Origin of the sequence: Rhodococcus sp. BP-160, assembly GCF_019836205.1 — a bacterium.
Classification (GTDB): Bacteria; Actinomycetota; Actinomycetes; order Mycobacteriales; family Mycobacteriaceae; genus Rhodococcoides.
This window is the reverse complement of sequence record NZ_JABUEK010000001.1, coordinates 173,015-230,685: the sequence shown is the minus strand read 5'-3', so window position 1 is coordinate 230,685 and position 57,671 is coordinate 173,015. Positions and strand designations below refer to the sequence as shown.

Here is a 57,671-nt window from a genome sequence, read left to right as displayed (position 1 = left end):
ATGAAGGCGGGGTCGGAGACGACGGCGCGGTGGAACGGGATGACGGTGGCGAGGCCCTCGACGCGGAACTCGGCGAGGGCGCGGCGGGAGCGGGCGAGAGCTTCCTCGCGGGTGGCGCCGGTGACGATGAGCTTGGCGAGCATGGAGTCGAACTGGCCGCCGATGACGGAGCCGGACTCGACACCGGAGTCGACGCGCACGCCGGGGCCCTCGGGGGCGATGAAGGTGGTGACCGGTCCGGGGGCGGGGAGGAAGCCGCGGCCGGCGTCCTCACCGTTGATGCGGAACTCGAAGGAGTGTCCGCGCGGTGCCGGGTCCTCGGTGATGGAGAGTTCGTCGCCGTTGGCGATGCGGAACTGCTGCAGCACCAGGTCGATGCCGGAGGTCTCCTCGGTGACGGGGTGTTCGACCTGCAGGCGGGTGTTGACCTCGAGGAAGGAGACGAGTCCGTCCTGGCCGACGAGGTATTCGACGGTGCCGGCGCCGTAGTAGCCGGCTTCCTTGCAGATGGCCTTGGCGGAGGCGTGGATCTCGGCGCGCTGGTCGTCGGTGAGGAACGGTGCGGGGGCTTCCTCGACGAGCTTCTGGAAGCGGCGCTGCAGGGAGCAGTCGCGGGTGCCGGCGACGACGACGTTGCCGTGCTGGTCGGCGATGACCTGTGCTTCGACGTGGCGGGGCTTGTCGAGGTAGCGCTCGACGAAGCACTCACCGCGGCCGAAGGCGGAGACCGCTTCGCGGGTGGCGGAGTCGAAGAGCTCCGGAATCTCCTCGCGGGTGCGGGCGACCTTCATGCCGCGTCCGCCGCCGCCGAAGGCGGCCTTGATGGCGATGGGGAGGCCGTGCTCGTCGGCGAAGGCGAGGATCTCGTCGGCGTCCTTGACGGGCTCGGACGTACCGGGCACGGAGGGGGCCTTGGCGCGGGTGGCGATGTGGCGGGCGGTGACCTTGTCGCCGAGGTCGCGGATGGACTGCGGGGACGGTCCGATCCAGATCAGGCCGGCGTCGAGGACGGCCTGGGCGAAGTCGGCGTTCTCGGAGAGGAAGCCGTAGCCGGGGTGGATCGCGTCGGCGCCGGACTTGGCGGCGGCGTCGATGATCTTGTCGATCGCGAGGTAGGACTCGGCGGAGGTCTGACCGCCGAGGGCGAAGGCTTCGTCGGCGAGGCGGACGAAGGGCGCGTCGGCGTCGGGTTCGGCGTAGACCGCGACGGAGGTGTAGCCGGCGTCGGCCGCTGCGCGGATCACACGTACCGCTATCTCACCGCGGTTCGCGACGAGAACCTTGCTGATGCGGGCAGTGGCGTGGCTGGGCACGAAGCCTCCTGTGAGGTCGGGTGGGCCGTCGCGTGGTGTCGCTCCGGCGGATGAGCACGGGCCTTCGCCCGCGCCATCGGTTGGTCATCCTAGTTTCGGAGTGTAGGGGTGAGCTCACTCCGGGCCCGCACGAGGTGTGTCCCGGTGGTCACGACGTCGCTGAGCACGGTCCGCAGTTCTGCCACGAACCGGTGGACGGCAGCGGTGGCGACCTCGCTGCTGGGGAACCGGGCCGAGATGTTGACGCCCTGCGGAGTGCGATGCACCCACAGGTAGACGTCGTGGTCGTACTTCCTGCTCCGCAGTGCGCGCGCGTTGACGTCGGGCCACGTCCGCGCGTCGGGTGCGAAGCGCACGTCCATGAAGGAGACGACGAAACGCGGGGTGTCGTGCAGGTCGATCGCCTCGGCGACGAGATCGAGGGGGACGCGCGAGATCGGACGAGTGCGTGCGATCTCGGCTCCGGCGCGCACGACGACGTCTCCGAACGACTCGCCGTCCGCGACGTCGAACGCGAGGGGAGCCACGCCGACGAACCAGCCGAGGGACGCGGCCCACGACGGGTCGTGACGGGTGTGCATCGGGGTGACAGTGCGGAAGCGCCCGGCACCGGACACGGCAGCCGCCGCAGCGCCCATCGAGGCCATGAGGCCGGCGGAGAAGCCCGGACCGGCGCGGCGGCACGCCACGGTGAACGCGTCCGCCTCCTCGGGCGAGAGGACCCACGCGGACAGTCCGGCCTGCGGGATCGGCACCTCCGGAACGGGTCCGATGTCGAGCGGGAAGGACGGGAATCGTCCCCCGTCCTCGGCGAGGAAGTTCGCCCACTCCACGGCGGCGTCGTGCGTCCGGTCGACCCCGCTGCAGAGGGTGCGCTCGAGTTCGCCGAAATCGAGGTAACTGCCGGTGGGGAAGAGACCTGCCGGGGCGCCGGTGGTCTCCTGCTCGTAGAGGCGGGTGAGTTCGTGCGCGATGAGCACGATGGACAGCCCGTCGATGATCGAGTGATCGGCGGCGAAGAACACGGTGAAGTGGTCCGGTGCCGCGTCGCCGCCGGAGTGCCCGGTGGGTTCGAGAGTGACGAACGCGTACGACGGCCACACCAGCGGCGACGTGTACTCGTCGAACAGGTGCTGAAGATGCTCGTACACCTCGCCGGCCTGCGTGCACGCGTCCTGCTGGATGACCCAGATGTCGGTGGCACCGACCGGGGCCGTCACGCGTGAGAGCAGGCCCGTGTCGGGGTCGACGGTGGCGTTGGACCGCATGCCCTCGTGCCGGTCGATCCACGCCAGCACCGCGCACCGGAACGCGGCGGTGTCGAGCGGGCCCGCGATGTCGAACGCGGTGCCGAGCCACGACTCGCGACCGGCGGACGGCCTGGCCAGGGTGCGACGCAGGTGCGCCTCGTGCACGTAGGAGGTGGGCCGATCGTCGGGCAGCCACCCCGCGTCCTCCGGCGTCGATGCGTGCGGACCGACACTCGGGATCCATTCGGTGAGGGTGCCTGCCGGAATCGGGTAGTCGACCAGTTCGGTGAACTCCACGATTCGGCTGTCCTTCCACACCGGCGCGACGCCCCGTCCGGACGCCGCTCTCGGTACCTCAGTCTACCGCCGAGAGCGACATTGTCCGAACAAAGCGGCGAGTCAGGACCGCAGGTGCTGTTTGACGCGGCTGAGCATCGCCGACATCCCGCGCAGCCGTAGCGGACTCACGGCCGCCGCGAGTCCCAGCTCGGTGTAGAAGTCGTCCGGGACGTCGAGGATGTCGTCGGCGGGAAGACCGTCGAGCCCCTGCGCCAGGATCGACGCGAAGCCGCGCGTGGTCGGTGCCTCCGGCGGGGCGCTGAAGTACAGGCGCACCGCAGACCGGTCGGACGAGTCCACCGACAGGAACAGCGGTGACTGGCACTCCGGGACGGGCTCCATCGCGGCCTGCTCGAGACCTGCGGGCAAGGCCGGCAGCTCCTTGCTGAACTCGAGCAGCATCGTGATCTTGTCCTGGCCCTCGACGGCCGCGAAGTCGTCGACGATCTCGGCCAGCGGCGCGGGCAGTGTTCCGCTCATTGCAGGGCTCCGGGCTCCTCGCCGCGCGCGATCGGTGTGCGCACGGCGTTGCCCCACTCGGTCCAGGAACCGTCGTAGTTCCGGACGTTCTCGTAGCCGAGCAGATGCGTCAGCACGAACCACGTGTGCGACGACCGCTCGCCGATGCGGCAGTACGCGATGACGTCGGCGTCGGAGGACACGTCCCCGTAGACCTCGTCGAGCTCGGTGCGGGACTTGAACCGGCCGTCGGGTGCCGCGGCCTTCGCCCACGGGATGCTCAGCGCTGTCGGGATGTGTCCACCGCGCAGCGCGCCCTCGTCGGGGTAGTCGGGCATGTGGGTGCGCTCGCCGGTGTACTCGGCGGGGGACCGCACATCGACCAGCGGGCCGGATCCGAGGTGTGCGAGGACGTCGTCCTTGAACGCACGGATGGCGGCGTCGTCGCGCTCGACGACGGGGTAGTCCGCCCCGGAGATGTCGGGGACGTCGAGTGTGGTGTCGCGGTTCTCGGCGAGCCAGGCGTCGCGTCCACCGTCCAGCAGGCGCACGTCCTCGTGGCCGAACAGGGTGAAGACCCACAGCGCGTACGCGGCCCACCAGTTGCTCTTGTCGCCGTAGATGACGACGGTGTCGTCGCGCGAGATGCCCTTGCGGTTCATCAGGTCGGCGAACTTCTCGCCGTCGACGTAGTCGCGCGTGACGGGGTCGTTCAGGTCGAGATGCCAGTCGATTTTGACCGCGCCGGGGATGTGGCCGACGTCGTAGAGGAGCACGTCCTCGTCGGACTCGACGACCTTGAGTCCGGGTGTGCCGATGTTGGCGGAGAGCCACTGCGTCGTGACGAGTCGTTCGGGGTGCGCGAACGACGCGAAGGCGGGGTGGGGATCTGGCGCGACGGACACGTGCGTCTCCTGAGGTTGTCAGACGGGGGGTCGAACTGATTGTGCGTGACCACACGATCCTAGGGCGCGCGTCGGGACGGCGTCAGACGCTGGTGTCGTCGATCCCGTCACGATGCGCCGCGGCGCTCTCCCAGAGATCGGCGATGCCGACACCCACCTCGGCGAGCAACCGGCGTACCAGCGGCAGCCCGATACCGATGACGGACGACGGGTCACCCTCGATGCCGTCGACGAACCAGCCACCGAGACCGTCGAGGGTGAACGCGCCCGCGACGGCGAGTGGCTCGCCCGAGCGAAGGTAAGCCTCGAGGTCCCGCTCGGTAGGCGAGGAGAAGTGCACCGTGGTCCCGCAGTGGGCCGCGCCGCGTGCGGTCACCCGGCCGTCGTCGAGCCGTAGGACGCAGTGACCGGTGAGCAGGTCACCGCTCGCACCGGCCATCGCCGCCCAGCGTTCGCGAGCGACGGCGACGTCTCGTGGTTTGCCCACGAGGTCGCCGCCGATCGACAGCATGGAGTCGCAGCCCACGACGACGACGGTGCCGGTCGACAGCTCCGGATCGTGGGCGAGAGCCTCTGCGATCACGGCCGCCTTGGCCGCGGCCAGCTCGGTGACCACCACCTCGTGCGGGGAGTCGGAGGGCAGTGCTGCGGCGACCGCGTCCTCGTCGACGTCCGAGACCCGGACGATCGGATCCACCCCGGCTGCCCGCAACACGGCCAGGCGGGCGGGCGAGCGGGACGCGAGTACGAACCGGACCGTCACCGCGGTCCGGTGACCCCGGTGGTGAACGAGTAGGGCGAGAAGGCCGTGCCCGCGCGGTGCATGGTGGACGGGCGACCCCAGTGATCGAGCACGGGGATCTCGGTCGGCCCGGCGTCGGCCGTGGCGGCGGACAGGACGGCCACGAGGGCGGCGATCTCCTCGTCGGTCGGGTTGCCCGACTCGACGCGCAGGAAGGGCGCCGAGGGAGCGGTCTCGTCCGTACCGGACTCGGTCCGGTCGTCGGCTGATGTCACGAAGCGTCTCCTCCAGATGCAGGTGTTCCCCGAACTCTAGGGGACGGTGACCGGCGCGTCGGCCGCGGTCCGGGTGTCCACCGCGAACCGTAGGGCGGCCTCGCACGGCTGGGCGACGAGTGCGAGGTGGTCCGTGACGGCGGCCACGAAGGCCTCGATCGTGGTGCGGGCGGTCGGGTTGTCGGGGAACCGGCTCCGCAGGGCGAGACCGTCCGCGGTGCGGGAGATCCAGAACTGCGCGTCGTCGGAGACGGTGACGTTGGAGATGTGGTGGGCGTCGATGCTGCGCAGCAGGTCGTGTCCGGGGGCCGACCGGTAGTCGACGTAGGACACCATGAAGACGTCCTTGCGCGGGCGCCGGAGTCCGCCCGCGGCCTCGACCACGCGGGCGATGGGCACCTCGCCCAGCGCGACCGCGCGTCGCACCGCCGGACCGGTCGAGCGGATCGTGGCCCTCAGGTCGCTCTCGGTGACGACCTCGAGCGGCGCGTTGGTGACGAACCAGCCGACGGACGACCGCCACGCCGCGGATCGACGGGTGTGCAGCGGGAACAGCAGGGGAACCGTGGCGCCACCACCGAGGTCGCGTACCGCGTGCGCCATGGCCGCGAGCACACCGGCGTAGAGGCTGGCCCCGTCGGCCCGGCACCCGGTCTCGGCCGCGTCGGCCTCCCGTGCGGTGAGCAGGGTGTCGACGCGGACCGCACAGCGGTCCGTGCGCCCGTGCGGGACTCCGAGATCGAGAGGGAACTGCGGCGGAGCGCCGGCGCCCGCGTGCAGGAAGTCGACCCACGTGCGGAGCCGGTCGTCCTCGAGGTCGATCGGCGTGCCCGCGGACTCGGCTGCGCAGTAGTCGACGAAGTCACCCGGATCCGGCGCGGTCTCCGGCTCGCCGAGATAGCCCCGACGGACGTCGTCGATGACGACCGCCAGCGAATACGCGTCGACGTGCGCGTGATCGAACCCGCACACCACCGTGGAGACGTCCGGACGATCGATGGCGAGGAAGGTGTAGGCCGGTGCGGAGAAGGGAGCGCACGCGGCGTCGAGCGCGCCGCGCACGACGCGGTGTGCCTCCGGGACGGACGGGACCGCGATGTCCGGTCGTCGTCGGAGGGTGAGCGCACCCTGCGGATGGTTCACGCGTGACGGACCGGAGTCGGACCGCACGAACCCGGTCCGGAGCGAACCGTGGCGTGCGACCAACCGCTCGAGAGAACGCTCCAGGGCATCGGTGTCCAGCGGCCCCGGGACGTCGAACGATGCTGCGAGCCACGTGCTGCCGTCGTCGATGTCGGCGAGGTGCGCACTCTGGTTGAACGACGGCGGGACCGTCGACGGGACGGGTTCGGCGTCGGAACGCACGAGCCACTGCAGGACGACGCCGGGGCGCGGGGCCCAGGCGTCCACTCCGATCACGTGCACGCGCCACCACCGACGACGCGGTTCCCGTCCCGCGCGACCGTCTGCAGGACCTCCCGCAGGTGCTGGTGGTATCGCGCCACCTGCCGCTGCGCCTCGGGCGTCGCGGGAGTCTGCGACCCGAGATAGAAGTGGCGATCGTCCCGGTTGAACCACATGGACGCGTTCGCGGTGCGGCCCTCGCCGGTGAACAGGATCGCGTCGTCGTCGGCCTCGGAGCCGTGGCCGGGGAACCAGCGGAAATCGATGTAGGACAACAGGTGCGGGCTCGATCCCAGTCCGGCGCCGCCGACACCGGACTCGAAGAGCAGCTGCAGCACCTTCCCGATCGGCGCTGCCGCGGTGGCCTTCGTGCGGGCGTAGGCCTCGCTCGCCCGACCGACGAGGGTGCGGAAGTCGCCGGCGCCCGCCACGGGGAACGTCACGGGCGCGAAATTGCAGAACCAGCCCTGGGACAGGGCGAAGTCCCCGAGGTGGCGGGTACCGAGCACGGTGATGCCGGCGTAGTCGTCGCGGCCCGCGAGCTCGTGATCGGTGATCGCGACCGCGGCGAACAGGCCCGTGACGAACTTCCCACCCGCCTCCCGGCACGCGGCGTCGAAGGCCGCGGTGTCGTCCGCGCCCAGCAGGTCCATCTCGATCGGTTCGACGGGAGCGGTCTCACCCGGTGCGAGTCCGAGGTCGAGCGGGAAGGACGGCATCGCGCCGCCGTGGGCTCGCACGACGTCGATCCACTCGGCCAGCTCGGGGGAGTCGGCGTCGACGGCCTCGGCCTTCTCGTTCTCGATCGCGACGTGCTCGAGGAAGCTCCCGGTCCACGCCGAGATGTCGGTGGGTGCACGGTTCGACTGCGCCGCGCGATAGAGATCGATCAGCTCCGCCAGGACCAGGACTTGCGAGGCGCCGTCGGAGAACGCGTGGTCCGCTCCGTAGTAGAGCGTGAATCCCCCCGGTCGCGCCACCGCCCCGAACGCCACGGCGGGCCAACTCAGGGGTGTGGCGTCCCGCGAGAGCCGATCGCGCACGTAGTCGAGGAACTGGTCGGGCGCCGAGCACTCGCCCGCGGAGACGGCCCGCAGGCGCGCGGCCGCCGGGGGAACGCGGCGCCGCACGACCGCGGCGCCGTCCGTCTCGAACCACGTCTGCAGTCCCTCGTGGCGCAGGAGGAACTGCTCGAAGGCGAGGGTCAACGCGGCGACGTCGAGATCTCCGGCGACCTCGGTCGCGGAGCCGAGGTACGCGGTGTGCGTGCCTCCCCGGTCCGCCACCGCGCGCACACCGCGAACATGGTTCTCCTGCAGGAACGACGGCGGGGTGGGATCGACCGGTGCGGACTCGACGAGCGGCCGTGCGTCGTCGACCGGATGCCACTCGAGCAGTTCGCCGGGTGCGGGTTTCCAGTTGCGCATCGCCGTGATGATCATGCGTGCACCGTCCTGTCCGCCCCGCTCTCGACGACGGCGCCGACGGACTCGCGCAACACCTCCTGGAATCGGGCGAGGTAGGCGTGCACGTTGCGGACCGCCTCCTCGTGGCCGGGGAACCGGGCCGCGATGCTGAGGCCGAGCGGCGTGCGGAGAATCCAGAAGTAGACCTCGTCGCGGGAGGCGGTGGCACTGCGGAGTGTGCGCGTGTTCCACAGCGGCCACGACTCGGCATCGGGGGTGTGACGCAGATCGAGGTAGGACACCACGAACTGCGGCACCGAGTCCACGTTCAGCAGCCGCGCGACACGGGAGTACGGCTGGCGTGCATAGCCCTTGACGGCGTCCAGGCCGGCGGCGGCGCGGCGCACGGCGTCGTCCACGTCCGAGGCGGGGTCGACGTGGACGTCGACCGGCACCACTCCCACGTACCAGCCGACCGATTCGGCGTACTGGGGCTCGAAGCGCGTGTGCATGGGCATGGTCACTCGCAGTCGGCGTTCACCCGCGAGGTCGCGGGAGGTCAGTGCCAGCGCACCGACCACGGCCGCGGTCATGGACGCACCCCGCGCGCGGGTGTGTGCGGCGAGCGCGTCGGTGTCCGCCGCACTCAACAGGTACCGGGAGAGACTGCTCTGCCGCTCGGGACCGTGCTCGTCGTCGGCGCCGACCGGGAGGGGGAACGGGGGGAAGCTGCCGTCGGAGAGGAAGGACGACCAGGTGCGGACCACCTCGTGGTCCGGGGTCAGGCAGTCACCGGTCTCCCGGTCGACGACGCTGAAGTCGAGATGACTGCCGATCGCCGCCAGCCGTGGATCGCGCGCGTGGATCTCGAACTCGTACAGCCGGCGGAGTTCGCTGACGGCCAACAGCATCGAGTACGCGTCCATGACGGAGTGGTCGGCTCCGAAGACGAGCAGGAACCGGTCCGTCTCATCGTCCTCCTCGGTCGACGAACCCGGGGCGATGTCCTCGACCGTGGCGACCACGCAGTGCGGCCACCGGAACGGCGACAGGGTGCGGGCGAAGAAGTCCGAGACGTCGGCGTGCACGTCGGATCCCGTGCGCCGACGCCCGAGTACACGCGGAACCACGTCCACCGCATCCTCCGGGACGGTGGAGCGGGCGAGACGGGCGCCGCCGTCGGCGTCGACGCCGTCCGTCGTGACCGTCGAGCGGAAGGTCTCGTGGCGAGAGGTCCAGGCGCGCAGAGCACGACGCAGCGCCTCGGCGTCGTACCGGTCGTGGATCTCGAACACCGCCCCGATCCAGGCTGCGCCGATCTCGTCCGAGGATCCCGTGGCAGCCTTGGCGAGGCTGTGACGGCAATGTTCCTCGTGCGTGTAGGCCAGTGGTCGGTCGTCCCGATACCAGCGGTCGGTCGCGGTGACGGTGGGGATCCACTCGGTCACCACGCCCCGGGGGAGCGGGTGATCGGCGAGCTCGGTGAATTCCATCTTCGGTCTCACGTCCGTTCGGGTCGAGATCGCAGGGTCGGGAAGTGGAGCGGTGCGCTCAGGGCATTCCGCGATCGGTGCGGGGGCGCAGGAGATGTCGCGCGGAGAAGGATCCGCTGTCGCTGTCGTAGGCGCGGATCATCACGAGTCGGCAGGCGTGGAGCACGGACACCCCCGGCACGTACAGCACGAGCGCTGCCGCCGCGAGCGCGTGGCGTCGATGCAGTCGTAGTGTTCGGGGGAGGCACGCCATGTAGCGGACGAATGACCGCATTCCCGATTCCATTCGGCGCGGCGACACTCCCACGGTGAGGGAGGGCAGAAAGGCGTTGCGCCCGCCCGACTCCTGGACGCAGAGCCCCATGTCGACGTCCTCGAAGACGTCGCGGCGCAGCGAGACGTCCTCGCGGATCAGCTTCCACGTCTCGCGGCGCAGAATCATGTTCGAGCCGTACAGGACCGGAACGTCGCGGACCTCCGGGGTGGACGGCGACCGCCGGGCGAGCGGTGACCACCGCGCCTTGATGCGGGCGGCCGCGTCGCCGTAGGGCAGCTCGTACGCCTCACCGCGTCCGCACGCGGCGGCCCAGTGCTGATCGACGTCGGCGGCGAAGAAGTCGAGAATCGTTGCCGCCCAGTCATCGGGCACGCGGGTGTCGGCATCGATCCGGGCGACGAGATCCCCGGACGCCGCATCCATACCGGCGTTCCGGGCGAAGACGAGACCCTGCTGCTTCTCGGTCACCACGCGGATCTCGGGGTGGTCCGTGGCATGTCGTCGCACGATGTCACGGGTGCCGTCCGCGGAGTTGTTGTCCACGACGATGATCTCGGTGATGCAGTCGAGCTGGGTGCACAGCAGGTCCAGGCACGCGCCGATGCACTCCTCCTCGTCGAATGCCGGGACGACGACGGACAGGGACAGTCGGTTCATCGGGAGGTCTCCGTTCGCGAGGCGGTCGGGTGCAGCGGGGCCGTGCGGCGCTGCGCTGCCGCCTCGACGAGGTCGGCGCACCGCCGGACCGCATCGGTGGGCGAGACGAGGGAATCCGCGAGACGCTCTGCAGCAGAACGTGTCCGTGGGTGGAGCACCCGGGCCAGAGCGGCATCGAGCGAGGCGGAGGACGCCGATCGTGCGGCGACGCTCGCGCCGACTCGCGAGGCGACGACGCGTCGTCCCCACAGGGGTTGATCGGCACCGACGTGACACACGAGGGTGGGTCGACCGGCGCGCAGACCGGCGGCGGTGGACCCGGCGCCGCCGTGGTGGACGACGGCCTCGCACTGCGGGAGCACCGCGGTGTGGTCGACGGCCGACACCGAGAGGACATCGTGCCCGAACTCGCTGGAACCGGGGGCGTTCTCGCGCAGCAGCCGGTCGTCCCAGCCGCCGACGAGCAGAACGCGTCTCCCGGCACGCCGAACGGCAGCGACGAGTTCGTCGAGAAGAGCCGCGCCGCCGGGGACCGTCATGCTGCCGAACCCGATGTACACCGGTGGTGTGCCCGCGCGGAGCCAGGAATCGAGACCGTCGGTGACCGGGGCAGCTCGCTGCACCGCGGCGCGAGTGCGGGCGTCGGGATGCAGGAAACCGGTGAGAGGTCGCGCCGGGCCCCATTCCTCCGTGAGCCCGGGGAACAGCGCCGCGTCGTACGCCTGGATTTCGGTGACGCCGGAACGCGCCAGCGCCCCAGCGACACTGGATGTCATGGGCGGAAGTCCGAGTTCTGCTCGGAGGGTGGTGTGCGCACCGCGGGAGGCGCGCCACAGTGTGGTGTCGAGCGCCCACCACGCCGCGCGGTGCACGAACCCCGGGAGGGCCGACGGTACCGGGACGACGGAGGCGACGCCGTTGCTGCGAACCGGGCAGAAGTGCAGGGGTACGTAGGGGATCGAGTGCACCTCGGCCACGTCGTACGCGCTCTCCTGACCGACGGACGACCCCACGAGGACATCGCTGCCGGCGGCCAGGTCGGTCAGCGCGGCTCGCGCGGCGCGACCTCCCGCGACGGTGACGGCCGTGACGGCTGCCAGCCGGCGGCGCGGGTTGCGCGAGGCCATGTCTCGGGTCACGAGGGGCGAGGTGAGCAGCTCCGCGGTGTCCACACCGCACGGGCGAGCATCGAGGCCGGCGGACGCGGCGAAGGCGACGAGGTTCGGCGGAACGGCGAGCACCACACGGTGTCCACGTCGTTCCAGCTCGGTGGCCAGGACGACGCCGGGCTGCACGTCGCCTCTACTTCCCTGAAATGCCAACGTGACCTGCATGTCTCACCCCCTCGAGCGTTGCTCCGCGACCCCCGCGCGCCGAGCGTCCGCAACTGATGACCTCCGCGAACTGTTCGTGGAACGACCATTGCAGACATGGTGGGACTCCGCCAATCGTGACGTCCTACGCCACACCGACACGCCAGGGTGACGAGTGTCTCGCTGTCCGAGTTGCGATCGGGCCCGTCGTGACATCCCACGCCGCTGCGCCGACCCGACCTCCTTGTTCGGCGTATTCGGCTGTCAGCCTTGACAAGTCGACTGCGGCGCTGCTTGTGACCAGCGTGCGTTCCCGACCTCGAGGTCTGTCCGTGGTCCAGTTCTCGGATCGGCACCACGACATGCCGTCCCGTGCGTCGAATGGTACGAACACGTGACACAAGCGGACGAGACGCCATTTCCGGCGCACTCCACATCAGGTATGTCCGAGGGGGAATCGAGTCGTGCGCATCGTCATGGCCGTCAGCGGAACGCGAGGCGACGTACAACCTGCCGTCGTCCTGGGTTCGGATCTGGCGGGCCGGGGCCACCACGTGGTCATGGCAGTTCCGCCCAACCTCGTGCACCTGACCCGCGGGGTCGGACTCGAGACGGTGCCGTTCGGGTACGACACCCGCGAGCACATGAACTCGGACCTGGTCCGTCACGGCCTGTCCCGCGGGTCGGTCGCCGACCGTGCGCGGGCGCTCGCCGCACTGTGGAACTTCGGGTGGGACCAGATGGTGACGGAACTGCGCGACGTCGTCGACACCACGGCGCCGGACGTGCTGCTCACCGGCATCACCACCGAACAGATCGCGCTGCCCCTCGCCGAGGCGCGCGGGATCGGTCTCGTCGCGCTGCATCACGCGCCGGTGCGCTCCAACCCGCGGTATTCACCGGTGCCCGGCATCGACGGTGCGCCGGCTGCGGTCGTCGGACTTGCCTGGACCGTGCTGGACCATGTCCTGTGGACGGCGACCCGGCGGCGCGAGAACACGCTGCGCCGCTCCCTGGGCATCCCCACGGTGTCGTCACCGCTTCCCGGTCGCATGGCCCGTCGCCGGACCGTCGAGATCCAGGCCTACGACCGGGTGTTCTGCCCCGAACTCGCCGTCGACTGGGACGGCACGCGTCCCCTCACAGGTTTCCTCGAGGTGTCCCCGGAGCTGCGGGCACGGATGGATCCGCAGCCGTCCGACCCGTCCCTGGACGAGTGGATCGACGACGGCCCCCCGCCCGTCTACGTCGGCTTCGGATCCATGCCGGTGACGAACCCGGCGGCCGTCCTGGCCGCCGTCGCGGATGCCGCGGCGCGCGTGGGCGAACGGGTTCTGCTGTGCGCCGGCTGGAACGACGTCGACTCCGCAGACGCGCTCGGTGATCACGTCCGTGTGACCGGCGCCGTCGACCACGCCGCGGTCTTCCCCCGGTGCCGCGCCGTCGTGCACCACGGCGGCGCGGGGACCACCGCGGCGGGACTGCGGGCCGGACGGCCGACGGTGGTGTGCTCGGTGTCGTCCGATCAGCCCTTCTGGGGTCGGCGGGTCGTCGCCCTGTCGTGCGGCGCCGCGATGTCCGCCTCCGACATCACGGCGCAGTCGTTGGAGAAGGCGTTGCGCCTCGCTCTGACGCCCGAGGCGGCCGCGGGCGCAGCCGCCGTGGCCGCCGCCATGACGAGTCCCGCGGAGGCGGTCCGCCGCGCGTCCGACCTCGTGGAGTCGGCCCGCCCCGCACCGACGGACGCGGTGGTCGCATGACGGCGCGGCTTCAGGATCAGGACTTCACCTACTGGTTCCTCTCCGAGGCGTTCGGGTGGGACGTGGTCCTGCAACTCGTGTGGCGCTTCGACGACGCGGTGCCGGACGCCGACGTGACGGCGATGGCGGTGGGACTCGCGCGCGGAGCACTGCATCGACGCATCGTGCGACCGTCGATTCCCGTCGCCCGCCCGGGCTGGGTCCGGTCCGACCGGGATCCCGCCGTTCGGCTCGACGACGAGTCTGTGACACCGGACGAGGTCCTCGACTGGGCGACGCGCGATCTCGAGACCGTCGACCTCGACGCCGAGGAGGGTCGCTGCTGGGCGCTGCGGTCCACCCGGACGACCACCGGTGGATCGGCGCTGTCTCTCACCTGCCTGCACCTCGTCGCGGACGGCCGAGCGATGACGGCGGCCGCTGTGGCCGCCGTCGCCGACACGGCCGGGGTGCGCGACGACATCGGCGCCGCGCCGACCGGGCCGTCCGCACTCGTCGGGGACGTCGGCGACGCAGCACGTCAGGTGGTCGGAGCCGTGGCCGGCGTGGCACGGACCGCCGTCGCGGTGGTGTCCGATCTCCGCTCGACCGACTCCGGCGTCGCACGTCCGGCCTCCGTCACCCCGCGCACCCCCGCACACACCCGTGCGCCGCTGGCTCGTCCGTCCTGGGCGACGGTCACGGTGCCGGTGGCGGAGTGGGACGCCGTCGCGCAGCGTCACGGCGGGACACGGAACTCGTTGTTCGTCGCGGTACTCGCCGGTGCGCTCGTCGCCACCGGCTACGCAGACGACGGGCTGCCCGTGAAGGTCGGCATCCCGATGAGTCTGCGCCGGGGTGACGACGATCAGCGCAGCAACGCCACCGGGGGTGTGTCGATCTCACTCGCCGAGCGCGTGGTTCCGGGCTCCGATCTGGGCGGTGTCCGCGCGCTGTGCCGGGACGCGTTCGCGGCGCTGTCCGCCGGACGCCGGCCGGCGATGATTCATCTGCAGCCGCTGCTCCAGGTACTCCCGCTGTCCGTCGTGACGTCCGTGGTGACGGGCGGCGGGTCCGGTATGCCCGACGTGGTCGCGTCGAATCTCGGGTCCTTCGACGGTCTCCGCCGGGTCGGCGGCCGTACCGCCACGGACGTCGCCTTCCGGGGAACAGCGCACCACGTCGACCCCGCCGGCACGCAACGCTTCGGCGAGGGCGTGCAGTCCTGGTATCTGGAGACGGACGGTGCGGCGACCTTCGCCGTGGCCGGGTTCGACGAGACACGCGTGGGTTCCGCGCAGGCGCTGACGGCAGCCCTGTCCGCGGAGCTCACCGGATGGGATGTGCCGCATGAGTTCTGGTGACGTGACCACTGCTCAGGTCCGCCCGGCAGACCGCGTGGCGGGTGCCGACGAGTCGTACGCGTTGGCGGAGCGACTCTTCGGATGGACGGCGCCGATCCAGTACCTGTGGATCTTCCCGGCCGACCCGGGTGCGGACGCCGTCGCGACGCTCGCCGACCGGCTCGCGTCGGGATCGTTCGACCGCCGGGTGGTCCCCACCTCCGTGCCGTTCGGCCACGACCGATGGGTGCGGGCCGAGCGCCCCGCCACGGTGTACACCGAACCCGGAACCATCGCGGACGACGCCGTGGGGGACTGGGTCGACGCCCGGCTCCGTGCGGCGGACCTCGATCCCTCCGATGGACGCGGTTTCGCGCTCGAGTGTGCGCACACCGATGCCGGACGAGTCGTCGTGGCACTGCTGGTCTCGCACATGATCGCCGACGGCCAGGCCGTGTACGCGGCGCTCGATGCGGCTCGCCGGGGGCCGACGCGCTCGGCACTGCCCACCGGGCGTGACGTCGCCGGGTGGGCCGGCGTGCGGGGCGATCTCCGTGACGCGGGGGCGCAGATTCCGGCGGTGGCGCGGGCACTCGCGGTGATCGGGAAGGCGGCGGCGACGGCCGGCGCGACGGCGCTGCGGACGGCGATCACGCGATCCGACGAGACTGCACCGACCGCCGCGCCGGTCGCGGCTCGCGCGGACCAACCCACTCCGACCGAGTCCGACACCACCCTCGCCGTGGTGGATCTCGATCGCCGTGAGTGGATCGCCCGCGCGGCCGAGCACGGTGGTACGCCGAACAGCCTCTTCACGGCCGTCATGGGCGGGGTTCTGCGTGCGTCCGGCCATCCGACGGGTCCCGAGGGCACGCGCATCTGCATCGCGGTGAGCAACCGCGCCGACGGCGACGACAGAGCGAATGCGTCCGGGGGCGTGTGGATCCGGGTGCCCGGGCCGATCGGACCCGAGGTGGGGCTCGGCGAGATCCGCGCGCTGAGCAAGGCGGCGTTCGCGAAGTACGCGACCACGGACGACGCGGTCACCGACCACCTGCAGGCGGTGGCCAGGTTGCTTCCGGACCGGGTGCTCGGGCGGATGATGACGTCCATCGCCGGGCCGGACACCACGGTGTCGAACCTGGGCGCCGCGCCGCAGAGCGCCCTCGAACTCGGTGATCAGGTCGCGGAGTCGTTCGGGATCCGCGCGATCATGCAGGGCCGCGACGCGGCCGCCCGGCGTCGACAGGGACCGGCGATCGCCGCGTGGGCGGTGGAGTACGGCGACAAGGTGACGGTCACCGTGTTCGGCATCCACCCCGAGTACGCGGGAGACACCGGCCGGCTCCGCGAGACGGTGTCCGCCGAGCTCGACCGGTGGTCACTCGAGCACTCGTTCTGGTGAGGTCTAGAGCGGGATGTTGCCGTGCTTCTTCGGAGGCAGGGTGACCATCTTGCGTTCGAGCAGGCGCAGTGCGGTGACGATCTGTCCGCGGGTGTGGCTCGGGGGGATCACCGCGTCGACGTAGCCGCGTTCGGCGGCGACGTACGGGTTGACGAGGGTGTCCTCGTACTCGTTCTGCAGCTCGAGGCGCAGTGCGTCGACGTCGTCACCGTTCTTCGCGGCCTCGAGGAGGCGCTTGCGGTAGACGAAGCCGACGGCGCCGGAGGCGCCCATGACGGCGATCTGCGCGGTGGGCCACGCGAGGTTGAGATCGGCGCCCATGTGCTTGGACCCCATCACGTCGTACGCGCCGCCGTACGCCTTGCGGGTGATGACGGTGATCTTGCCGACGGTGGCCTCACCGTAGGCGTAGAGCAGTTTCGCGCCGCGGCGGATGATGCCGTTGAACTCCTGATCGGTGCCGGGCAGGAAGCCGGGGACGTCGACGAGGGTGATGATCGGGATGTTGAAGCAGTCGCAGGTGCGCACGAACCGGGCGGCCTTCTCGGAGGCGTCGATGTCGAGGGTGCCGGCGAACGCGGTGGGCTGGTTGGCGACGATGCCGACGCTGCGCCCGTCGACGCGGCCGAACCCGACGATGATGTTGCGGGCGCGCCCTTCCTGCACCTCGAGGAACTCGTCGTCGTCGAGGATGCGGCGGATGACCTCGTGCATGTCGTACGGGGTGTTCGGCGAGTCCGGGATCAGGGTGTCGAGCTCCAGATCCTCGGCGGTGAGGGAGTCGGCGATGGCCCCGTCGATGGGGTCCGAGGGGGCAAGACGGGGCGCGGTGGCCTGGTTGTTCGAGGGGAGGTAGCCCAGGAGTTCGCGGACGTAGTCGAGGGCGTCCTGCTCGCCGGAGGCGACGTAGTGGGCGACGCCGGACTTCTCCATGTGGGTGTGGGCGCCGCCGAGGTCCTCCATGGTGACGTTCTCGCCGGTGACGGTCTTGATGACGTCGGGTCCGGTGACGAACATCTGGGAGGTCTTGTCGACCATGACGACGAAGTCGGTCAGGGCGGGGGAGTAGACGTGCCCGCCCGCGGCCGGTCCCATGATCAGCGAGATCTGGGGGACGACGCCGGACATGCGGACGTTGCGGTGGAAGATCTCGCCGTAGAGGCCGAGGGAGACGACGCCTTCCTGGATACGGGCGCCGGCGCCCTCGTTGATGCCGACGAGGGGGCGTCCGGTCTTGAGGGCGAGGTCCATGACCTTGACGATCTTCTCGCCGTAGATCTCGCCGAGGCTGCCGCCGAAGACGGTGGCGTCCTGGGAGAACACGCACACGTCGCGGCCGTCGACGGTGCCGTAGCCGGTGACGACGCCGTCGCCGAAGGGGCGGTTGTCGGCGAGGCCGAAGTTGACGGAGCGGTGGCGGGCGAGGGCGTCGAGTTCGACGAACGAGCCCTCGTCGAGGAGCGCGGTGATGCGTTCGCGGGCGGTGAGCTTGCCCTTGGCGTGCACCTTCTCCACGGCCGCCTCGCCCATGGGCTTCTCGGCCTGGGCCTGGCGGGCGGCGAGCTCGGCCAGCTTTCCGGCAGTGGTGTGGATGTCGGGTGCGGCAGCCCCCGTCTCTTCTCGAGCCACTGATTCCTGCGCGGACGCATCCTGAACACTCGTCATAGACCAGCACTGTATCGACGCCGCGCCGCCGGACGTGGCAGGGGTGGTGCGTCGGCCGCGTCTCTATGCTCGGCCCCATGTGGGAGAACCTGGACAGACCGCCGCTCGACGGGCGTGCGCTCACCCGCGCACTCGTCGAGGGACCCCGCGGATCGTGGTCGCGTGTCGACGTCGTGGCGCGGACCGGATCGACCAACGCGGACCTGTTGGCCGTCGCCGACACCGCCGGTGACCGCACTGCGCTGATCGCCGACGTCCAGGACGCGGGCCGCGGACGGCACTCGCGGTCGTTCACCGCTCCCGCGCGGTCGCAGGTCATCGTGTCGGCGCTGGTCAAGCTGCCCGGCGTGCCGCCCGGATCGGTGGGGTGGCTCCCGCTGCTCACCGGTGTCGCGGTGGTCGACGTGCTGCGCACCGTCACCGAGGTCGACGCGGTGCTCAAGTGGCCCAACGACGTCCTCATCCGCGGCGACGAGTCGTCCGGCTACGCCGGAGGCAAGGTGGCGGGCATCCTGGTGGAGGTGGCCTCGACCCATCCCGTCGTGACGGCGGTGTCCGGAGTCGGCATCAACGTCAGCCTCACCGAGGCGGAGCTGCCCGTCCCGACGGCGACGTCCCTGCAACTGGCCGGCGCGGCGGTGATCGATCGCGGCACCGTGGTGCGCGCCTTCCTGCGGGCCATGGGTTCGGCACTGGACGAGTGGCGGGAGTCGGGGTGGGACACCGCGCCGATCGCGGAGCTGTACCGCTCCCGGTGCGATACTCTCGGCCGCCGCGTGCGGGTCACGATGCCGGGCGACACCGAGCTGGTGGGCGTCGCGACCGACATCGACGAGCACGGTCGGGTGGTGATCGTGCCCGAGTCGGGGGACACCACGCCGGTCGCCGTCTCGGCGGGCGACGTCACTCACCTCCGCGCGCTCGACGCCTGACCGCCCCTTCCCCACAGGAGAATCGCATGTCGTTTCCGCAGGACGCACTGGGGCACGAGGAGGACCTGATCCTGCATCGGCACCCGCACTGGAAGATGCTCGTGCTGCCGGTGCTGACGTTCCTCGTCGCGACGCTTCTCGCGGGCTTCCTCGTGGGTCTGATCGGACGGTCGCTGGAGTCCACGGCGCGGTCCGCCGCGCTGATCGCCGTCGCGGTGGTGTGGGTCGGGCTGATCGCCTGGCGCACCGCTGTCCCCGTACTGCGTTGGCGGTCCACACATTTCGTCGTGACCGACCGACGCGTCCTCGTCCGCCAGGGTGTGCTGTCGCACTCGGGCATCGACATCCCGGTACGCCGGGTGTCCAACGTGCAGTTCCGTCACGGTCTTCTCGACCGGCTCCTGAAGACCGGCACCCTGGTGATCGTGGCGAGCTCCGACGACCCCCTCGAGTTCGACGACATCCCCGACGTCGAGCGGGTCCACTCCCTGCTGTACCACCAGGTCTTCGACTCCCAGAATCACGGCTGGGACGACGGAGACGATCTCGGTCCCGCGCGCACTACGTAGGGTGGTCCGGTGACCGAAGTCCTGCTCGCCGAAGACGATGAAGCCATCGCGACCCCGCTGTCCCGCGCACTCGGACGAGAGGGGTACACGGTGACGGTCGAGCAGACCGGTCCGGCAGCGCTCTCGCGCGCCCTGGAAGGCTCGTTCGATCTCCTGATCCTCGATCTCGGGCTCCCCGGGATGGACGGCCTCGAGGTGTGCCGGCAGATCCGCGCCACCAGGTCCGACCTCGCCGTCCTGATGCTCACCGCACGCACCGACGAGGTCGACTTCGTCGTCGGTCTCGACGCGGGAGCCGACGACTACGTGAGCAAGCCCTTCCGCGTCGCCGAGCTCATGGCGCGGGTCCGGGCCCTGCTCCGGCGCCGCGGCGCGGCCTCCGAGGACGGCACCATCGAGGTGGGCGGCCTGCGCCTCGAACCCGCCGCACGGCGCGTCCTGCTCGACGGCCACGAGATCCCCCTGGCCAACAAGGAGTACGAACTTCTCAAGATCCTGCTCGACCATGCCGGTCAGGTGGTCTCGCGCGAGACCATTCTGCGCGAGGTGTGGGGCGACGCCGAGCTGCGCGGCTCGAAGACGCTGGACATGCACATGTCCTGGCTGCGCCGCAAGATCGGCGACGAGGGCTCGGTGGCCGAACGACGCATCGCGACCGTGCGCGGCGTCGGCTTCCGGATCAACACGGACTGACCGGGCCACCGCATGAGGCGTAGGATCCTGCAGTCGATCCTCGCGGTCGTCATCCTCACCGGCATGCTGCTCGGCATCCCGTTGACCTACACCGCCTGGCTGTGGGTCGAGGACTTCACTCGCGGCGACCTGCGCACCCGACTCGAGCGCATGGCGTCCGAGATCATCGATCAGGAGGGCGGGGACGGCCGCGTGGACGGCGGCCTCGACACCGCCTCGCTGCGTCTCGTCGTGCCCATGGGCGGGCGCCTCGTCGTCGTCTACCCCACCCCCGAGAACCCGGCGTCCCGCATGGACATCGGCGCACCGTCCGTCGAGGATCCGATCGAGGAGTCCCTCTCGATGGGCACCTCCGGGTCGCTGCTCCTCGAAGTGCCGTCCGACGAGATGCGCACCGCCCAGAAGCAGGCCGTCGGCGCGGTGGCGCTCGTCGTCCTGGCCTCGATCGCGGCCGGCACCGTCGTCGCCGTCCTCACGTCCCGTCGACTCTCCACGCCCCTGCAGCACGTCGCGGGGCGGGCCGCCCGGCTGGCCGAGGGCGATTTCCGCAAGGACCCCACCCGCCACGGCATTCCCGAACTCGACCGGGTGTCCGACGTGCTGGACTCCGCATCGGTCGAGATCGTGGGGCGCCTGCAACGCGAACACTCCCTCGTCGCGGACGTCTCCCACCAGTTGCGCAGCCGTCTCACCGCGGTGCGCCTGCGTCTCGACGAGCTGTCCGGACACCCCGATCCCGAGGTGGTCACCGAGGCCAACGAGGCGATGGCCCAGGTGGACCGGCTCACCACCGCGATCGACGACCTCGTGCGGTCGTCCCGCAGTGACGGCGCGGCCGACGCCTCGACCGTGCGCGTGCGCGGCGAACTCGAACCCGTCATCGACGACTGGCGCGGGCCGTTCGCCGATGCCGGGCGCGAGCTCGAGCTGCGCGGCGACTCGTCGGTCACCGCCCTGGTCACGGGTTCCCGGCTCCGCGAGGCGGTGTCGGTGCTGCTGCACAACGCGCTGGACCACGGCGGCGGGCGCTGCGTCGTCACGGTGCGCCTCGTGGGGGAGTCGCGTGCACCCGCGCAGGACGGACCACGGCCGCCCGTGGTCGTGGAGGTCGCCGACGAGGGAACCGGCGTCAGCGACGAACTCGCGCCGCACATCTTCGACCGCGGTTTCTCCGGCGCCGGATCCACCGGGGTGGGCCTCGCCCTCGCCCGCGCGCTGGTCGAGGCGGACGGGGGACGACTCGAACTGCAGCGCCGACGTCCCGCGCTCTTCGCGGTGTTCCTGCCCGCGGCACGCGTGGACCAGGTGATCCCGGCCGGGATGTCCGAACCGCGCTGACCGGCTCGGCTCACCTAGGCTCGCGACGTGACTGCGCCCGACTTCTATTCCGAACTGCGGACTCTGCGACTCGAGCGGGTGCTCGACGCCGGGGTGGAGATCATCGCCGACCGCGGGTGGGACGGCCTGAGCATGACCGAGGTCGCGAAGCGTTCCGGGGTGCCCCGGCAGAGCCTCTACAAGGAGGTGGGCACCAAGGACGACCTCGGTCGCGCCGTCGTGGACCGCGAGGTCGAGCGATTCCTGGAGCAGGTGCGCACCGGGCTGGCAGCACATCCCGACAGCTTCGAGGACGGCATCTCCGCTGCCGTTCGGGGCGTGCTCGAACACGGTCGGGCCAATGTCGCTCTCGCAGCCGTTCTGCGGCCGGGGCACGATTCGGGTCTGCTCGCCCTGGTCACGGTCCACCCCGACGCCGTGTTGGGCCACGCGAACAGTGCCGTCGGTGCGTTGGTGGGCGAGAGGGCGCCGGACGCGTTGGTGGACTGCGTGGTTCGACTGACGCTGAGCCATCTGGTGCAACCGTCCGTGGACGTGGACGAGGCGGTGGATCGCATCGACCGGGTGGTCCGCGGGTTCGCCTGAGCGGACTCGGCTCGGTCCCACCGGCCCGGCGCACTACAGGTCGAGCACCAGCTTCGACGACAGCGATCGCGAGACACACATCATGACCGTGTCCCCGCGTTCGCGTTCGCGACGCGACAGCACGGAGTCGCGGTGGTCGGGAGTGCCGCTCAGGACGTCGGCCTCGCACGTCCCGCAGATGCCTTCCATGCACGACCCGATGACGTCGGCGCCGGCCTTCTCGACGGCGTCGAAGATCGACGTGCCGTCGGGGACGGTGACGGTCACCCCCGAGCGCGCGCACTCGACCTCGAACGAGTCGAGCGCGTCGTCCGGTGCCTCGACGGTCTCGGCCGCGAAACGCTCCAGGTGCAGGCTCCCGTCCGGCCACGCCGCGCACGCGTTCTCCACGGCATCGAGGAGTGGGCCGGGCCCGCAGCAGTAGACCAGGGTCTCGGGCCGGGGCTCACCCAGCACGGTGTCGAGATCGACACGCTCGCCGCGTTCGTCCTTGGCCCAGACCGTCACGCGGTCGTCGCCGTCGAACTCGTCGAGGAACGCCATCGACGAACGAGATCGACCGGCGTACACCAGGTTCCACTCGGCGCCGTCGGCTCGGGCAGCGGCGATCATGGCGCGGATCGGTGTGATGCCGATCCCGCCGGCGATGAAGAGATAGCTCGGTGCGGGATCGAGTGCGAAGTGGTTGAGCGGCCCTCGTGCTCGCAGAGTGGCTCCCTCCGGCAGGTGGTCGTGCACGTGCGCCGAGCCGCCGCGGCCGTCCGGCTCACGCAGGACAGCGATCGTCCACGAGGACTCGTCGGCGGTGTCTCCACAGAGTGAGTAGTGTCTGACCAGGTCGGGGCGCAGCATCAGTTCGACATGCGCGCCGGGCGTCCAGGACGGCAGTGATCCGCCGGCGGCATCGGTGAGGACGAGTTCGACGACGCCCTCCGCCGCGGTACGCCGGTGTGCGACCCGCACATCGAGCTGCGTCCGCTCTGCTCCGTCGCCGTCGCGGCGCTGCCGAGGGGGCGTGACGGTGGACGTGTCCACCACGGGAGCGGCGCCGGCGGCCTTCCGGTCGGTGCGGTAGGTGCCGTGCCGTCGACGCTCCCCGCCCTTCGGTGTCGTCGTCACCATCATGGAGCTGTAGCCACGAACGAAGTTGGACTGCACGCGCGTCGGCTCCGCGAGGACCTCGATGTCGTCGAAGCGCGTCAGCAGCTCCTCCCAGAGGATCCGCAGCTGCATCTCCGCGAGCCGACTTCCCATGCAGCGGTGGGTGCCGATGCCGAACGCGAGGTGATGCCGTGCGTTGCGCCGGTCGATCACGAAGCTGTCCGGGTCGTCGAACGTGCGCTCGTCGCGGTTGGCCGAGGCGTACCACATGACGACCTTGTCGCCCTCGCGGACGAACTGACCGTTCAGGACGGTGTCTCGAGTCGCGATGCGGCGCATGTAGGCGAGGGGCGTCTGCCACCGCAGGATCTCGTGGACCATCTTCGGTACCAGGTCCGGATCGGCGCGCAGGCGATCGAACTGCTCCGGGAACTGGTTCAGGGCCAGCAGTCCGCCCGTCATCGAATTGCGGGTGGTGTCGTTGCCGCCGACGACGAGCAGGACGATGTTGCCCAGGAACTCCATCGGGCGGTCGATCAGGTCCTTCGTGTCCTCGGAGAGCTGCATGAGGGTGATGAGGTCGTACCCGGGCTTCTCGCCGGCTGCGAGGCGCGCCGCCTTGTCGTGCCACAGCGCACTGAAACTGCGCGCTGCTTCCGCCGCGGCCCGATACGCCGCGTCCGTGTCGGTGGACCCGCCGGTGGCCGACGCGCTCGCGGCCACCAGATCGGTCCACTCGACCAACTTCCGTCGTTCCTCGTACGGGAAGTCGAGCAGCGTCGCGAGCATCCGCGAGGTCAACTCGATGCTGACCCGGTCGACCCAGTCGAAGGGCTCGCCCACCGGGAGCTCGTCGAGGACCTCCGCGACCCGCGAGCGGATGAGACCCTCCATCTCCTCCAGATTCCGAGGTGCGACGACGCCTTGCACCGCGGCGCGCTGCTGATCGTGGCGCGGCGGGTCCATCGCGATGAACATCTCGATGTCGAGACCCTCCGGCGGTGTGCCCAGGATGATCTGCGGTTCCGCCGAGAACGTCTCGAAATCCCGGTCGACTGCGACGATGTCGTCGTAGCGCGTGACGGACCAGAACGGCCCGAACGCGCTGTCGGCCCGGAAGTGCACGGGCGACTCGTCTCGCAGTCTCCGGAAATAGGCCTCCCACGATCCCTGCCGCCACAGGAACGGGTTGCTGACATCGATCTCGGTCAGATCCAGCTCCGCCACGTCGGGGATCGCGGACTCACGGAAGTGTGGCTGCCCGTCGCTCACCACGAGCCTCTTCGCGCGCTGCCACAGATGCAGTCCCTGGATCTGACGCTCCATCGGGACCAGTGCCTGTGTTCTCGTGATGATCGTGTCGCGAACGCTCATGACGACTACCGCCTCGGTGCTGGGATGGTTCTGACGAGTGGGATGACAGAACTAAACCATGTGTATCCGAAGATGACAATAGTCGACGTATTGTCGCCGCTGAGAGGCAGCGCACCAGCGGGCCCGTCGCCGGGTGAGTGAGGAGAGGGGGCCTGACGCGTCGCGTCAGCTGTGACCCATGAACTGCGTCTGCTCGTCGTCCGGGTCGACGTCGGGATCGAGATCGGGGTCCGGCTCGTCCTCGATCAGCGGATTCGCGATGATCCCGCGGCCGTTCTCGTCCGGGAACGCGAAGCGACGCAGTGCCCAGAATCGGAAGACCATCTGCAGCAGATTGCCGATGACGTAGTTGAGGACGAAGTCGATGATGATCAACGCGGTGAGGGTGGTCTGTCCCTCGCGGATGTCGAAGACGTTGTTCGCGATCCAGAGCGGAGCGGCGGCGAGGATGACGCCGATGCCACTGATGGTGAAGAACAACAGTGCCTCGTGATGACGCTCGCGGCCACCACGGTTCTTGAACGACCACTCGCGGTTGAGGATGTAGCTGAGAATCGTCGCCATCACGCCGGAGAAGATCTTGGCGACGACGGGCTTCGACTCGAGCACGGTGAGGCTCAGTGAGTAGAAGATCGCGAGGTCGAACACCATCGTGGTCGCGCCGACGATCGCGAACTTGATCAGTTCGGAGTGGCGGAGGGCGATGCTTCGGAACGGCTGCGGGATACCGGCAACCACACGGTCGATCAGAGGCACGGTGACCCACTTTACGAAGAGCAGTGACCAAACACTAATCGGACTCGTGACACGATGAGCGACGTGACAGCAGGAGACACCGTGAATTCGGACATCCCCCAGCAGACCCCGCGCACCGACCCGCCGCGGCAGCGCACCTCGTCCCTGCCCGTCGTCGCGATGGTCGGCGGAGGACAGCTCGCACGGATGACGCACCAGGCCGCGATCGAGCTGGGTCAGACCCTGCGCGTGCTCGCGGCCGGGGAGAACGATCCGGCGGCTCGGGTGAGCGCCGACGTGGTGCTCGGCGAGCACACCGATCTCGCGGCACTGCGTGCGGTCGCCGCCGGTGCCGACGCGCTGACGTTCGATCACGAACACGTCCCCACCGAGCATCTCGACGTCCTCGTCGCCGAGGGCGTCAACGTCCAGCCGCCTCCCGAGGCGCTGATCTTCGCGCAGGACAAGCTGCGGATGCGCGTTCGCCTGCGGGAACTGGGACTACCGGTACCGGATTTCACGGAGGTGGCCTCCGTCGAGGACGTCGTCACCTTCGGTGACGCCCACGACTGGCGCATCGTGATCAAGGCCGTGCGCGGCGGCTACGACGGTCGCGGCGTCTGGATGCCCGACGACGCCGACGAGGCGCGCACCGTGGTGTCCGACCAGCTCGCCGCCGGAGTGCCGCTGATGGCGGAACAGCGTGTCGACATGGCGCGCGAACTCTCGGCGATGGTCGCGCGGTCCCCGTTCGGGCAGGGAGCGACCTGGCCCGTCGTCGAGACCGTGCAGCGGTCCGGACAGTGCGCCGTCGTCATCGCACCCGCTCCCGGCCTGTCCGAGGACCTGGCTGCGGACGCCGAGCACATCGCGCTCCGCATCGCGTCCGAGCTGGGTGTGGTGGGAGTCATGGCCGTGGAGCTGTTCGAGAAGGTCGACGGCACCCTGTCGATCAACGAACTCGCCATGCGCCCGCACAACTCGGGCCACTGGACGCAGGACGGTGCCCGGACCTCGCAGTTCGAGCAGCACCTGCGCGCGGTACTCGACTATCCCCTCGGTGACTGCGCGCCTGTCGCGCCGGTGTCCGTCATGGCCAACGTCCTCGGCGCCGAGGAGCAGCCGTCCTCGACCATGGACGAGCGGGTGCATCACCTGTTCGCGCGGATGCCCGACGCCAAGGTGCACCTCTACGACAAGGGTGAGCGCAAGGACCGCAAGATCGGCCACGTCAACATCGTGGGCCCGCGGAACGGCTCCGCGTCTGATGCCGAGCACGTCGCCGAGGTCCGGGAGCGTGCCGAGCGTGCCGCGCACTGGCTCTCGCACGGCGTCTGGACCGACGGATGGGATCCGCATCATGGATGAGAACAGCAACAGCACGGCCGTCCGGGTCGGCATCATCATGGGCAGCGACTCGGACTGGCCGGTGATGGAGGCCGCCGCCCTGGCGGTCGCCGAGTTCGGCGTCCGCTTCGAGGTGGGCGTGGTCTCCGCGCACCGGACGCCGCAGCGCATGCTCGACTACGCGCGGGACGCGGCGGACCGCGGAATCGAGGTGATCATCGCCGGCGCCGGCGGTGCCGCTCACCTGCCGGGCATGGTGGCCTCCGCGACGCCGCTCCCCGTCATCGGTGTCCCGGTTCCCCTGAAGTACCTCGACGGGATGGACTCGCTCCTGTCGATCGTCCAGATGCCGGCGGGGGTTCCCGTCGCGACGGTCTCCATCGGCGGCGCACGCAACGCCGGTCTGCTCGCCGTGCGCATTCTCGGTGCCGCCGATCCGCAGCTGCGTGGACGGATGGCCGAGTTCCAGCGCGGACTCGAGCAGATGGTGCTGGACAAGGACGAGGCGCTGCGTCGCAGTCTGCTGGAATGACCGCGTCCGCGGACTCGGTCCGTCCTCTGCACCGCACGCCCGCTGCCCTGGCCGCGGTCGTCGTCGGCGGTGCCGTGGGGACGGGTGCCCGCTACGCGGGCGAGTCCTGGGTGCCGCACTCCGGAACGGGATGGCCGTGGGCCACGTTCCTGATCAACCTGAGCGGTGCGTTCGTCCTCGGTCTGCTGCTGGAAGCGTTGGCGCGCTCGGGACCGGACGTCGGGCGGCGTCGGTGGGTGCGCCTGGTGGCGGGCACCGGTTTCTGTGGCGCGTTCACGACCTACAGTACGTTCGCCCTCGAGACGGTCGAGCTCGTCCGGGACGGCGCACCGACGACTGCACTGACCTACGCCGCCGTCGGAGTCGTGGCGGGACTGATCTGTGCCTGGGCGGGCATCGTGACCGGTGGCACGCTCCATCGGAGGCCACGCACATGACGGTCGCCGCGGTGCTGCTCGCGGGGGCGCTCGGGGCGGTGGTCCGCTTCGTCGTCGACGGCGAGGTGACGGCTCGTTTCGGTCGGCCGTTCCCCCTGGGGACTCTGATCGTCAACGTCAGTGGGTCGTTCCTTCTCGGCATCCTGGCCGGGCTCGTGCTGTTCGCCGGCCGGCCCGCCGAGTGGCAGGCCGTCGCCGGCACCGGGTTCTGCGGCGGGTACACCACGTTCAGCACCGCGAGCGTGCAGACGGCCCGACTCGTGCAGGAGGGTCGGCACCGGGCGGCCGCGGCGAACGCGGGGACCACCGTGATCGCCTCCGTCCTGGCCTGCGCCGGTGGACTGGCTCTCGTGTGGGCGGCGTCGGGTGGGAGCTCGGTGTGACGTCCTCCGGTCCGCGGGGGTCGAGCCCGCTGCGACGGGTGTCGCGCGGCAGCATCCAGTCGCTCGTCGTCACGGCCGCGGCGCTCACCTGGGCTCGTCTGTGGCGCTCGCGGATCTCGTACGACGCGTCGTCGAACCTGATCGTGTGCGAGGCGATGCGAGGCGGATACGCCCGCGGCGGAACGTGTTTCGGCGGAGCGTTCCTCACCGGACACGCGCTCGTCGATCCCCGTCGACGGCGGGCGATGCTGCGCCACGAGTCCGTGCACGCCGACCAGTGGGCCCGCCACGGCTTCTCGTTCGCGATCCGGTACCTGGTGGAGGAGATGCGCCGGCCGGGCGCCGCCAACCGCTTCGAGGTGGAGGCCGGACTCGGCGACGGGGGTTATCTCACTCGAGGACCGTCGTGACCTTCTCCGTGGCGACGCGGCGATCGAGCGCCGCCGGGTCCAGCGCGGTCACCTGAACCAGTGACGCGCCGGCCGCGAGCACCGCGACGAGACCGTCGAGCAGTCCGTCGGCGTCGTCCCACGACCCGGTCGCGAGAACCCGGTCCGTCGCCGACAGTCCGCGCGCTGCGGCGCGGCCCTGTGCATCGGTCAGGACGTCCTGGACGGAGCGACCCTCCAGGGCCGGACCGGCGCCGACGGGAACGAACTGATCGCCGTGCACGCGAACCGACGTCGCGTAGTCGGTGACTCCGAGGGGGAGGTCGTCGACGGGCCGACCGAACGGGTCGAGCGACAGTGCGGCCACCTCACCGGCGTCGGCGGTCTCCACACCCGAGGCGGTCACCAGGGCGACCGCCGCGTCCGGATCGGGCCGGAGAATCACCTCGGCGCCGGCCCACCACGCGCCGAGCAGCACCGAGGCGGTCTGCCAGTGCGCGGGGAGCACGACGCTGACGACGTCGCCGGGCGACACACCGAGCTCGTCACGGAGGAAGTTGGCCGTCTTCGCGGCCCAGTTGGCCAGAGTCAGCGCGGACAACTCGATGCGCTCACCGGTCGAGTCGTCGTAGTAGGTGATGCGCGGTCCCGCCGCGTCCGCCGCGAGGATGGGTCCGAGAAGCGCGTCCGTGAGCGTCGTGCCACCTGAGGTCATCGACGACATTCTTCCGAACGGGCCCGATCAGTTGACGCACTGGGGGCCCGTGGACCCGGCGTCGATCGGGTCCGCGGCCGCGGGAGCCGGGGTGGCGGTGTCGCCTGCGGGCGAGACACCGGCCGGAAGTGAGCCCGCCGCCGCGGGAGCGGAGTAGTCGGAGGCCAGCACGACGCGCACGGTCCCGGACGGCAGCGAGTCGTCGGTCTCGGTCCGATCGGTGCCGACCCGCGCGGCGACGGCCGCCGCGGCGTCACCGTCCGACGACGCGGCGTACACGGTGGTCCGGTCGACGCTCGCACCCTCGTTGTTGCCGACCTCGCCTGGAACGAAGCCCTCGCCCGACAGAGTGTCGGAGACCGAGGACGCCAGACCGTCGACGCCGCTGTCGTTCGCGACGTCCACGGTGACACTCGAGGCGTCGATGTCGGGAACGGTGGGCGTCGGCGTCACGCTCTCGGACGGCGCCGCGTCGCCGATGAGGCCTCGCACCCACGTCTGGACCTCGACGGGGTCGACCGCGACGATCGACTCGCCGTAGTCGGTGACGCCGTTGATGTCCGCGACGGGAATGGTGTCGAAGGTGACCGCGCCGCCGGCGACGTCCTGCAACTTCGTGGCGAAGTCGAGGACGTCCCAGTCGTCGTCGATGGTGACGGAGCGCTGCACGGCCGACCCGAGCTGCCCCAACGTGCCGGGGTTGCTGAGCGTGCGGGCGCTGAGCACCTTGCGGACCAGCGACGCCATGAACACCTGCTGACGGACGATGCGGTCGAGATCGCCACGGGGGAGATCGTGGCGCTGGCGCACGAAGCTGAGGGCGTCGGCACCCGAGAGCGTCTGCTGCCCGGCCGCGAAGCGCGCGCCCGAGAGGGGCTCGTCGACCGGCGCGTTCAGACACACGTCGACGCCGCCGACGGCATCGGTGAGCAGGACGAATCCGAGCAGCCCGACCTCGGCGTAGTGATCGACCGTCACGCCGGTGAGGCCCGCGACGGAGTCGATGAGCGCCTTGCGGCCCGCGAGCGTCGACTCGCTGTCGGCTTCGGCGTCGGGCACCCCGCTCTCGACGAGTTCGAGGCGCTTCTCTTCCTTGGTGGCTCCGTACGCGGCGTTGATCTTGCTGTCGCCGATGCCGGGCACGTTCACGTAGGCGTCGCGCGGGATCGAGATCGCCGACGCGGACGATCCGTCGTTGGGAACGCGGATCAGAATGATGGTGTCGGTGTTGTTGGCCACCTCGTCGCCGGCGCGGAGCGAGTCGAGCTCGTTCTGCGAGAGCGCGTTGCCGTGCGCGTCGGTCCTGCTGTCGGTGCCCACGAGCAGGATGTCGACCGCACCGTCGGCCCCGTCGCCGAGATCGAGGTTCGACACCGTCGCGAGGTTGCTGCGCAGCGAGTCGATGCTCTGCCATGCCACACCCGTCACCAGCAACGCGCCGGCGGAGAACAGTGCGACGGCGATCCGGCCGGCGTTGGAGTGCCCCGGTGTCCGCGAGGGGCGGTGGCTGGTCGGAGGTCGACGCCCCCGGTCGGAGCGGGTGGAGGACCGCCGCGCACCCGGTTCCGACTCGCGAGAATCGGGTCGCCGCTGCGCACCGCGCTGTGTCCGAGGTCTGTACGGATCGCGCGGTGTCCCGGGGCCCGTCACAGAATCCGTCACGATCCCCAGGCTAACGGCAGGGTCGCCGTGCTCCGCGCAACCCGCCACGGCGTGCCACACTCTGTCGCTGTGACCACCGACGCAGAGCAGAGTTCGGACAGGACGATCGTGGTGACCGGAGCCGGAGGTCAGCTCGGTCGCCGACTCGTCGACCGCGCGCGGGACGGGTACCGCGGGGCCCGCGTGCTCGGCTTCGGATCGGCCGACCTCGACATCACGGATCCGGAGTCGATCGCCGCCGCCGTGGTGCCGGGCACCGTGGTGATCAACTGCGCAGCGCACACGGCGGTCGACGCGGCGGAGACCGAGGAGGACCGCGCCGCACTGCTGAACGAGGTGGGACCGCGCCTGCTCGCCGAGCGGTGCGCCGAGGTCGGTGCAGGTCTCGTGCACGTCTCGACCGACTACGTGTTCGCCGGAGACGCGCGGACCCCGTACGAACCCGACGATCCCACCGCGCCGGCGACCGCCTACGGGCGCACCAAGCTGGCGGGGGAACGGGCCGTCCTGGAGGCGTTGCCGTCCGCGACGATCGTGCGGACCGCGTGGGTCTACACCGGCACCGGCTCCGACTTCGTCGCCACGATGCTCCGGCTCGAGGCCGAGCGGGAGACCCTCGACGTCGTGAACGACCAGGTGGGTTCGCCGACGTACTCGGGTGATCTCGCGGACGCGCTCCTCGAGGCGGCGACGTCGCCGCGAGCGCTGCCGCAGATCCTGCACGCCACCAACGCCGGGACGGCGTCCTGGTTCGACCTCGCTCGGGCGACCTTCGAGACCGTGGGCGCCGATCCCGACCGTGTTCACCCGTGCGGCAGTGATCTCTACGTGCGGCCGGCGCCGCGTCCCGCCTACTCGGTGCTCTCGCCCGCGGCCTGGAAGGGTGCCGGGCTGACCCCGCTGCGGCCCTGGCGCGACGCGCTGACGGCCGCGCTGGCGGCTCGGGCGGTCGCGGACCCGCCCGGAGCCGCCCAGTAGGGTGACCGGCGTGAGTGCCCCCCTGGCCGTCGTGACGGTGACCTATTCGCCCGGCGAGCACCTCGACGCATTCCTCGAGTCCCTGCGGGATGCGACGACGCGGCCGGTGTCGGTGATTCTCGCGGACAACGGGTCCACCGACGGCGCGCCCGAGGCGGCCGAGGCCGCATACGACCACGTCCGACTGCTGCGCACCGGAGCGAACATCGGCTACGGCGGCGCCGCCAATCGCGCTGTCGCCGAGGTGGATCCGGCCACCGAGTTCGTCATGGTCGTCAATCCCGACGTCCAGTTCGGCCCCGGGTCGATCGACGAGTTGCTGGCGGCCGCCGAACGGCATCCGCGGGCCGGGTCGCTCGGGCCCCTCATCCTCGAGCCGGACGGTTCGCGCTACCCGTCAGCCCGCCGCGTTCCCGATCTCACGTCCGGGTCGCTGCACGCACTGCTCGGTTCGGTGTGGCCGTCGAATCCGTGGACGCAGCGCTACCGGCAGGACAACGACGAGGTCAGCGAGCGGTCGGTCGGGTGGCTGTCCGGCTCGTGTCTGTTGCTGCGCCGTGCCGCGTTCGACTCGGTGGACGGGTTCGATTCCCGGTATTTCATGTACATGGAGGACGTCGATCTCGGAGATCGCCTCGGACGAGCGGGCTGGACCAACATCTACGTGCCCACGGCCGTCGTGACGCACGCCAAAGGTCATGCTGCGGGGCGTCATCCGGAGTCGATGCTGCCGGCGCACCACCGCAGCGCCTATCGCTTCCAAGCTGATAGACACCCGCGGAGATGGCAAGCTCCTCTCCGGTGGACGTTGCGCGCCGGACTGGCGTTGCGGTCCAGGGTGGTCGTGACTGCCGCACTGCGGCAACGCGACGACACGGTCGGGTCAGGTTCGAGCTCGTGAGAAGTTTCTGAGAAAGGCGATACGCGATGACTGCTCCGGCAACCGATGCCGTAGTTCTGGTCGGAGGAAAGGGCACGCGACTGCGTCCGCTCACGCTCTCCGCCCCCAAACCGATGCTGCCCACGGCAGGTCTGCCGTTCCTCACCCATCTCCTGGCGCGCATCAAGGATGCCGGGATCGATCACGTGGTGCTCGGCACGTCCTTCAAGTCGGAGGTGTTCGAGCAGCACTTCGGTGACGGCAGCGCACTCGGCCTCGAGCTCGAGTACGTGTTCGAGGAGGAGCCGATGGGCACCGGCGGTGGCATCCGCAACGTCCTGCCCCGGCTCCGCGCCGACAACGTCATGGTCTTCAACGGTGACGTGCTGGGCGGTACCGATCTGCGCGGCGTGCTCGACACCCACCGCACCACCGAGGCGGACGTCACCCTGCACCTCGTCCGCGTCGGTGACCCGCGTGCGTTCGGCTGCGTGCCCACCGACGAGTCCGGCCGCGTCACCGCGTTTCTCGAGAAGACCCAGGATCCGCCGACGGACCAGATCAACGCCGGCTGCTACGTGTTCAAGCGGGAGATCATCGAGAAGATCCCGTCCGATCGTCCGGTGTCCGTCGAGCGTGAGGTGTTCCCCGCACTGCTGGCCGAGGACAAGCGAGTCTTCGGACACGTCGACGCCGCCTACTGGCGCGACATGGGTACGCCGGAGGACTTCGTGAAGGGCTCCGCCGACCTCGTGCGCGGAATCGCACCGTCGCCTGCGCTGACGGGGACGCGGGGCGAGTCGCTGGTCCATCCCGGCGCGGGCGTCGCTCCCGGTGCGCTGCTGATCGGCGGCACGGTCGTCGGACGCGGCGCCGAGGTGGGAGCGGGCGCCCGTCTCGATGGTGCCGTCCTCTTCGACGGTGCCGTGGTCGAGGCCGGCGCGGTGGTCGAACGATCGATCCTCGGATTCGGTGCGCGCATCGGACCGCGGGCACTCGTGCGCGACGCCGTCATCGGCGACGGAGCCAACATCGGCGCGCGGTGCGAGCTGCTCCGCGGCGCCCGGGTGTGGCCCGGAGTGACGCTGCCCGACGGTGGAGTGCGCTTCTCGACCGACGTCTGAGGATCCAGGGCGTCCGACAATTCAGGGCGCCCGAAGGCTCAGCGAGCCGCCGCGCGGGAGATCATGTCCTGCAACGCGTCTCGTTCGGCGCCCGCCTCCCCGTCGGGGAGGTCGTCGACGGGCCACCACCGCAGGTCGTTCGACTCCGCGCTGCGGACGATGTGTGCACCGTCCGCGGCGCGTACGACGAAGCGCAGGTCGAGGTGGCGCGTCGGCTCGCCGAGCGAACACGTGATCGGGTGCGTGTGAACGGAGAGCAGCTCCGGCTCGAGAACCAGGTCGTCGATGCCGCTCTCCTCACGCGCCTCGCGGAGTGCCGCGTCCCGGACGGTCTCGTCGTCGACCTCGCAGTGTCCGCCCAGCTGGAGCCATCGTCCGACTCGCGGGTGCAGCGTCAGGAGCACGTGGCACCCACTCCGATCGAGCACCAGCGCCGACGCGGTGACGTGACCGGCCACGTTCTCGCGGAGACAGCCACGCGGCGCACTGTCGAGGAACGCCAGCATCGTGTGGCGCATCGAGTCGTCGTGCGGCTCGGTGGTCGACCAGGTGTGGAGCAGTTCTCTCGCGGACTCGTGGAGGCTCTCGGCGCTCACGGACGGTTCCTCACAGTTCTCGGAACGCGGAGCCGGGCGGCGTCGGCGCGCGGGGCGACGGGGGAGTGAGCGGGTGCCCGACGGCGACGGCCCCGACGGGATGCCAGTCGGCGGGTAGATCGAGCGTCTCGCGCACGGTGTCGGCGGCGAAGATGGTCGACCCGACCCAGCAACTGCCGAGGCCGCGCGCCGCGAGGGACACCAGGAACGCCTGCACCGACGCGCCCGCCGCCACCGTGAACATGACGGTTTCCGCGGACTGCCGTTCCGCGTCCGGATAGTCGTGCGCCTCGTCGAGCACCGCGAACGCCAGAATCAGTTCCGGCGCGGTGCGCAGCAGATCACCGCGTGCCAGACGGGCTTCGATCGAGTCCGCGGTCCGTCCGTCTCGCTCGAGATCGGCGCGCCACCGCGTTGCCATCGCATCGAGCAGTGCGGTGCGCACCGCCGGTGTCCGGACGGCGACGTAGCGCATCGGGTGGGAGTGATGGGGAGCCGGCGCGGTGACGGCGTCCGCCACGGCGGCCTCGACGACAGCGGGATCGACCGGGGCCGAGTCGAACTCGCGTACCGAGCGACGGGCGGGTACCGCGCCGAGTGCACCTCGTCGCAGCGCCTCCTGCGTTCCCAACCAGAAGAGGTCGTCCTCGCCCGGCCGCACCAGATCGCGGGCGGAGGAGCCGTCGTCGGCGTAGTGCAGACCCCGGACCACGGCGACGGGAACCGAGCCGAGCTTGCCCTTCACCAGATCCCCAGCGGACGCCAGCTCGTCCGCGAGCGCGACCTCGGTGACCATCAGCTCATTGCCCTGCGCGTCGCGACCACCGGCGTACGCGTGCAGGACGGGCAACCCGGCCGATCCGATCGCGTTGTCCGTCTGGCCGTTCCGCCACGCGCGGCCCATCGTGTCGGTGACGACGACGGCGACGGCCACGCCCAGCGAACGGAATACACCGTCGCGCAGTGCCCGGGCGGACGCGTCGGGATCCTCGGGGAGCAGGGCCAACTCGTCCGTCGACACGTTGGATCCGTCGATGCCGGACGCGGCCTGGACGATGCCGAGGCGGTTCTCGGTGATGAGCGTGCGACCGCGCTGGGCGAGGACGCGCACGGCCTCCTGCTCGACGAGGATGCGGCGCAGTGCGTCCCGCGCCTCCGGGTCGGTCGGCGCGGTCACCAGGCGTCCCTCGACCTTGGAGACGATCTTGCTCGTGACCACCAGGACGTCGCCGTCGGCGAGCCACGGTGCTGCCGTGACGACTGCTGCCACCAGGTCGTCGCCCGGCCGGAACTCGGGGAGTCCCGCGACGGGAATCACCTCGATCGAACCGCCCGGTGCATGATCGCCGGGACCGTCGGATCGGGTCACAGGACGCCCGCTGCCTCGAGCGCGGCGCGCGCCATCCGTGCGGTCACCGCGGGCTCGGTCATGAGCAGAGGTACCGCGCGCACGTCCACGCCGGGAACGTCGGCGGTGTCGGTCTCGTGGATCAGCCAGGCGTCGAGGATGCCCGCCGCCGAGCGGGCGCCGTAGTGGCGGCCGATGGCCTCGGCCGTCGTCTCCACACCGATGACGGACAGGCACTCGTCGGCCATGCCGCGCAACGGCTTGCCGTCGATGACGGGGGAGAGCCCGACGACCTTCGCGGGTGTGGTGCGCAGTGCGGAGCGGATACCGGGCACCGCCAGGACGGCGCCGATGCTGACCACCGGGTTGGACGGTGCGAGCAGTACCGCGTCCGCGGTCTCGATCGCCTCGACGACGCCGTCCGCCGGGGTCGCCTTGTCCGCTCCGACGTACGCGAAACTGTGAGTCGTCACAGCAGCGCGGTAGCGCACCCACCACTCCTGGAAGTGAACGGCCTTGTCGGTGCCGTCGTCGGGATCGGTGATCACCACGTGGGTCTCGCTGCGGTCGTCCGTGACGGGCAGCAGGCGGACACCCGGAGACCACCTGTCGCACAGGGCCTCCACGACTGCGGACAGCGGGTACCCGGTGCGGAGCATGCGCGTCCGGATCAGATGCGTCGCGATGTCGCGGTCCCCGAGCCCGAACCAGTCCGGGTGGGCCCCGTACGCCGCGAGTTCTTCCTTGACGCTCCACGTCTCGTCGCGTCGACCCCAGCCGCGCTCGGTGTCGATGCCGTCGCCGAGCGTGTACATGCAGGTGTCGAGGTCGGGTGTGATGCGCAGGCCGTGCATCCAGACGTCGTCACCGACGTTCACCACGGCCGTGACGTCGCCGTCCGGCCCCAGCAGTTCTCGAACCCCCTGGAGGAACCGCGCGCCACCGACGCCGCCCACCACCACAGTCACCTTCATGACCCTCGACCCTAGGCGGTCGCCGTCGGCGCGATCGGGCCGGTGGGCGCGAACCACGGCGTGTCCGACGCGAAACACCGGGGAAGTCTCGCCTTCCGGGAAAACCGGAGATCGGATGGTATTGCAAATCGAGCGGTCCGCTTGACCGCGACACACCGCGGCGTGTCTAATCACAGTCATGTCATTAACGGTTCGAACAGCGGAATCGCTTGTAGCGAACCACCGTTCGAACACGTGTTCCCATGAGTCGACACGAGTTCGCGCGCTGCGTTCCGCAGCGTCACGTCCCATGGTGACACGAGGCTTCGCTCTTCGATCCGGCTTCGCGGTCGATCATCGACACAAGTGACCGACAACAACTGCGCTCGAACAGGTGAGGAGGCGGACGTGATGCCGGAACAACACCACGACCTCGGTCGACAGGAGTCCCCCGTCGGGGAACTCGACGACGTACTGCACGTGGATGCCGTGACGGAGGACGCCCCGGCGGACCCCGTGGACGGGATCGACCCGGAGGACGTCTCGGTCGACGACGTCGACCCGCCGCTCACGAGCCTCGGAATGCCTGCGCCCGCACTGCATCTGAGTCTGGTGCCGGGCGACATGGATCCGCTCGAGGATCAGTGGCAGGAGCGCGCTCTGTGCGCTCAGACCGATCCCGAGGCGTTCTTCCCGGAGAAGGGCGGCTCGACGCGCGAGGCCAAGCGCATCTGCCTCGGGTGCGAGGTGAAGGACGACTGCCTCGAGTACGCCTTGGCGCACGACGAGCGGTTCGGCATCTGGGGTGGGCTGTCCGAGCGCGAACGTCGCCGCCTCAAGCGCGGCATCATCTGACGCGTCGCGTCACCGCAGCCGCCGAACGACGCGCTGCAGGCGCCGGGGTGTCAGTCGTCCTCGGTGTCGGGGTCGACCACCTCGGGCGTGACCCCCAGGTAGGTCGCCACCTGCTCCACCAACACGTCGTGCACCAGGTCCGTCAGCTCCAGCGAGTCGTGTGCTCTCCGCTCGAGGGGCCGACGGAACAGCACGATACGAGCCCGCGTCGTCGCTCCGCGCGTGTCCACTCCCGCCGGAACGAGTCTCGACAACGGCACCGGGCCCTCGGCCACGACCTCGGGTGGCCAGTTCACCGATTCAGGGTCCACCGCACGGATCTTCGGCACGTCGTCGACGGCGATGTCCAGTTTCGTCAGCCGGTCGTGCCACTTGCGGTCGATCTCGGCGAACGCGTCCAGCACCGCCGCATCGAACTTCTCGGCGCGAGACCTGCGTGCGGGCACCGTGTCGGGGAACAGGGTGCCGCGCATTCCGCGACCCCGCCGCGCCGCGGACCGCGAGCTGGACGCCCGATGTTCCCGTCCGGGACGGCCGCCGGCGCGGCCGCGGGGTTGCGAGGATCCGGTGAACGACACGCGCCCATGCTACGACCGTGTCCTGCGAGGCACGCCGGAGGACACGCGCTAGGGTTCGACCTGTGAGAGCTGTGCGGGGATGCTGCCGACCGGGATGCAAGAGACCGGCCGTCGCGACGTTGACGTACGTGTACTCCGACTCGACCGCCGTCGTCGGACCTCTCGCCACCGTGGACGAGCCCCATTCCTGGGATCTGTGCGAGGTGCACGGTTCGTCGATCACCGCCCCCAAGGGGTGGGAGATGGTGCGCTACGAGGGCGGGTTCTCCACGTCCAGCCCCGACGACGACGATCTGACCGCACTCGCCGAGGCCGTCCGCGAGGCCGGTGCGCGTGAGCGTCCCGCTCCGTCCCTCGGTCGACGTGGTTCGTCGTCCGACACGCGCACCTCCGCCGACGTACCGGCCGCCGCGCCGACACGCACGGGTCGACGCGGACATCTGCGCGTTCTGCCCGACCCCACCAGCTGAACGACTGTTCCTGCGCGCGGCGTCGGGCTGCAGGACTGCTCGCGCGTCGCCCCCGGGCACTAGGCTCCCAGCATGGTCTCGCCGACTCGTCGTCGTGCGTGATCCGTCCGGTTCGTCCCAGATGCAGGAGTGTGCAGTGGCCCGACCAGCTGACCTGGTTCACAGCGTCATCAAGGCGTACGACGTGCGCGGTGTCGTCGGAGAGCAGATCGACGAGGACTTCGTCGCCGACGTGGGGGCCGCCTTCGCGAGACTCGTACGCGGCGAGGGCGTCTCGCAGCGCGTCGTGGTCGGGCACGACATGCGCGACTCGTCTCCCGCACTGTCGGCCGCCTTCGCGCGAGGGGTGACCTCACAGGGTCTCGACGTCGTTCTCATCGGCCTCGCGTCGACCGACCAGCTCTACTTCGCCTCCGGTCGGCTCGACTGCCCCGGTGCGATGTTCACCGCCAGCCACAACCCTGCGAAGTACAACGGGATCAAGCTGTGCCGGGCCGGCGCGAAGCCCGTCGGCCAGGACTCGGGACTCGCCACCATCTCGGCCGAGATCATCGACGGCGTCCCGACGTTCGACGGTGCGCCGGGCACGATCAGCGAGCAGGACGTGCTCGAGGACTACGCCACGTTCGTGCGCGACCTCGTGGACATCAGCGACATCCGTCCGCTGTCGGTCGCGGTGGACGCCGGAAACGGCATGGGCGGGCACACGGTGCCCGCGGTCCTGGACCCGACGTCGGTGACCGTGCACCCCCTGTACTTCGAACTCGACGGCACGTTCCCCAACCACGAGGCGAACCCGCTGGAGCCGGCGAACCTCGTCGATCTGCAGAAGTTCGTCACCGAGACGGGCGCGGACATCGGCCTCGCGTTCGACGGCGACGCGGACCGCTGCTTCGTGGTGGACGAACGCGGCGAGCCCGTCTCACCGTCCGCGATCACCGCACTGGTGGCCGAGCGGGAGCTGGGCAAGCACCCTTCCTCGACCATCATTCACAACCTCATCACCTCACGGTCGGTGCCCGAGTTGGTGGAGCTGCTCGGCGGTACCGCCGTGCGCACCCGGGTCGGCCACTCGTTCATCAAGGCACTGATGGCCGAGACCGGCGCGGTGTTCGGCGGCGAGCACTCGGCGCACTACTACTTCCGCGACTTCTGGGGCGCCGATTCGGGCATGCTCGCAGCGCTGCACGTGCTCGCCGCGCTCGGGACACAGGACGAGCCGTTGTCCGCCCTGATGCGCAAGTACGAGGTGTACGCGGCATCGGGCGAGATCAACTCGACGGTGGCCGACGCTCGTGAGCGCACCGCCGCGGTGGTCGCGGCGTTTGCCGATCGCACCGTCTCCACCGACGAACTGGACGGTGTGACGGTCGATCTCGGTGACAGCGCGTGGTTCAACCTCCGCGCCTCCAACACCGAGCCCCTGCTCCGACTCAATGTCGAGGCACGCACCCCCGAGGACGTGGACCGCCTGACGACGGAGATCCTGAGCATCGTCCGCGCGTGACGGTTGCGGACTGACATAGTGGGGGATACGGAACGAGAGAGGCGGGTGAGGTGCCCATGACTGCTCCTTCGGCGTACGTCGATCTCGACGACGCGAGCGCGATACTGGCTGCGGACTCGTTGGGCGCACTGCACTCCGCCGCGCTGGCCGGCGCACAGATCCGCGCCACCGCGTCCGCCGTCCGCGAGGGCCTGCTGGCGCCGCTGGACGGTCTGCGTCCCCGCAGTGTCGTGCTCGTCGCCGCGTCCGGTCCCGCCCGGAGGGCGTCGGCGCTGGTCGCCGCGGTCCTCGCTCCGACCGCCGGCGTGCCGGTCGTCTCGCTCCCCGCGACCCCGCCGTGGGTCGGACCCCTGGACGTCGTGGTCGTGGCCGGCGACGACGCCGGCGATCCGGCCATCGCGGAGTCCGTCGCCGCCGGGGTACGTCGGCGCGCCGAGGTCGTGGTGGCCGTACCGGACGAGGGTCCTGTCGCGGACGCCGGTGCCGGCCGGGTGGTGTCCTTCCCGCCGCGAGTCCGTGTCCTCGATCGCAACTCCTACGCCCGGCACGTCGCGGTGATGGCCGCGGTACTCGCTGCGGTGGACCCGGCGTCGTCGGTCGGTGACCTCGACGCGGTGGCCGACGCGGTGGACGCGGAGGCCATGCGGCACCACGCGTCCGTCGAGGTGTTCCAGAATCCCGCGAAAGGTCTGGCGTCCCGGATGGCGGGTCGTCGGGTCCTCATGACCGGTGACGGCGTGGTGGCGACCGAGGTGGCCCGGCACGGAGCCGCGTCCCTGCTGCGTGCCGCGGGCGTCGTGGCGGCGGCCACCGAACTCTCCGATGCCGTCGGTGTGATCCACGACCTCGGCGCGATCGGTGGGGACTCCGCCGAGAGCGGCAGTGTCGACTACGACCCGCTGTTCCACGACGACCAACTCGACGGTCCACCCCCGGCCGATCCCGTTCGGGTGTTCACCGTGTCGACCGACCCCGACGACAGTCTGGTCCGCCGGCGGGTGGCCGTCCTGGGTGAGGTCGACGTGGTGCGCGCCGACGACGACGGTGGTCCCCGCACGGATCTGGAGGCGCCCGCGCCCGCCGCGGTGCTCGGTCCCACGACGCCGGTCGGGGCGTCGCTGCGCAGGGCGCTCGTCCTGGCGGTGCGGATCGAGGCCGCGGCGGCCTATCTCCAACTCTCGAATTCTCAGGCCTCGGGAGGCAGGGAGTGACCCCAGCCGTGTCCGGGTTCGCAGCGATGACGACGGCAGGTGGTGGTCGGTGAATCTCCTCGACGGAACAGCACGGTCCTACGCGTGGGGTTCGCGCACGGCTCTCGCCGAACTGCGCGGCGTGCCCGCACCCACCCGGCATCCCGAGGCGGAGATGTGGTTCGGTGCTCATCCGGGCGACCCGGCGCATCTCGTCACGCCGCGCGGTCGGGTCTCGCTGCTCGAGGCCATCGACTCCGACCCGACCGGGCTGCTCGGAACCGGTGTGGTGGAGCGGCACGGTCCGCGCCTGCCGTTCCTCGTGAAGTTCCTGGCGGCCGAGGAGCCGCTGTCGCTGCAGGCTCACCCGTCCTCGGACCAGGCGCGCGAGGGTTTCCGACGGGAGAACGCCGCGGGCGTGCCCCTCGACGCCTCCGTCCGGAACTACAAGGACGCCAGCCACAAGCCCGAGCTCGTGGTCGCCCTGACGGAGTTCGACGCGCTCGCCGGGTTCCGCAGTCCCGCCGAGACGGTGGAGCTGTTCGGTCGGCTCGATGCGGACGAGCTGCGTCCCTACACCGAGATGCTTGCCGCGCAACCGGATTCGAGCGGCCTGCGCACCCTCTTCACCTCGTGGATCACTCTGCCGCAGCGGGCGTTGGACTCCGTGCTGCCGGCCGTTCTGGACGCGTGCGTCCGCGCCCTCGAACGTGCCGAGCAGACCGGGGACCGCACCTTCGTGCCGGAACTGCGCACCGCACTGGAACTGGGGGAGTACTACCCCGGCGATGCGGGCGTGCTCGCGGCGTTGCTGCTCAACCGGGTCACGCTGCAGCCGGGCGAAGCTCTGTACCTGGACGCCGGAAACCTCCACGCGTACCTGCGCGGAACCGCGGTGGAGATCATGGCCAACTCGGACAACGTGTTGCGTGGGGGACTCACGCCCAAGCACGTCGACGTCCCGGAACTGTTGCGGGTGCTCGACTTCGAGCCGCTCGACTCACCGGTCCTCGTCGCCGACACCAGCCGTCCGCACGTGGTGCGCTATCCCACGCCGGCACCGGAGTTCGCACTCGTCGGTGTCGAATTGTCCGCGGCGTCCAGCGACGGTGAGCCGTGGACGCTCGCGCACGACGGTGACGCCGCGCCGCGCATCGTCCTGTGTGTCGACGGTCGGGTACAGGTCTCCTCGGGTGAGTCCACCTTGGTCGTGGAGCGGGGAAGTGCCGTCTGGATCGCCGCGTCCGATCCGGACCCGCAGCTGTGTGCTCTCACCGACTCGGCTCGCGTGTTCGTGGCGGGCGTCGGCGGGATCTGACGGCCCCGACACGCTGGCGGATACGTCCCGCCGAGTTCACTGTTCGTGTGACGATGACCTCGGGCGGTCGACGGCCGCCCGGAGGACGTGAGGAGTTTCGACGGTGACCATCGACGGCAAGGACGCACCCGGTTCGCGCAACACCGGTCTGCGGAGAACGAAGTCCATCGAGCAGTCGATGCGCGACACGGACGAGCCGGACACGAAACTTCGCAAGAGCCTGTCATCGTGGGATCTCACCGTCTTCGGTGTCGCGGTCGCCGTGGGTGCGGGCATCTTCACCCTGACGGCGCGCACCGCCGGGAACGTCGCGGGCCCGTCCGTCTCGCTCGCCTTCGTGTTCGCCGCGATCGCGTGCGGACTCGCCGCGCTCTGCTACGCCGAGTTCGCCTCGACGGTGCCGGTCGCGGGCAGCGCGTACACGTTCTCGTACGCCACTTTCGGCGAGTTCGTCGCGTGGATCATCGGCTGGGACCTGATCCTGGAGTTCGCCCTCGCGTCGGCCGTCGTGGCGAAGGGCTGGTCCCTGTACCTCGGTGAGGTGCTCGGGACGTCGTCGCCCGTGGTGTCCATCGGCGGACTCGACGTCGACTGGGGTGCCCTGGTCATCGTCGCGGTGCTCACCGTCCTGCTCGCGACGGGTGTGAAGATCTCCTCGCGCGTCTCCCTTGTCATCACCGCGATCAAGGTGGGCGTCGTGCTGCTCATCGTCGTGGTCGGAGCGTTCTACATCAAGGCGGCGAACTACTCGCCCTACATCCCGCCCGCCGTCCCCGCCGAGAAGGAGTCGGGCCTCACCCAGTCGCTGTTCTCCTTCGTCACCGGCGCCGAGGGCAGCAACTTCGGCTGGTACGGACTCCTGGCCGCCGCGAGTCTCGTGTTCTTCGCGTTCATCGGCTTCGACGTGGTGGCCACCACGGCCGAGGAGGCGTCCGATCCGCAGAAGGCCCTGCCGCGCGGAATCCTGGGCTCGCTCCTGATCGTCACGATCCTGTACGTCGCGGTCACCCTGGTGCTGACCGGAATGGTGAAGTACACCGAACTCGGTGGCGAGGGCGCGACCCTGGCCACGGCGTTCGAATTGAACGGCATCACCTGGGCGTCGAAGGTGATCTCCTTCGGTGCGCTGGCCGGACTCACGACCGTGGTCATGGTGCTCATGCTGGGACAGTCGCGCGTGCTCTTCGCGATGTCGCGCGACGGTCTGATGCCGCGCCGTCTCGCGAAGACGGGGAGCCGTGGCACCCCGGTGCGCATCACCGTGCTCGTCGGCATCGTGGTCGGCCTTCTCGCGGCGTTCTTCCCCATCGGGACGCTCGAGGAGATGGTCAACATCGGCACCCTGTTCGCCTTCGTCCTGGTCTCCATCGGTGTCGTCGTCCTGCGTCGAACCCGCCCCGACCTGAAGCGCGGCTTCCGCGTCCCCCTGGTTCCGCTGGTGCCGATCCTCGCCGTGCTGGCCTGCGTGTGGCTGATGCTGAACCTGTCGGTGGAGACGTGGCTGCGGTTCGTCGTCTGGATGGCGCTCGGAGTCGTGGTGTACTTCGGCTACAGCCGCCGCCACTCGGTGCTCGGAGCCCGGCAGCATGCGGACGACACCCACTAGTCACCGAATTTCGCGCCGATAACGGACCGATCTCACCATTCGGATCGTCGGACCGTCGCGCTACTTGCTCTACACTCGAATTCGAGACCGGAAGTTTGTTTCTGCGGTGGGCACGAGTCCGCCACGGAGTCCACTCGATGTCGAGGAGTTGACGTATGGCGCGGCGGTGGCACGACCCGAAGAAGCTGCTCTGGCTACTGGGGATGCTGGCGCCCGCCTCGGCACTGCTGCCGTCCCAACTGGTTCTGCACACGGGGGTGTCGGCCTTCTGGTGGAGCGGCGCGATGCTGTTCTTCCTGGTCATCCCCGTGGTCGACGCGCTGGCGGGGGAGGACGGCGACAATCCGTCCGACGCGCAGGTGCAGGACCTGCAGCACGACCGTTTCTACCGCTGGTGCACGTTCCTGTTCCTTCCGGTGCAGTACGCGGGGCTCGGTGTCGCGTGCTATCTCGTCACCTTCGGCACCCTGTCCGCCGTCGACAAGATCGGGTACGCGGTCAGTGTCGGTCTCGTCGCCGGCATCGGGATCAACGCGGCGCACGAGCTCGGTCATCGGGTGGAGAGCACCGAGCGCTGGCTGGCAAAGATCGCTCTGGCGCAGAGCCTGTACGGCCATTTCCACGTCGAACACAACCGCGGACACCACGCGCGTGTCGCGACGCCCGCCGACCCGGCCAGCGCGCGCATGGGCGAGTCCCTCTACCGGTTCCTGTCCCGCAGTGTCAGCGGCGGCCTCGTGTCCTCCTGGGAGCTGGAGAAGCAGCGTCTCGAGCGCAAGGGCAGCGGCGTGTGGACGATCCGCAACAACGTGCTCAACGCGTGGGCGATGTCCGCTGCACTCCTCGGTGTCCTGGTCGCCGTCTTCGGCGTCGGCATCCTGCCGTTCCTCGTGCTCCAGGCGGTGGTCGGCGTGATGACCCTCGAGTCCGTCAACTACATCGAGCACTACGGGCTGCTCCGGGGCCGGACACCCGCGGGCCGGTACGAGCGGTGCGCGCCGCGGCACAGCTGGAACAGCGATCGGATCGTCACCAACATCTTTCTGTACCACCTGCAGCGGCACAGCGACCATCATGCGAACCCGGGCCGCCGGTTCCAGACGCTGCGCACCTTCGACGAGGCGCCGCAACTGCCGGCCGGCTACGCGACGATGGTCGTCCTCGCGGCCGTCCCACCCCTGTGGCGTCGCGTGATGGACCCCAGGGTCGTCGCGCACTACGACGGAGACGTCACCCGCGCGAACCTGCAGCCGAGCGCCCGCGCTCGATTGGAACGGCGCTGGGCGACCGTTCCCGAACGCGCCGCCGCCGCCTGACCCGTCGGCGCGAGACGACGGAACCGGACACGTCGTGGCCCCGACCCACCCGCGGGCAGCCGTGAGCCGATAGCCTGGAAGCCGATCATCAGCCGACAGGAGTGGCATCACACAATGACGACATCGACATCCCCCGACATTTCGAGCACCGAGGCGCTGCAGGCGGACATCCGCGGTGGCATCGAGTTCAAGGTCGCGGATCTCTCGCTGGCTGAGTACGGCCGCAAGGAGATCGGCCTCGCGGAGCACGAGATGCCCGGCCTCATGTCCCTGCGTCGCGAGTACGCCGACGTGCAGCCGCTGAAGGGTGCACGGATCTCCGGGTCGCTGCACATGACGGTCCAGACCGCCGTCCTGATCGAGACGCTGGTCTCGCTCGGAGCCGAGGTGCGGTGGGCTTCGTGCAACATCTTCTCCACCCAGGACCACGCCGCCGCCGCGATCGTCGTCGGACCCCACGGCACGCCCGAGGATCCGCAGGGAATCCCGGTGTTCGCCTGGAAGGGCGAATCGCTGGCCGAGTACTGGTGGGCCGCCGAGAAGATGCTGACCTGGCCGGTCGCCGAGGACGGCACTCCCCGCCACGCCAACATGATCCTCGACGACGGCGGAGACGCCACGATGCTGGTGCTGCGCGGTGCGCAGTTCGAGAAGGCCGGCGTCGTGCCGCCCGTCGACGAGGACCGCGACTCCGACGAGTACAAGGTCTTCCTCGGACTGCTCCGCGAGTCGCTCGCGCAGGACGCCACCAAGTGGACGAGCATCGCCGAGTCGGTCAAGGGTGTCACCGAGGAGACCACCACCGGCGTGCTGCGCCTGTACCAGTTCGCCGCGGCCGGCGAGCTGACCTTCCCGGCGATCAACGTCAACGACTCGGTCACCAAGAGCAAGTTCGACAACACCTACGGCACCCGCCACTCGCTGATCGACGGCATCAACCGCGGCACCGACGTGCTGATCGGTGGCAAGAAGGTCCTGATCTGCGGCTACGGCGACGTGGGCAAGGGCAGTGCCGAGTCGTTGGCCGGCCAGGGCGCGCGCGTCCAGGTCACCGAGGTCGACCCGATCAACGCGCTCCAGGCGCTCATGGACGGGTTCGACGTCGTCACGGTGGACGAGGCGATCGGCAAGGCCGACATCGTCATCACCGCGACGGGCAACAAGGACATCATCACGCTCGACCACATGCGGTCGATGAAGGACAAGGCCATCCTCGGCAACATCGGCCACTTCGACAACGAGATCGACATGGCCGGTCTCGAGCGGTCCGGTTCGACACGCATCAACATCAAGCCGCAGGTCGATCAGTGGATCTTCTCCAGCGGCAAGTCGATCGTCGTCCTCTCGGAGGGTCGTCTGCTGAACCTCGGCAACGCCACCGGTCACCCGTCGTTCGTCATGAGCAACAGCTTCTCCAACCAGGTCATCGCGCAGATCGAGCTGTGGACCAAGCCGGACGAGTACGACAACGAGGTCTACCGCCTGCCGAAGCACCTCGACGAGAAGGTCGCCAAGATCCACGTCGAGGCTCTCGGTGGCACGTTGACCAAGCTCAGCAAGGAGCAGGCCGAGTACATCGGTGTCGACGTCGAGGGCCCGTACAAGCCCGAGCACTACCGGTACTGACACTCGGTCCCGTAGGACTCGACAGGCAGGAGTGGAGTCGATGGGCACTCTCATCGCGATCGAGGGCGTCGACGGAGCAGGCAAGTTCACGCTCTCGTCCCGCCTCGCGCACGCGTGGGAGGCCGCCGGGGTGGACGCCGTCCGCGTCGGTTTCCCCCGCTACGGGGAGTCGATCCACGCCGACCTGGCCGCCGAGGCGCTGGCCGGTGAGCACGGCGATCTCGCCGCCGGGGTGAACTCGATGGCAGTGCTGTTCGCCCTCGATCGTGCCGGTGCGGTGTCCGATCTCCGTCGGATGCTGCACCGGCACGACGTCGTTCTGCTCGATCGCTACGTCGCGTCCAACGCGGCGTACTCCGCCGCGCGGGTCCACCAGGACGCGGACGGTGCGATGGTCGAGTGGGTGCGCGCGCTCGAGTTCGATCGCCTCGTCCTGCCGCGTCCCTCCGCCCAGATCCTCCTCGACGTTCCGGTCGAGGTCGCGGAGCATCGCGCACGTGGTCGGGAGCAGGAGGATCCGTCGCGGGCCCGCGACGCGTACGAGCGCGACGGTGGTCTCCAGGCCCGTACCGCGGCGGTCTACGCGGGACTCGCGGCCTCGTCGTGGATGTCGCCGTGGTTCGTCGTGAACGGCGCGCAGGCGGACGGTGAGCAGGTCGACGTGACGAGACTCGCCGCCGAACTTCTCAATCAGACTGCGGAGTACGACGGGATGACACGATAGTCGTCATGAAGCCACGAATTCTGGTCGTCGACGACGATACGGCTCTTGCCGAGATGCTCACCATCGTGTTGCGCGGTGAGGGATTCGAGCCGTTCGTGGTGGGAGACGGCACCCAGGCGCTGTCCGCCGTCCGGGAGAACCGACCGGATCTGGTGCTGCTCGACCTGATGCTCCCCGGTATGAACGGCATCGACGTCTGCCGCGTGCTGCGGGCGGACTCCGGTGTGCCGATCGTGATGCTCACCGCCAAGACCGACACGGTCGACGTCGTGCTGGGACTCGAGTCCGGCGCCGACGACTACATCATGAAGCCCTTCAAGCCGAAGGAGCTCGTGGCCCGCGTCCGCGCGCGCTTGCGACGCACCGAGGAGGAGCCGGCCGAGCTCCTGTCGATCGGCGACGTCGTCATCGATGTTCCGGCGCACAAGGTCACCCGCGACGGCTCGCTCATCTCGCTGACGCCGCTCGAGTTCGACCTGTTGGTGGCGCTGGCCCGCAAGCCTCGTCAGGTCTTCACCCGCGAGGTGCTGCTCGAACAGGTGTGGGGATACCGGCACGCCGCCGACACCCGCCTCGTGAACGTGCACGTCCAGCGACTGCGCGCCAAGGTGGAGACGGATCCGGAGAACCCCGAGGTGGTTCTCACCGTGCGCGGTGTCGGGTACAAGGCCGGCCCGCCGTGATCGGAGCCGATCGACTGCGGGACGGTCGGTGATCTTCACGTCCCGCTCCCGTCGACGCATCAACGGAACCTTCTCGCCTCTGGTGCGATGGTCCCGGTCCATGTGGGCTGCCGCCGGTCACGCGTGGCGTCGGTCGCTGCAGTTGCGCGTCGTCGTGTCGACGCTGACGCTCTCCCTCATCGTCATCACGATCCTCGGCGTCGTGCTCACGAGTCAGATCACGGATCGACTTCTCGACACCAAGATCGACGCCGCCACGAAGGAGCTCGATCGCGCGCGTGCGTCCGTCGAGAGCCAGTTGGCGGGCGACGACTCGACGTCGATCTCGAACCGTCTGGAGCTCGCTCGGTCCGGTCTGACGAGCCGGGACACCGAGAGCGGCGCGGACAGCACGTCCGCCGGCACGTTCGACCCCGTGCTCATCGTTCCCGGCGACGGAGCCCGCGACGAGCTGTTCACCGGTCCCGCCGACCAGATCCCGCAGACGTTGCGCTCGTTCGTCCAGGCCGGCCAGGTGAGCTACCAGTACGCGACCGTGTCGGAACCGGACGGCTACTCGGGTCCGGCCCTCATCGTCGGCAGTCCCACCGCGTCGGACCTCTCCACCCTCGAGCTGTACCTGGTGTTCCCCCTCGCGGGAGAGGACCGCAGCCTCGCCCTCGTCCGCGGAACCCTGCTCATCGGCGGTGCGGTCCTGCTGGTGCTGCTCGCGGCCATCTCGATGCTGGTCGCCCGGCAGGTGGTGGTCCCCATCAGATCGGCGTCGCGCATCGCGGTGCGCTTCGCGGACGGCCGGCTCAAGGAACGGATGCCGGTGCGCGGCGAGGACGACATCGCCCGGCTCGCCATGTCGTTCAACGAGATGGCCGAGAGCCTGTCGAAGCAGATCACCCAGCTCGAGGAGTTCGGAAACCTGCAGCGCCAGTTCACGTCCGACGTCTCGCACGAGCTGCGGACGCCGCTCACCACCGTCCGCATGGCCGCCGAGCTCATCCACGACGCCAGTGAGAGTCTCGATCCGCTGCTCAAGCGCTCGTCCGAGTTGCTGGTCGCCGAGCTGGACCGTTTCGAGACACTGCTCAACGATCTGCTCGAGATCTCCCGCCACGACGCGGGCGTCGCCGAACTGGCTTCCGAGCAACTCGATCTCCGTATGTGCGCCCGCGCCGCGGTGTCCACCGTGCGGCACCTCGCCCGCGAGACGGGCACCGAGCTGATCGTCGACATGCCCGACGAGCCGGTCAACGCCGAGGTGGATCCGCGCCGTGTCGAACGCGTGCTGCGCAACCTGTTGGCGAACGCTCTCGACCACGGGGAGGGCAAGCCCGTCCTGCTGCGCCTGCGCGCGGACGACGACGCCGCCGCCTTCGTCGTGCGGGACCAGGGTGTGGGACTGCGCCCCGGTGAGGAGAAGCTCGTGTTCAACCGCTTCTGGCGGTCGGATCCGTCCCGCGTCCGACGTTCGGGCGGTACGGGCCTGGGGCTCGCCATCAGTCTCGAGGACGCCCGCCTGCACGACGGCAAGCTCGAGGCCTGGGGCGAACCGGGCCAGGGCGCCTGGTTCCGCTTCACGCTGCCGCGCGTGCGTGGTCGCAAGGTCGTGTCCAGCCCCCTGCCGCTGCGACCCGCGGGCCGCAGGTACGCACAGGGACAGCCGCTTCCGGCGGCGCGCCCGACGAGTGTCGGCGCCACGGCGGGGGAGCAGCGACCGTGAGAGACCGCACCGTGCCGCGGCGACGAGCCGCCCTCGTGGCGTGCGTGGCCGCGCTCGCGCTCGTCGCGTCCGGATGCGCGTCGTTGCCCGCGTCGTCTGCGCCGCAGGCCATCGGCACCGTCGCGCGCGGGCCCGTCGAGCAGGAACTCCCCGTTCCCGCCGCGGGTCGTGAACCCAATCTTCTCGTCCGCGACTTCGTCAAGGCCAGCACCGATCCGGCGGACGACCACGCGGGTGCACGTCAGTTCCTGACGGCGAACGCCGCCTCGGAGTGGAACGACGGCGCCAGCGCGATCGTCGTGGACAAGGTGGACGTCCTCGAGGACTCCCGGTCGAGTGACGCCGCGCAGTACACGATCCGAGCCAACCGGGTGGGGCAGCTCGATCAGGGTGGGCAGTACCGCGCCGAGCAGGGATCGTTCGAGACCCAGGTGACGCTGGCCCGCGAGGACGGCGAGTGGCGGATCGACGAGCTGCCGTCCGGAGTCGTCATGGACCGCACCCAGTTCCTCACCTCGTACCAGCGCAAGTCGCTGTACTTCGTCGATCCCACCGGCACCGAACTGGTGCCCGATCAGCGTTGGGTGAACACCACGCAGGACCGGATGACAGAGACCCTGACGGCACTGCTGCAGGCGGGTCCGCGACTGTCGCTGGAGCCGGCGGTGCGCAACGTGTTCAACGGTGTCACCACGGCCGGTCCCATCACGAAAGCCGACGGGCGTACCTCGGCCGTCGGCATCGGTCTCGGCGGTGTCCGCATCGACTTCCGGGGCGCCGGTGCGCTGGACCGCGCGACCCGCGAACTACTTGCCGCGCAGATCATCTGGACACTGGCCGAGGCCGAGGTGTCGGGTCCCTACGTCCTGCTCTCGGACGGCGCGCCGTTGGACCCGAACTATCCGGACGGCTGGACCACCGCCGAGGTCGCAGAATTCGATCCGTTGGCGGTGACGGGTGCCGACGTGGGCCTGCACGCACTGCGCAACGGCGGGCTCGTCCGCATCGGAACCGACGGCGTGACACCGGTTCCCGGCTACTTCGGCACCGTCAACAACATGCGGTCCATCTCGTTGTCCAGCGACGGAACGCTCGTGGCGGCCGTGTCGGACACCGGTCGTGCGGCGCCGCAGCCGCCCGACGCGCTGCTCATCGGCTCCTACGGCGGCAACGCCTTCCCGGTCGCGGAGGGTGGCTCGATCACCCGGCCCACCTGGGGTCCCGACCGCGACGCCGTGTGGGCCGTCGTGGACGGCACCGTGGTCAAGCGCGCCGTCCGCGACCCGGCCACCGGACAGGTGTCGGTGGTGGACGTCGATTCCGCCGACATCGCCGAGCTCGGCGGCCAGATCACCGAACTGCGGCTCTCCCGCGACGGGGTGCGAGCGGCTCTCATCGTGGACGGCGCCGTCTACGTGGCGGTGGTGGTGCGGCGCGCCGACGGCACTTACGCACTCCGCGAGCCCGAGGCGGTGGCCAACGGTCTGGCGAGCGCGGCGCTGTCCCTGGACTGGAGCACCGGCGACACGGTGGTCGTGGCCCGAGCGGCGACCGACATCCCGATCGTGCAGGTGGCCGTCGACGGCTCACGTCTCGACGGGCTGCCCAGCCGCAACCTCACCGCTCCCGTCGTGTCCGTCGACGCCTCCGCGTCGAGCACCTACGTGGCCGATTCGCGCGCCGTGTTCCAGATCGACGACAGCGACCCGGCGAGTGACCGCTACTGGCGCGAGGTGCCCGGCCTGACCGGCACGAAGTCCGTGCCCGTCCTGCCGGGCTGACGAGCGGCGAACTCTGTCGGAGCCCCGCGACACAGTGTCCCGGTGCCGACGACCCTGCTGGACCTCATCCTGCCCCGCGAGTGCGGCGGCTGCGCCCGTGTCGACGCCTCGTGGTGCCCCGCCTGCGCCTGCGCGCTCGACGCGGCGCCGGGGTCGGTGCGGCCGCGTGTCGATCCCGGGGTGCCGTGCTGGGCGCTCGGCCCGTACGCCGGCCCGCACCGTGCGTCGATCCTGGCGATGAAGGAACGCGGTCGACGGGATCTCGCGGCACCGCTCGGGGTCGCCCTCGCCGCCGCCGTGACGCGCCTGCGCGACGCCGGGGAGATCGATCCACCCGAGCTGTCGCCCCTCGTGCTGGTCCCGGCCCCGTCCCGACGCCGCGCGGCACGGGCGCGCGGTGGTGATCCGATCCTGCGTACCTGCCGCCGTGTCGCGCGGGTGCTCGCACCGGAGGACGTGCGCGTCGTGTCGGTGCTGCGGGTGGACGCGCAGGTGCGTGACTCCGTCGGTCTCACCGCCGACGAGCGTGCGGACAACCTGCGGGGGCGGGTCCGTGTCCGGAGCGGGGGCATCGCCGCGATCGGTCGCGGACCGGTGCTGCTCGTCGACGACGTGGTGACCACCGGAACCACCGCCGCGGAGTCGGTGGCGGCACTGCGACGGTCCGGTGTCGGTGTCGACGCGGTGCTCGTTCTCGCCGCCGTGCGCTGACGTCGCAGTGCCTGTCCCGGTGCCGGAAAGGGAGCCTGAAAAGGTCCCGTGAATATCCCGTGAACAGTGGCAGACCACCCGGGGAGCGACTACGGTCAGGGCCACGATCGATCCTCGCTACCGGGTCTGGAGGTGATGCCTCACCACCGAAGGCGCCGGGCGGTCCGCGCTCCGGTGTCACCGTTCTTCCGCTGCGCCAGAAGCGATCTCGGCGCGGCCTCTATCGGGAGGTACGTATGACGACAACGTCACCAGTGACGACTGCACACACGAGCACCCACCGGGTGCACGCGCATCCCCGCGAAGCTCACGCCCATGGTCCGGAGCAGAACGACTCCACCGCCCTCGACTCGACCGACACCACTGCGGATTCCGTCTACTTCGACGATGCACCCAGTGCCGTCCCGGCCGACGACAGCTCGAGCGCCGAACCCGCCGCCGAGGTCGTGGTCAAGGGTCGCAACGTCGAGATACCCGACCACTTCCGCCTGTACGTCTCCGAGAAGCTCGCTCGCCTCGAGCGCTTCGATCCCACCATCCATCTGTTCGACGTCGAGCTGTTCCACGAACGCAACCGTCGTCAGTCCAAGAGTTGCCAGCGAGTCGAGATCACCGTGCGGGGCAAGGGGCCCGTCGCGCGTGCCGAGGCCTGCGCGGACAGTTTCTACGCCGCCCTCGAGTCGGCGACCACCAAGCTCGAGAGCCGTCTCCGACGGACGAAGGACCGCCGCAAGGTCCACTACGGGGAGAAGCGGCCCGTGTCGGTGGCCGAGGCGACCGCCGCGCTCGTCGAGGAGGCCGTCACTGCCCCCGTCGAGGAGGCGCCCGCCGTCGACGACCACGCCACCGAGGGCCCGGGCACCGTGGTGCGCGTCAAGGAACACCCGGCCGTGCCGATGACCGTCGACGACGCCCTGTACGAGATGGAGCTCGTGGGCCACGACTTCTTCCTGTTCCACGACAAGGAGTCCGACCGGCCGTCGGTCGTCTATCGCCGCCACGCGTTCGACTACGGACTGCTGCGTCTGTCCTGACGCTCGCACCGCCGCGCCGACCACATCGGGCGTCCGCTCCGGCGGGCGCCCGGTGTCGTGCGCGGAACATCCGGTGTGCCTCACAGCGCGCTGTCAGGCTCGACGCCTACGATGGTTCCGCCGGGAGACCGACGAGGTCTCTTCGCATCGAACTGCGCCCCCCGTGTGGACGGGCTCGGTTCACGCCCCACGTACCCGATATTGAGGACGAATAGCCCGTGCCGACGTTGTCGTTGTCCAAGTTGCTCCGTGTCGGTGAAGGTCGCATGGTCAAGCGGCTGAAGCACATCGCCGACCACGTGTCGTCCCTGTCGCCGGACGTCGAGTCCCTGTCGGACGCCGAACTGCGTGCGAAGACCGACGAGTTCACGAAGCGGCACCAGGACGGCGAGAGCCTCGACGAACTGCTGCCCGAGGCGTTCGCGGTCGCCCGCGAGGCGTCCAAGCGGGTGCTGTCCCAGCGCCACTTCGACGTCCAGGTCATGGGCGGTGCCGCGCTGCACTTCGGCAACGTCGCCGAGATGAAGACCGGTGAGGGCAAGACCCTCACCTGCGTCCTCCCGGCGTACCTGAACGCGCTGTCCGGTGACGGCGTCCACGTCGTCACGGTCAACGACTACCTGGCCAAGCGTGACTCGGAGTGGATGGGCCGCGTTCACCGCTTCCTCGGACTGAGCGTGGACGTGATCCTCTCGGGCATGACGCCCGCCGAGCGGCGTGCCGCCTACGCGGCCGACATCACGTACGGCACCAACAACGAGTTCGGTTTCGACTACCTCCGCGACAACATGACGCACTCGCTGGACGACCTGGTCCAGCGCGGACACAACTTCGCCGTGGTGGACGAGGTGGACTCGATCCTCATCGACGAGGCCCGTACCCCGCTGATCATCTCGGGCCCCGCGGACGCGTCGTCGAAGTGGTACCCCGAGTTCGCCCGCATCGCCCCCATGATGAAGAAGGACGTCCACTACGAGGTGGACATCAAGAAGCGCACGGTGGGTGTGCACGAGGCGGGTGTCGAGTTCGTCGAGGACCAGCTGGGCATCGACAACCTGTACGAGGCCGCCAACTCGCCGCTGGTGAGCTACCTGAACAACGCCATCAAGGCGAAGGAGCTCTACCAGCGCGACAAGGACTACATCGTCCGAGACGGCGACGTCATCATCGTCGACGAGTTCACCGGCCGCATCCTGGTGGGGCGCCGCTACAACGAAGGCATGCACCAGGCCATCGAGGCCAAGGAGAAGGTGGAGATCAAGGCCGAGAACCAGACCCTCGCCACGATCACGCTGCAGAACTACTTCCGTCTGTACGACAAGCTCTCCGGTATGACCGGTACCGCCGAGACCGAGGCGGCCGAGCTGCACCAGACGTACTCGCTCGGTGTCATCCCCATTCCCACCAACCGCCCGATGGTGCGTGTGGACAACGGCGACCTCATCTACAAGAGCGAGGAAGCCAAGTTCAGTGCCGTCGTCGACGACGTCGTCGAGCGGCACGAGAAGGGTCAGCCGGTTCTGATCGGTACCACCAGTGTCGAGCGCTCGGAGTACCTGTCCAAGCAGTTCACCAAGCGCGGTGTCGCGCACAACGTGCTCAACGCCAAGTTCCACGAGCAGGAGGCGACCATCATCGCCGAGGCCGGCCGGTCCGGCGCGGTGACGGTGGCCACCAACATGGCGGGTCGAGGAACCGACGTGGTGCTCGGCGGCAACCCGGACATCATCGCGGACCTCGCGCTGCGCGGGCAGGGGCTCGATCCCGTCGAGTCGCCGGAGGAGTACGAGGCGGCGTGGGAGCCCACGCTGGAGAAGGTCAAGGACCAGGTCCGCGAGGACGCGGACAAGGTCCGCGACGCGGGCGGTCTCTACGTCCTCGGTACCGAGCGGCACGACTCGCGCCGTATCGACAACCAGTTGCGAGGACGCTCGGGTCGTCAGGGTGACCCGGGGGAGAGCCGGTTCTACCTGTCGCTCGGCGACGAGCTGATGCGCCGATTCAACGGTGCCGCTCTCGAGTCGATCATGACGCGACTCAACCTCCCGGACGACGTCCCGATCGAGGCCAAGATGGTCTCCAAGGCCATCAAGAGCGCGCAGACGCAGGTCGAGCAGCAGAACTTCGAGATCCGCAAGAACGTCCTCAAGTACGACGAGGTGATGAACCAGCAGCGCACCGTCATCTACGAGGAGCGTCGCCGCATCCTCCGCGGAGAGGACATGGAGGGCCAGGTCGAGCAGATGATCACCGACGTGGTCACCGCGTACGTCGACGGCGCCACCTCGGAGGGCTACGTCGAGGACTGGGACCTCGAACAGCTGTGGACCGCGCTGAAGACGCTCTACCCGGTGGGCGTGCAGCACACCGACCTCGCAGCGGAGAACGAGTTCGGCGAGAAGGGCGACCTGTCGCGGGACGACCTGCGCGAGGCGCTGCTCGAGGACGCCCGCGCGGCCTACGCCACGCGTGAGGCGGAGATCAACGAGATCGCGGGCGAGGGCGGTATGCGCGAGCTCGAACGACGGGTGCTGCTGTCCGTGCTCGACCGCAAGTGGCGTGAGCACCTCTACGAGATGGACTACCTCAAAGAGGGCATCGGTCTGCGCGCGATGGCGCAGCGCGATCCCCTCGTCGAGTACCAGCGCGAGGGCTACGACATGTTCACCGGCATGCTCGACGGGTTGAAGGAGGAGTCCGTCGGGTTCCTCTTCAACCTGCAGGTCGAGGCGGCGGCGCCGAGCCCCGCGGCCTCCGCGGGCCTGCAGGTGGGCGCGGGACTGCAGTCGCCCGTCGCAGCCCGACCGGCGCCGGCAGCGCAGGCCGCCCCCGCAGCGCAGGCCGCCCCCGCGGCGCCGGCGCAGCGTCGACCCGAACCCACGCCGGAATCGGCGCCCGAACCGCGGCCCGCCGCACCTGCCGCGCTGCGCGCCAAGGGGCTGGACGACGAGTCGACCGGTCGCCTGACGTACTCCGGTCCCGACGAGACGGGCGGCACCTCGGTCCGCCGCGCCGGGTCGGGGTCGCCGACGGGCGAGTCGAGCTCCGGCACCCGACGCGAGCGCCGCGAGGCGGCTCGGGCCGGGGTCAAGCCGGTCAAGCGCGCACCGAAGGCCAAGCGACGCAAGTGAATCTGGTCGTCCGGGGGTGGCGACCGCCGCCTCAGGACAGGCGCAGGCTCGTGAGCACCCAGGCCGGACCGGTGGTGTTGCGCCGTGCCGTCAGTCGTGCCGCGACGGCGAACACGCGGTCACCACGCGAGTAGGTGCCGAAGACCTCGACGTCGCCGTGCCCGGCGCCGTCGGGCACCGGACCGGCCGCGCGCACGTGCACGGTCCGGACGACGGCGACACCGAGTGTTCGGCCCGGCACGGCCGCCGTCGACAGGGCTGTCGCCATTCCGACCATGGCCGGTGACAGCACCGCGCGCAGGGACGCCGCGGGTCGGCGACGGTCCACCACCTCGAGCGTCAGACGCAGGACGCGATCGGCGACGTGCCGCGCCGCGGCGGCGGTGCGCGCGTCGGCCTCCGACGGTCCGACGACGGGCCGGGTCGGTCGCGAGGTCGATCGTCCCGAGTGCGGGCCGGGGCGCGGCGACGAGAGCGCTCGGCCCGCGGACCGGGTCGTCGGGCGTGCACGCGTGGGAGTCGCGCCGACCTCGGGTGGCTCGGATCTCGGCAACCGCGCCACGTGAACGACCTCCGATGTCATGCGTTCCCCTCCATGCTCGTACCTGTGCGGCCACGGCCGGTGTGCGGCGAGTGTTGCACGCACGGACGCGGTTCCGGCCCGTCGAGGCAGACGCGGGGCGTCGTCACACCGCAGCCCGTCAGGGTCGGTGAAATCCGACGAGGACGACGGGGAACCGACACGGCGCGGACCACGAGGACGATCGTGAG

At 70.0% G+C, this 57,671-nt stretch carries 52 protein-coding genes (1 of these 52 cut by a window edge); 31 read left to right on the top strand and 21 right to left on the bottom strand.

Annotated elements, in window-relative coordinates; translation table 11 throughout:
* The 11 genes from HQ306_RS01040 to HQ306_RS00990 form a co-directional block, all read right to left on the bottom strand.
* Window positions 1-1,313, bottom strand: partial view of an acetyl/propionyl/methylcrotonyl-CoA carboxylase subunit alpha gene (locus HQ306_RS01040; RefSeq protein ID WP_056447728.1) — the 5' portion only. 481 nt of this gene lie to the left of the window's left edge; the window shows 1,313 of its 1,794 coding nt (coding positions 1-1,313); its start codon is at window positions 1,311-1,313; the stop codon falls past the left edge of the window.
* 89 nt (window positions 1,314-1,402) lie between these two features.
* Complete coding sequence (locus HQ306_RS01035) at window positions 1,403-2,860, bottom strand: condensation domain-containing protein (protein WP_222627154.1); 1,458 nt, start codon at window positions 2,858-2,860, stop codon at window positions 1,403-1,405.
* Between the two features lie 102 nt (window positions 2,861-2,962).
* Window positions 2,963-3,382 carry a SufE family protein gene (locus HQ306_RS01030; RefSeq protein WP_037186768.1) on the bottom strand — a complete coding sequence of 140 codons (420 nt, stop codon included), beginning with the start codon at window positions 3,380-3,382 and terminating at the stop codon, window positions 2,963-2,965.
* Entirely contained in the window at window positions 3,379-4,266 is an 888-nt protein-coding gene (locus HQ306_RS01025) for a sulfurtransferase (RefSeq protein ID WP_222627152.1), read from the bottom strand. The genes HQ306_RS01030 and HQ306_RS01025 overlap by 4 nt, the downstream gene beginning before the upstream one ends.
* 82 nt (window positions 4,267-4,348) lie before the next feature.
* Window positions 4,349-5,029 carry a nucleoside triphosphate pyrophosphatase gene (locus tag HQ306_RS01020; protein ID WP_056447730.1) on the bottom strand — a complete coding sequence of 227 codons (681 nt, stop codon included), beginning with the start codon at window positions 5,027-5,029 and terminating at the stop codon, window positions 4,349-4,351.
* The gene (locus HQ306_RS01015) at window positions 5,026-5,283 is read right to left on the bottom strand and encodes an acyl-CoA carboxylase subunit epsilon (RefSeq protein ID WP_027506905.1); all 258 of its coding nucleotides are present in this window, start codon (window positions 5,281-5,283) and stop codon (window positions 5,026-5,028) included. The genes HQ306_RS01020 and HQ306_RS01015 overlap by 4 nt, the downstream gene beginning before the upstream one ends.
* Window positions 5,284-5,319: 36 nt before the next feature.
* The gene (locus HQ306_RS01010) at window positions 5,320-6,708 is read right to left on the bottom strand and encodes a condensation domain-containing protein (RefSeq protein ID WP_222627150.1); all 1,389 of its coding nucleotides are present in this window, start codon (window positions 6,706-6,708) and stop codon (window positions 5,320-5,322) included.
* Window positions 6,699-8,129, bottom strand: a complete 1,431-nt coding sequence (locus HQ306_RS01005; RefSeq protein WP_222627148.1) for a condensation domain-containing protein — start codon at window positions 8,127-8,129, stop codon at window positions 6,699-6,701. Before HQ306_RS01005 ends, HQ306_RS01010 begins: the two co-directional genes overlap by 10 nt.
* Window positions 8,126-9,586, bottom strand: a complete 1,461-nt coding sequence (locus HQ306_RS01000; protein WP_222627146.1) for a condensation domain-containing protein — start codon at window positions 9,584-9,586, stop codon at window positions 8,126-8,128. The genes HQ306_RS01005 and HQ306_RS01000 overlap by 4 nt, the downstream gene beginning before the upstream one ends.
* A 58-nt stretch (window positions 9,587-9,644) precedes the next feature.
* Window positions 9,645-10,520: a glycosyltransferase family 2 protein gene (locus HQ306_RS00995; RefSeq protein WP_056447737.1), complete on the bottom strand. Its 876-nt coding sequence runs from the start codon at window positions 10,518-10,520 to the stop codon at window positions 9,645-9,647.
* Window positions 10,517-11,854, bottom strand: coding sequence for a glycosyltransferase (locus HQ306_RS00990; protein ID WP_222627144.1), 1,338 nt, complete (start codon window positions 11,852-11,854; stop codon window positions 10,517-10,519). The genes HQ306_RS00995 and HQ306_RS00990 overlap by 4 nt, the downstream gene beginning before the upstream one ends.
* Before the next feature lie 443 nt (window positions 11,855-12,297).
* Here HQ306_RS00990 and HQ306_RS00985 point away from each other — a divergent pair, with 443 nt between their 5' ends.
* The 3 genes from HQ306_RS00985 to HQ306_RS00975 are packed head-to-tail and all read left to right on the top strand — an operon-like array spanning window position 12,298 to window position 16,320.
* Window positions 12,298-13,593, top strand: coding sequence for a glycosyltransferase (locus tag HQ306_RS00985; RefSeq protein WP_222627142.1), 1,296 nt, complete (start codon window positions 12,298-12,300; stop codon window positions 13,591-13,593).
* Window positions 13,590-14,936, top strand: coding sequence for a hypothetical protein (locus tag HQ306_RS00980; protein ID WP_222627140.1), 1,347 nt, complete (start codon window positions 13,590-13,592; stop codon window positions 14,934-14,936). Before HQ306_RS00985 ends, HQ306_RS00980 begins: the two co-directional genes overlap by 4 nt.
* A gap of 1 nt (window position 14,937) precedes the next feature.
* Window positions 14,938-16,320, top strand: coding sequence for a hypothetical protein (locus HQ306_RS00975; protein ID WP_308116195.1), 1,383 nt, complete (start codon window positions 14,938-14,940; stop codon window positions 16,318-16,320).
* 3 nt (window positions 16,321-16,323) lie between these two features.
* Here HQ306_RS00975 and HQ306_RS00970 read toward each other — a convergent pair whose 3' ends face one another.
* Window positions 16,324-17,985 (bottom strand): acyl-CoA carboxylase subunit beta, encoded by a 1,662-nt coding sequence (locus tag HQ306_RS00970; RefSeq protein WP_261769639.1) that lies wholly within the window; start codon window positions 17,983-17,985, stop codon window positions 16,324-16,326.
* Window positions 17,986-18,062: 77 nt separating this feature from the next.
* On the opposite strand from HQ306_RS00970, the gene HQ306_RS00965 reads away from it, so the two are divergent.
* From HQ306_RS00965 to HQ306_RS00945, 5 genes are read left to right on the top strand one after another with little or no spacing between them, the layout of a single operon-like run.
* Window positions 18,063-18,917: a biotin--[acetyl-CoA-carboxylase] ligase gene (locus tag HQ306_RS00965; RefSeq protein ID WP_056448034.1), complete on the top strand. Its 855-nt coding sequence runs from the start codon at window positions 18,063-18,065 to the stop codon at window positions 18,915-18,917.
* Window positions 18,918-18,943: 26 nt separating this feature from the next.
* Window positions 18,944-19,486, top strand: coding sequence for a PH domain-containing protein (locus HQ306_RS00960; protein ID WP_027506896.1), 543 nt, complete (start codon window positions 18,944-18,946; stop codon window positions 19,484-19,486).
* Between the two features lie 9 nt (window positions 19,487-19,495).
* Window positions 19,496-20,179 (top strand): response regulator transcription factor, encoded by a 684-nt coding sequence (locus HQ306_RS00955; RefSeq protein WP_027506895.1) that lies wholly within the window; start codon window positions 19,496-19,498, stop codon window positions 20,177-20,179.
* 12 nt (window positions 20,180-20,191) lie between these two features.
* Window positions 20,192-21,517 carry an ATP-binding protein gene (locus HQ306_RS00950; RefSeq protein WP_222627137.1) on the top strand — a complete coding sequence of 442 codons (1,326 nt, stop codon included), beginning with the start codon at window positions 20,192-20,194 and terminating at the stop codon, window positions 21,515-21,517.
* A gap of 27 nt (window positions 21,518-21,544) precedes the next feature.
* On the top strand, window positions 21,545-22,102 hold the full coding sequence (locus HQ306_RS00945; protein ID WP_027506893.1) for a TetR family transcriptional regulator: 558 nt from the start codon (window positions 21,545-21,547) through the stop codon (window positions 22,100-22,102).
* A gap of 33 nt (window positions 22,103-22,135) precedes the next feature.
* Here HQ306_RS00945 and HQ306_RS00940 read toward each other — a convergent pair whose 3' ends face one another.
* Both HQ306_RS00940 and HQ306_RS00935 read right to left on the bottom strand, forming a co-directional pair.
* Complete coding sequence (locus tag HQ306_RS00940; RefSeq protein ID WP_222627135.1) at window positions 22,136-24,577, bottom strand: cytochrome P450/oxidoreductase; 2,442 nt, start codon at window positions 24,575-24,577, stop codon at window positions 22,136-22,138.
* A 165-nt stretch (window positions 24,578-24,742) separates the two neighbouring features.
* Window positions 24,743-25,333: a GtrA family protein gene (locus HQ306_RS00935; RefSeq protein ID WP_037186749.1), complete on the bottom strand. Its 591-nt coding sequence runs from the start codon at window positions 25,331-25,333 to the stop codon at window positions 24,743-24,745.
* A gap of 54 nt (window positions 25,334-25,387) precedes the next feature.
* Between HQ306_RS00935 and HQ306_RS00930 the strand changes: the two genes are divergently transcribed.
* From HQ306_RS00930 to HQ306_RS00910, 5 genes are read left to right on the top strand one after another with little or no spacing between them, the layout of a single operon-like run.
* Window positions 25,388-26,680 carry a 5-(carboxyamino)imidazole ribonucleotide synthase gene (locus HQ306_RS00930; RefSeq protein WP_222627133.1) on the top strand — a complete coding sequence of 431 codons (1,293 nt, stop codon included), beginning with the start codon at window positions 25,388-25,390 and terminating at the stop codon, window positions 26,678-26,680.
* A complete protein-coding gene (gene purE, locus HQ306_RS00925; protein WP_027506889.1) occupies window positions 26,673-27,191 on the top strand; it encodes a 5-(carboxyamino)imidazole ribonucleotide mutase in 519 nt (172 codons plus the stop codon). Before HQ306_RS00930 ends, purE begins: the two co-directional genes overlap by 8 nt.
* Window positions 27,188-27,628: a fluoride efflux transporter CrcB gene (crcB, locus tag HQ306_RS00920; RefSeq protein ID WP_222627131.1), complete on the top strand. Its 441-nt coding sequence runs from the start codon at window positions 27,188-27,190 to the stop codon at window positions 27,626-27,628. The genes purE and crcB (HQ306_RS00920) overlap by 4 nt, the downstream gene beginning before the upstream one ends.
* Complete coding sequence (crcB, locus tag HQ306_RS00915) at window positions 27,625-28,011, top strand: fluoride efflux transporter CrcB (protein WP_222627129.1); 387 nt, start codon at window positions 27,625-27,627, stop codon at window positions 28,009-28,011. The genes crcB (HQ306_RS00920) and crcB (HQ306_RS00915) overlap by 4 nt, the downstream gene beginning before the upstream one ends.
* Window positions 28,008-28,421: a hypothetical protein gene (locus HQ306_RS00910; protein WP_308115496.1), complete on the top strand. Its 414-nt coding sequence runs from the start codon at window positions 28,008-28,010 to the stop codon at window positions 28,419-28,421. Before crcB (HQ306_RS00915) ends, HQ306_RS00910 begins: the two co-directional genes overlap by 4 nt.
* On the opposite strand, the gene HQ306_RS00905 is transcribed toward HQ306_RS00910, so the two are convergent.
* Together HQ306_RS00905 and HQ306_RS00900 are read right to left on the bottom strand one after the other, a co-directional pair.
* Window positions 28,402-29,115: a TIGR03089 family protein gene (locus HQ306_RS00905; protein ID WP_222627128.1), complete on the bottom strand. Its 714-nt coding sequence runs from the start codon at window positions 29,113-29,115 to the stop codon at window positions 28,402-28,404. The two genes, HQ306_RS00910 and HQ306_RS00905, sit on opposite strands and share 20 nt — an antisense overlap.
* 27 nt (window positions 29,116-29,142) lie before the next feature.
* Complete coding sequence (locus HQ306_RS00900; protein ID WP_027506885.1) at window positions 29,143-30,579, bottom strand: LCP family protein; 1,437 nt, start codon at window positions 30,577-30,579, stop codon at window positions 29,143-29,145.
* A 267-nt stretch (window positions 30,580-30,846) separates the two neighbouring features.
* Here HQ306_RS00900 and rfbD point away from each other — a divergent pair, with 267 nt between their 5' ends.
* From rfbD to HQ306_RS00885, 3 genes are read left to right on the top strand one after another with little or no spacing between them, the layout of a single operon-like run.
* Entirely contained in the window at window positions 30,847-31,755 is a 909-nt protein-coding gene (gene rfbD, locus HQ306_RS00895) for a dTDP-4-dehydrorhamnose reductase (protein ID WP_308115497.1), read from the top strand.
* A 10-nt stretch (window positions 31,756-31,765) separates the two neighbouring features.
* Complete coding sequence (locus HQ306_RS00890) at window positions 31,766-32,656, top strand: glycosyltransferase family 2 protein (RefSeq protein WP_222627126.1); 891 nt, start codon at window positions 31,766-31,768, stop codon at window positions 32,654-32,656.
* A 26-nt stretch (window positions 32,657-32,682) separates the two neighbouring features.
* Window positions 32,683-33,759: a sugar phosphate nucleotidyltransferase gene (locus HQ306_RS00885; RefSeq protein WP_027506882.1), complete on the top strand. Its 1,077-nt coding sequence runs from the start codon at window positions 32,683-32,685 to the stop codon at window positions 33,757-33,759.
* Window positions 33,760-33,797: 38 nt separating this feature from the next.
* Here HQ306_RS00885 and HQ306_RS00880 read toward each other — a convergent pair whose 3' ends face one another.
* From HQ306_RS00880 to cofD, 3 genes are read right to left on the bottom strand one after another with little or no spacing between them, the layout of a single operon-like run.
* Window positions 33,798-34,355 (bottom strand): NUDIX hydrolase, encoded by a 558-nt coding sequence (locus HQ306_RS00880; RefSeq protein ID WP_222627124.1) that lies wholly within the window; start codon window positions 34,353-34,355, stop codon window positions 33,798-33,800.
* Between the two features lie 10 nt (window positions 34,356-34,365).
* Window positions 34,366-35,724, bottom strand: coding sequence for a coenzyme F420-0:L-glutamate ligase (locus HQ306_RS00875; RefSeq protein WP_308115498.1), 1,359 nt, complete (start codon window positions 35,722-35,724; stop codon window positions 34,366-34,368).
* On the bottom strand, window positions 35,721-36,677 hold the full coding sequence (cofD, locus tag HQ306_RS21970) for a 2-phospho-L-lactate transferase (protein WP_027506879.1): 957 nt from the start codon (window positions 36,675-36,677) through the stop codon (window positions 35,721-35,723). Before cofD ends, HQ306_RS00875 begins: the two co-directional genes overlap by 4 nt.
* Window positions 36,678-37,280: 603 nt before the next feature.
* Here cofD and HQ306_RS00870 point away from each other — a divergent pair.
* On the top strand, window positions 37,281-37,511 hold the full coding sequence (locus tag HQ306_RS00870; protein WP_197027846.1) for a WhiB family transcriptional regulator: 231 nt from the start codon (window positions 37,281-37,283) through the stop codon (window positions 37,509-37,511).
* Window positions 37,512-37,561: 50 nt separating this feature from the next.
* On the opposite strand, the gene HQ306_RS00865 is transcribed toward HQ306_RS00870, so the two are convergent.
* Window positions 37,562-37,984, bottom strand: a complete 423-nt coding sequence (locus tag HQ306_RS00865) for a metallopeptidase family protein (protein ID WP_051613606.1) — start codon at window positions 37,982-37,984, stop codon at window positions 37,562-37,564.
* Between the two features lie 167 nt (window positions 37,985-38,151).
* On the opposite strand from HQ306_RS00865, the gene HQ306_RS00860 reads away from it, so the two are divergent.
* The 14 genes from HQ306_RS00860 (at window position 38,152) to secA (ending at window position 56,900) form a co-directional block, all read left to right on the top strand.
* Entirely contained in the window at window positions 38,152-38,559 is a 408-nt protein-coding gene (locus HQ306_RS00860; RefSeq protein WP_027506876.1) for a DUF3499 domain-containing protein, read from the top strand.
* A gap of 136 nt (window positions 38,560-38,695) precedes the next feature.
* Window positions 38,696-40,066: a phosphomannomutase/phosphoglucomutase gene (locus HQ306_RS00855; protein ID WP_222627122.1), complete on the top strand. Its 1,371-nt coding sequence runs from the start codon at window positions 38,696-38,698 to the stop codon at window positions 40,064-40,066.
* 56 nt (window positions 40,067-40,122) lie between these two features.
* Complete coding sequence (locus HQ306_RS00850) at window positions 40,123-41,277, top strand: tobH protein (RefSeq protein WP_222627121.1); 1,155 nt, start codon at window positions 40,123-40,125, stop codon at window positions 41,275-41,277.
* A gap of 49 nt (window positions 41,278-41,326) precedes the next feature.
* Window positions 41,327-42,574: a mannose-6-phosphate isomerase, class I gene (gene manA, locus HQ306_RS00845; RefSeq protein ID WP_222627119.1), complete on the top strand. Its 1,248-nt coding sequence runs from the start codon at window positions 41,327-41,329 to the stop codon at window positions 42,572-42,574.
* Window positions 42,575-42,752: 178 nt separating this feature from the next.
* Window positions 42,753-44,180: an amino acid permease gene (locus tag HQ306_RS00840; protein ID WP_222628507.1), complete on the top strand. Its 1,428-nt coding sequence runs from the start codon at window positions 42,753-42,755 to the stop codon at window positions 44,178-44,180.
* Window positions 44,181-44,335: 155 nt separating this feature from the next.
* Window positions 44,336-45,496, top strand: a complete 1,161-nt coding sequence (locus tag HQ306_RS00835; RefSeq protein WP_222627117.1) for an alkane 1-monooxygenase — start codon at window positions 44,336-44,338, stop codon at window positions 45,494-45,496.
* A gap of 114 nt (window positions 45,497-45,610) precedes the next feature.
* Window positions 45,611-47,122: an adenosylhomocysteinase gene (gene ahcY, locus HQ306_RS00830; protein WP_037186733.1), complete on the top strand. Its 1,512-nt coding sequence runs from the start codon at window positions 45,611-45,613 to the stop codon at window positions 47,120-47,122.
* Between the two features lie 40 nt (window positions 47,123-47,162).
* Window positions 47,163-47,846, top strand: a complete 684-nt coding sequence (locus tag HQ306_RS00825; RefSeq protein WP_056448046.1) for a dTMP kinase — start codon at window positions 47,163-47,165, stop codon at window positions 47,844-47,846.
* Window positions 47,847-47,851: 5 nt separating this feature from the next.
* Window positions 47,852-48,529 (top strand): MtrAB system response regulator MtrA, encoded by a 678-nt coding sequence (gene mtrA, locus HQ306_RS00820; protein ID WP_027506869.1) that lies wholly within the window; start codon window positions 47,852-47,854, stop codon window positions 48,527-48,529.
* Window positions 48,530-48,557: 28 nt separating this feature from the next.
* Window positions 48,558-50,243 (top strand): MtrAB system histidine kinase MtrB, encoded by a 1,686-nt coding sequence (gene mtrB, locus HQ306_RS00815; protein ID WP_027506868.1) that lies wholly within the window; start codon window positions 48,558-48,560, stop codon window positions 50,241-50,243.
* Window positions 50,240-52,024 (top strand): MtrAB system accessory lipoprotein LpqB, encoded by a 1,785-nt coding sequence (lpqB, locus tag HQ306_RS00810; RefSeq protein WP_374197706.1) that lies wholly within the window; start codon window positions 50,240-50,242, stop codon window positions 52,022-52,024. The genes mtrB and lpqB overlap by 4 nt, the downstream gene beginning before the upstream one ends.
* Before the next feature lie 42 nt (window positions 52,025-52,066).
* Window positions 52,067-52,735: a ComF family protein gene (locus HQ306_RS00805; protein ID WP_056447788.1), complete on the top strand. Its 669-nt coding sequence runs from the start codon at window positions 52,067-52,069 to the stop codon at window positions 52,733-52,735.
* 446 nt (window positions 52,736-53,181) lie between these two features.
* Window positions 53,182-53,769 carry a ribosome hibernation-promoting factor, HPF/YfiA family gene (hpf, locus tag HQ306_RS00800; protein ID WP_027506865.1) on the top strand — a complete coding sequence of 196 codons (588 nt, stop codon included), beginning with the start codon at window positions 53,182-53,184 and terminating at the stop codon, window positions 53,767-53,769.
* 218 nt (window positions 53,770-53,987) lie between these two features.
* Entirely contained in the window at window positions 53,988-56,900 is a 2,913-nt protein-coding gene (gene secA / locus HQ306_RS00795; RefSeq protein ID WP_056447791.1) for a preprotein translocase subunit SecA, read from the top strand.
* A 31-nt stretch (window positions 56,901-56,931) separates the two neighbouring features.
* On the opposite strand, the gene HQ306_RS00790 is transcribed toward secA, so the two are convergent.
* On the bottom strand, window positions 56,932-57,483 hold the full coding sequence (locus HQ306_RS00790; protein ID WP_051613604.1) for an Rv3235 family protein: 552 nt from the start codon (window positions 57,481-57,483) through the stop codon (window positions 56,932-56,934).
* Window positions 57,484-57,671 lie beyond the last annotated feature (188 nt).

Excerpts from the sequence above, each read along its gene's own strand:
- HQ306_RS01030 (WP_037186768.1), bottom strand. The coding sequence starts at position 3,382 with ATGAGCGGAACACTGCCCGCGCCGCTGGCCGAGATCGTCGACGACTTC.
- HQ306_RS01005 (WP_222627148.1), bottom strand. The coding sequence starts at position 8,129 with ATGATCATCACGGCGATGCGCAACTGGAAACCCGCACCCGGCGAACTG.
- HQ306_RS01000 (WP_222627146.1), bottom strand. The coding sequence starts at position 9,586 with ATGGAATTCACCGAGCTCGCCGATCACCCGCTCCCCCGGGGCGTGGTG.
- HQ306_RS00995 (WP_056447737.1), bottom strand. The coding sequence starts at position 10,520 with ATGAACCGACTGTCCCTGTCCGTCGTCGTCCCGGCATTCGACGAGGAG.
- HQ306_RS00990 (WP_222627144.1), bottom strand. The coding sequence starts at position 11,854 with ATGCAGGTCACGTTGGCATTTCAGGGAAGTAGAGGCGACGTGCAGCCC.
- HQ306_RS00980 (WP_222627140.1), top strand. The coding sequence starts at position 13,590 with ATGACGGCGCGGCTTCAGGATCAGGACTTCACCTACTGGTTCCTCTCC.
- HQ306_RS00970 (WP_261769639.1), bottom strand. The coding sequence starts at position 17,985 with ATGACGAGTGTTCAGGATGCGTCCGCGCAGGAATCAGTGGCTCGAGAA.
- HQ306_RS00965 (WP_056448034.1), top strand. The coding sequence starts at position 18,063 with ATGTGGGAGAACCTGGACAGACCGCCGCTCGACGGGCGTGCGCTCACC.
- HQ306_RS00960 (WP_027506896.1), top strand. The coding sequence starts at position 18,944 with ATGTCGTTTCCGCAGGACGCACTGGGGCACGAGGAGGACCTGATCCTG.
- HQ306_RS00950 (WP_222627137.1), top strand. The coding sequence starts at position 20,192 with ATGAGGCGTAGGATCCTGCAGTCGATCCTCGCGGTCGTCATCCTCACC.
- HQ306_RS00940 (WP_222627135.1), bottom strand. The coding sequence starts at position 24,577 with ATGAGCGTTCGCGACACGATCATCACGAGAACACAGGCACTGGTCCCG.
- HQ306_RS00930 (WP_222627133.1), top strand. The coding sequence starts at position 25,388 with ATGAGCGACGTGACAGCAGGAGACACCGTGAATTCGGACATCCCCCAG.
- purE (WP_027506889.1), top strand. The coding sequence starts at position 26,673 with ATGGATGAGAACAGCAACAGCACGGCCGTCCGGGTCGGCATCATCATG.
- crcB (WP_222627131.1), top strand. The coding sequence starts at position 27,188 with ATGACCGCGTCCGCGGACTCGGTCCGTCCTCTGCACCGCACGCCCGCT.
- crcB (WP_222627129.1), top strand. The coding sequence starts at position 27,625 with ATGACGGTCGCCGCGGTGCTGCTCGCGGGGGCGCTCGGGGCGGTGGTC.
- HQ306_RS00905 (WP_222627128.1), bottom strand. The coding sequence starts at position 29,115 with ATGACCTCAGGTGGCACGACGCTCACGGACGCGCTTCTCGGACCCATC.
- HQ306_RS00885 (WP_027506882.1), top strand. The coding sequence starts at position 32,683 with ATGACTGCTCCGGCAACCGATGCCGTAGTTCTGGTCGGAGGAAAGGGC.
- cofD (WP_027506879.1), bottom strand. The coding sequence starts at position 36,677 with ATGAAGGTGACTGTGGTGGTGGGCGGCGTCGGTGGCGCGCGGTTCCTC.
- HQ306_RS00870 (WP_197027846.1), top strand. The coding sequence starts at position 37,281 with ATGGATCCGCTCGAGGATCAGTGGCAGGAGCGCGCTCTGTGCGCTCAG.
- HQ306_RS00865 (WP_051613606.1), bottom strand. The coding sequence starts at position 37,984 with ATGCGCGGCACCCTGTTCCCCGACACGGTGCCCGCACGCAGGTCTCGC.
- HQ306_RS00850 (WP_222627121.1), top strand. The coding sequence starts at position 40,123 with ATGACTGCTCCTTCGGCGTACGTCGATCTCGACGACGCGAGCGCGATA.
- HQ306_RS00840 (WP_222628507.1), top strand. The coding sequence starts at position 42,753 with ATGCGCGACACGGACGAGCCGGACACGAAACTTCGCAAGAGCCTGTCA.
- HQ306_RS00835 (WP_222627117.1), top strand. The coding sequence starts at position 44,336 with ATGGCGCGGCGGTGGCACGACCCGAAGAAGCTGCTCTGGCTACTGGGG.
- ahcY (WP_037186733.1), top strand. The coding sequence starts at position 45,611 with ATGACGACATCGACATCCCCCGACATTTCGAGCACCGAGGCGCTGCAG.
- HQ306_RS00825 (WP_056448046.1), top strand. The coding sequence starts at position 47,163 with ATGGGCACTCTCATCGCGATCGAGGGCGTCGACGGAGCAGGCAAGTTC.
- mtrA (WP_027506869.1), top strand. The coding sequence starts at position 47,852 with ATGAAGCCACGAATTCTGGTCGTCGACGACGATACGGCTCTTGCCGAG.
- HQ306_RS00790 (WP_051613604.1), bottom strand. The coding sequence starts at position 57,483 with ATGACATCGGAGGTCGTTCACGTGGCGCGGTTGCCGAGATCCGAGCCA.